52 protein-coding genes and 2 tRNA genes (2 of these 54 only partly in view) are annotated in these 57,671 nt (G+C 37.1%); 35 read left to right on the top strand and 19 right to left on the bottom strand.

The annotated features are described in order from the left end of the window. Nucleotides 1-355: the 3' end of an amidophosphoribosyltransferase gene (locus tag ACFO5T_RS02275; RefSeq protein ID WP_038598094.1), read on the top strand. 1,544 nt of this gene lie to the left of the window's left edge; the window shows 355 of its 1,899 coding nt (coding positions 1,545-1,899); the start codon falls outside the window, past its left edge; its stop codon occupies nt 353-355. A gap of 346 nt (nt 356-701) precedes the next feature. On the opposite strand, the gene ACFO5T_RS02270 is transcribed toward ACFO5T_RS02275, so the two are convergent. Then, nucleotides 702-1,310, bottom strand: coding sequence for a superoxide dismutase (locus ACFO5T_RS02270; RefSeq protein WP_035326152.1), 609 nt, complete (start codon nt 1,308-1,310; stop codon nt 702-704). 267 nt (nt 1,311-1,577) lie between these two features. Here ACFO5T_RS02270 and ACFO5T_RS02265 point away from each other — a divergent pair, with 267 nt between their 5' ends. From ACFO5T_RS02265 to ACFO5T_RS02250, 4 genes are all read left to right on the top strand, one after another. Next, complete coding sequence (locus tag ACFO5T_RS02265; RefSeq protein ID WP_380031695.1) at nt 1,578-4,715, top strand: UvrD-helicase domain-containing protein; 3,138 nt, start codon at nt 1,578-1,580, stop codon at nt 4,713-4,715. A 24-nt stretch (nt 4,716-4,739) separates the two neighbouring features. Beyond that, the gene (gene kbl, locus ACFO5T_RS02260; protein ID WP_380031693.1) at nt 4,740-5,933 is read left to right on the top strand and encodes a glycine C-acetyltransferase; all 1,194 of its coding nucleotides are present in this window, start codon (nt 4,740-4,742) and stop codon (nt 5,931-5,933) included. Nucleotides 5,934-6,053: 120 nt separating this feature from the next. Beyond that, nucleotides 6,054-7,466: an OmpA family protein gene (locus ACFO5T_RS02255; RefSeq protein WP_380031690.1), complete on the top strand. Its 1,413-nt coding sequence runs from the start codon at nt 6,054-6,056 to the stop codon at nt 7,464-7,466. A gap of 67 nt (nt 7,467-7,533) precedes the next feature. Next, nucleotides 7,534-10,224: a PD-(D/E)XK nuclease family protein gene (locus tag ACFO5T_RS02250; protein ID WP_380031688.1), complete on the top strand. Its 2,691-nt coding sequence runs from the start codon at nt 7,534-7,536 to the stop codon at nt 10,222-10,224. An 80-nt stretch (nt 10,225-10,304) separates the two neighbouring features. Here the strand turns inward: ACFO5T_RS02250 and ACFO5T_RS02245 are convergent. Beyond that, nucleotides 10,305-10,378 (bottom strand) — tRNA-Ala (locus ACFO5T_RS02245). A gap of 10 nt (nt 10,379-10,388) precedes the next feature. Further along, nucleotides 10,389-11,183: a universal stress protein gene (locus tag ACFO5T_RS02240; protein WP_380031686.1), complete on the bottom strand. Its 795-nt coding sequence runs from the start codon at nt 11,181-11,183 to the stop codon at nt 10,389-10,391. A 47-nt stretch (nt 11,184-11,230) separates the two neighbouring features. Between ACFO5T_RS02240 and ACFO5T_RS02235 the strand changes: the two genes are divergently transcribed. Then, nucleotides 11,231-11,731, top strand: coding sequence for a GNAT family N-acetyltransferase (locus ACFO5T_RS02235; protein WP_380031684.1), 501 nt, complete (start codon nt 11,231-11,233; stop codon nt 11,729-11,731). A 20-nt stretch (nt 11,732-11,751) separates the two neighbouring features. Here ACFO5T_RS02235 and ACFO5T_RS02230 read toward each other — a convergent pair whose 3' ends face one another. Continuing rightward, a complete protein-coding gene (locus ACFO5T_RS02230) occupies nt 11,752-11,898 on the bottom strand; it encodes a hypothetical protein (RefSeq protein WP_380031682.1) in 147 nt (48 codons plus the stop codon). Between ACFO5T_RS02230 and ACFO5T_RS02225 the strand changes: the two genes are divergently transcribed. After that, nucleotides 11,840-13,117 (top strand): MATE family efflux transporter, encoded by a 1,278-nt coding sequence (locus ACFO5T_RS02225; RefSeq protein WP_380032197.1) that lies wholly within the window; start codon nt 11,840-11,842, stop codon nt 13,115-13,117. The genes ACFO5T_RS02230 and ACFO5T_RS02225 overlap by 59 nt on opposite strands. 56 nt (nt 13,118-13,173) lie before the next feature. On the opposite strand, the gene ACFO5T_RS02220 is transcribed toward ACFO5T_RS02225, so the two are convergent. Then, a complete protein-coding gene (locus tag ACFO5T_RS02220) occupies nt 13,174-15,060 on the bottom strand; it encodes a cation:proton antiporter (protein WP_380031680.1) in 1,887 nt (628 codons plus the stop codon). 219 nt (nt 15,061-15,279) lie between these two features. Between ACFO5T_RS02220 and ACFO5T_RS02215 the strand changes: the two genes are divergently transcribed. The 4 genes from ACFO5T_RS02215 to ACFO5T_RS02200 all read left to right on the top strand — a co-directional run bounded on the left by ACFO5T_RS02215 (nt 15,280) and on the right by ACFO5T_RS02200 (nt 20,620). Continuing rightward, nucleotides 15,280-16,140 carry an MBL fold metallo-hydrolase gene (locus tag ACFO5T_RS02215; RefSeq protein ID WP_380031678.1) on the top strand — a complete coding sequence of 287 codons (861 nt, stop codon included), beginning with the start codon at nt 15,280-15,282 and terminating at the stop codon, nt 16,138-16,140. Continuing rightward, nucleotides 16,124-17,818 carry a S8 family peptidase gene (locus tag ACFO5T_RS02210; RefSeq protein ID WP_380031676.1) on the top strand — a complete coding sequence of 565 codons (1,695 nt, stop codon included), beginning with the start codon at nt 16,124-16,126 and terminating at the stop codon, nt 17,816-17,818. Before ACFO5T_RS02215 ends, ACFO5T_RS02210 begins: the two co-directional genes overlap by 17 nt. A 72-nt stretch (nt 17,819-17,890) precedes the next feature. Beyond that, complete coding sequence (locus ACFO5T_RS02205; RefSeq protein ID WP_380031674.1) at nt 17,891-19,738, top strand: M1 family metallopeptidase; 1,848 nt, start codon at nt 17,891-17,893, stop codon at nt 19,736-19,738. A gap of 129 nt (nt 19,739-19,867) precedes the next feature. Continuing rightward, a complete protein-coding gene (locus tag ACFO5T_RS02200) occupies nt 19,868-20,620 on the top strand; it encodes a peptidase associated/transthyretin-like domain-containing protein (RefSeq protein ID WP_380031672.1) in 753 nt (250 codons plus the stop codon). 11 nt (nt 20,621-20,631) lie between these two features. On the opposite strand, the gene ACFO5T_RS02195 is transcribed toward ACFO5T_RS02200, so the two are convergent. From ACFO5T_RS02195 to ACFO5T_RS02185, 3 genes are read right to left on the bottom strand one after another with little or no spacing between them, the layout of a single operon-like run. Then, nucleotides 20,632-21,906, bottom strand: a complete 1,275-nt coding sequence (locus tag ACFO5T_RS02195) for a Y-family DNA polymerase (RefSeq protein WP_380031670.1) — start codon at nt 21,904-21,906, stop codon at nt 20,632-20,634. Continuing rightward, complete coding sequence (locus ACFO5T_RS02190) at nt 21,903-22,259, bottom strand: S24 family peptidase (RefSeq protein ID WP_038598120.1); 357 nt, start codon at nt 22,257-22,259, stop codon at nt 21,903-21,905. Before ACFO5T_RS02190 ends, ACFO5T_RS02195 begins: the two co-directional genes overlap by 4 nt. A gap of 11 nt (nt 22,260-22,270) precedes the next feature. Beyond that, entirely contained in the window at nt 22,271-22,501 is a 231-nt protein-coding gene (locus tag ACFO5T_RS02185; RefSeq protein WP_380032210.1) for a hypothetical protein, read from the bottom strand. Here ACFO5T_RS02185 and rnpA point away from each other — a divergent pair. The 5 genes from rnpA to ACFO5T_RS02160 all read left to right on the top strand — a co-directional run bounded on the left by rnpA (nt 22,398) and on the right by ACFO5T_RS02160 (nt 26,927). Next, complete coding sequence (gene rnpA, locus ACFO5T_RS02180; RefSeq protein WP_380031668.1) at nt 22,398-22,778, top strand: ribonuclease P protein component; 381 nt, start codon at nt 22,398-22,400, stop codon at nt 22,776-22,778. The two genes, ACFO5T_RS02185 and rnpA, sit on opposite strands and share 104 nt — an antisense overlap. Next, nucleotides 22,753-23,568, top strand: coding sequence for a DUF4349 domain-containing protein (locus ACFO5T_RS02175; protein WP_380031666.1), 816 nt, complete (start codon nt 22,753-22,755; stop codon nt 23,566-23,568). The genes rnpA and ACFO5T_RS02175 overlap by 26 nt, the downstream gene beginning before the upstream one ends. A gap of 63 nt (nt 23,569-23,631) precedes the next feature. Then, nucleotides 23,632-25,257 carry a S41 family peptidase gene (locus tag ACFO5T_RS02170; RefSeq protein WP_380031664.1) on the top strand — a complete coding sequence of 542 codons (1,626 nt, stop codon included), beginning with the start codon at nt 23,632-23,634 and terminating at the stop codon, nt 25,255-25,257. Beyond that, nucleotides 25,250-26,131: an OmpA family protein gene (locus ACFO5T_RS02165; protein ID WP_380032195.1), complete on the top strand. Its 882-nt coding sequence runs from the start codon at nt 25,250-25,252 to the stop codon at nt 26,129-26,131. The genes ACFO5T_RS02170 and ACFO5T_RS02165 overlap by 8 nt, the downstream gene beginning before the upstream one ends. A 4-nt stretch (nt 26,132-26,135) precedes the next feature. Further along, entirely contained in the window at nt 26,136-26,927 is a 792-nt protein-coding gene (locus ACFO5T_RS02160) for an SUMF1/EgtB/PvdO family nonheme iron enzyme (RefSeq protein ID WP_380031662.1), read from the top strand. 55 nt (nt 26,928-26,982) lie between these two features. Here ACFO5T_RS02160 and ACFO5T_RS02155 read toward each other — a convergent pair whose 3' ends face one another. From ACFO5T_RS02155 to ACFO5T_RS02145, 3 genes are all read right to left on the bottom strand, one after another. Continuing rightward, the gene (locus ACFO5T_RS02155; RefSeq protein WP_298349729.1) at nt 26,983-27,438 is read right to left on the bottom strand and encodes a GNAT family N-acetyltransferase; all 456 of its coding nucleotides are present in this window, start codon (nt 27,436-27,438) and stop codon (nt 26,983-26,985) included. Nucleotides 27,439-27,471: 33 nt separating this feature from the next. Next, the gene (rpiB, locus tag ACFO5T_RS02150) at nt 27,472-27,903 is read right to left on the bottom strand and encodes a ribose 5-phosphate isomerase B (protein ID WP_038598131.1); all 432 of its coding nucleotides are present in this window, start codon (nt 27,901-27,903) and stop codon (nt 27,472-27,474) included. Between the two features lie 739 nt (nt 27,904-28,642). Continuing rightward, nucleotides 28,643-28,807 (bottom strand): hypothetical protein, encoded by a 165-nt coding sequence (locus ACFO5T_RS02145; protein WP_375251845.1) that lies wholly within the window; start codon nt 28,805-28,807, stop codon nt 28,643-28,645. Nucleotides 28,808-29,211: 404 nt separating this feature from the next. Here ACFO5T_RS02145 and rnr point away from each other — a divergent pair, with 404 nt between their 5' ends. The 4 genes from rnr (at nt 29,212) to ACFO5T_RS02125 (ending at nt 33,187) form a co-directional block, all read left to right on the top strand. Then, complete coding sequence (rnr, locus tag ACFO5T_RS02140) at nt 29,212-31,416, top strand: ribonuclease R (RefSeq protein ID WP_380031659.1); 2,205 nt, start codon at nt 29,212-29,214, stop codon at nt 31,414-31,416. Nucleotides 31,417-31,482: 66 nt separating this feature from the next. After that, the gene (locus ACFO5T_RS02135) at nt 31,483-31,650 is read left to right on the top strand and encodes a hypothetical protein (protein WP_380031657.1); all 168 of its coding nucleotides are present in this window, start codon (nt 31,483-31,485) and stop codon (nt 31,648-31,650) included. Between the two features lie 60 nt (nt 31,651-31,710). Then, nucleotides 31,711-32,382, top strand: coding sequence for a head GIN domain-containing protein (locus tag ACFO5T_RS02130; protein WP_038598137.1), 672 nt, complete (start codon nt 31,711-31,713; stop codon nt 32,380-32,382). Between the two features lie 103 nt (nt 32,383-32,485). Beyond that, a complete protein-coding gene (locus ACFO5T_RS02125) occupies nt 32,486-33,187 on the top strand; it encodes a LysE family translocator (protein WP_035326195.1) in 702 nt (233 codons plus the stop codon). A 48-nt stretch (nt 33,188-33,235) separates the two neighbouring features. Here ACFO5T_RS02125 and ACFO5T_RS02120 read toward each other — a convergent pair. From ACFO5T_RS02120 to ACFO5T_RS02110, 3 genes are all read right to left on the bottom strand, one after another. After that, nucleotides 33,236-33,306, bottom strand: a tRNA-Cys gene (locus ACFO5T_RS02120). Between the two features lie 153 nt (nt 33,307-33,459). Further along, nucleotides 33,460-33,816 (bottom strand): dihydroneopterin aldolase, encoded by a 357-nt coding sequence (folB, locus tag ACFO5T_RS02115; RefSeq protein WP_035326199.1) that lies wholly within the window; start codon nt 33,814-33,816, stop codon nt 33,460-33,462. A gap of 59 nt (nt 33,817-33,875) precedes the next feature. Then, entirely contained in the window at nt 33,876-34,085 is a 210-nt protein-coding gene (locus ACFO5T_RS02110; RefSeq protein ID WP_380031654.1) for a zinc ribbon domain-containing protein, read from the bottom strand. A 190-nt stretch (nt 34,086-34,275) separates the two neighbouring features. On the opposite strand from ACFO5T_RS02110, the gene ACFO5T_RS02105 reads away from it, so the two are divergent. The 4 genes from ACFO5T_RS02105 (at nt 34,276) to ACFO5T_RS02090 (ending at nt 37,554) form a co-directional block, all read left to right on the top strand. After that, entirely contained in the window at nt 34,276-36,309 is a 2,034-nt protein-coding gene (locus ACFO5T_RS02105; RefSeq protein WP_380031652.1) for a glutamine--tRNA ligase/YqeY domain fusion protein, read from the top strand. Nucleotides 36,310-36,491: 182 nt separating this feature from the next. Then, complete coding sequence (locus ACFO5T_RS02100) at nt 36,492-36,866, top strand: YtxH domain-containing protein (RefSeq protein WP_038598144.1); 375 nt, start codon at nt 36,492-36,494, stop codon at nt 36,864-36,866. Between the two features lie 21 nt (nt 36,867-36,887). Next, nucleotides 36,888-37,307, top strand: coding sequence for a phage holin family protein (locus ACFO5T_RS02095; RefSeq protein WP_380031649.1), 420 nt, complete (start codon nt 36,888-36,890; stop codon nt 37,305-37,307). Continuing rightward, nucleotides 37,294-37,554, top strand: a complete 261-nt coding sequence (locus ACFO5T_RS02090; RefSeq protein ID WP_035326205.1) for a DUF6327 family protein — start codon at nt 37,294-37,296, stop codon at nt 37,552-37,554. Before ACFO5T_RS02095 ends, ACFO5T_RS02090 begins: the two co-directional genes overlap by 14 nt. A 66-nt stretch (nt 37,555-37,620) precedes the next feature. Here ACFO5T_RS02090 and ACFO5T_RS02085 read toward each other — a convergent pair whose 3' ends face one another. Next, the gene (locus ACFO5T_RS02085) at nt 37,621-38,580 is read right to left on the bottom strand and encodes an SPFH domain-containing protein (protein ID WP_035326207.1); all 960 of its coding nucleotides are present in this window, start codon (nt 38,578-38,580) and stop codon (nt 37,621-37,623) included. Nucleotides 38,581-38,748: 168 nt separating this feature from the next. Here ACFO5T_RS02085 and ACFO5T_RS02080 point away from each other — a divergent pair, with 168 nt between their 5' ends. Next, on the top strand, nt 38,749-39,423 hold the full coding sequence (locus tag ACFO5T_RS02080; protein ID WP_380031647.1) for a hypothetical protein: 675 nt from the start codon (nt 38,749-38,751) through the stop codon (nt 39,421-39,423). Nucleotides 39,424-39,478: 55 nt separating this feature from the next. Here ACFO5T_RS02080 and gltX read toward each other — a convergent pair whose 3' ends face one another. Together gltX and ACFO5T_RS02070 are read right to left on the bottom strand one after the other, a co-directional pair. After that, entirely contained in the window at nt 39,479-40,996 is a 1,518-nt protein-coding gene (gene gltX / locus ACFO5T_RS02075) for a glutamate--tRNA ligase (protein ID WP_380031645.1), read from the bottom strand. A 119-nt stretch (nt 40,997-41,115) separates the two neighbouring features. Then, the gene (locus ACFO5T_RS02070; RefSeq protein ID WP_380031643.1) at nt 41,116-42,165 is read right to left on the bottom strand and encodes an alkane 1-monooxygenase; all 1,050 of its coding nucleotides are present in this window, start codon (nt 42,163-42,165) and stop codon (nt 41,116-41,118) included. 155 nt (nt 42,166-42,320) lie between these two features. Between ACFO5T_RS02070 and ACFO5T_RS02065 the strand changes: the two genes are divergently transcribed. From ACFO5T_RS02065 to ACFO5T_RS02045, 5 genes are all read left to right on the top strand, one after another. Next, nucleotides 42,321-45,848 carry a coiled-coil domain-containing protein gene (locus tag ACFO5T_RS02065; protein WP_380031641.1) on the top strand — a complete coding sequence of 1,176 codons (3,528 nt, stop codon included), beginning with the start codon at nt 42,321-42,323 and terminating at the stop codon, nt 45,846-45,848. Further along, nucleotides 45,835-46,242, top strand: coding sequence for an rRNA maturation RNase YbeY (gene ybeY / locus ACFO5T_RS02060; RefSeq protein ID WP_380031639.1), 408 nt, complete (start codon nt 45,835-45,837; stop codon nt 46,240-46,242). The genes ACFO5T_RS02065 and ybeY overlap by 14 nt, the downstream gene beginning before the upstream one ends. Nucleotides 46,243-46,419: 177 nt before the next feature. After that, the gene (gene mnmG, locus ACFO5T_RS02055; RefSeq protein ID WP_380031637.1) at nt 46,420-48,297 is read left to right on the top strand and encodes a tRNA uridine-5-carboxymethylaminomethyl(34) synthesis enzyme MnmG; all 1,878 of its coding nucleotides are present in this window, start codon (nt 46,420-46,422) and stop codon (nt 48,295-48,297) included. A gap of 37 nt (nt 48,298-48,334) precedes the next feature. Further along, nucleotides 48,335-49,168 carry a class I SAM-dependent methyltransferase gene (locus ACFO5T_RS02050; RefSeq protein ID WP_380031635.1) on the top strand — a complete coding sequence of 278 codons (834 nt, stop codon included), beginning with the start codon at nt 48,335-48,337 and terminating at the stop codon, nt 49,166-49,168. A gap of 306 nt (nt 49,169-49,474) precedes the next feature. Continuing rightward, a complete protein-coding gene (locus tag ACFO5T_RS02045) occupies nt 49,475-49,990 on the top strand; it encodes an OmpH/Skp family outer membrane protein (RefSeq protein ID WP_380031633.1) in 516 nt (171 codons plus the stop codon). 651 nt (nt 49,991-50,641) lie between these two features. Here ACFO5T_RS02045 and ACFO5T_RS02040 read toward each other — a convergent pair. Then, the gene (locus ACFO5T_RS02040) at nt 50,642-51,793 is read right to left on the bottom strand and encodes a DNA polymerase III subunit (RefSeq protein ID WP_380032193.1); all 1,152 of its coding nucleotides are present in this window, start codon (nt 51,791-51,793) and stop codon (nt 50,642-50,644) included. Between the two features lie 74 nt (nt 51,794-51,867). Here ACFO5T_RS02040 and ACFO5T_RS02035 point away from each other — a divergent pair, with 74 nt between their 5' ends. From ACFO5T_RS02035 to ACFO5T_RS02020, 4 genes are all read left to right on the top strand, one after another. After that, nucleotides 51,868-53,055 (top strand): phosphoglycerate kinase, encoded by a 1,188-nt coding sequence (locus ACFO5T_RS02035; protein WP_038598160.1) that lies wholly within the window; start codon nt 51,868-51,870, stop codon nt 53,053-53,055. 205 nt (nt 53,056-53,260) lie between these two features. Then, nucleotides 53,261-54,874: a lytic transglycosylase domain-containing protein gene (locus ACFO5T_RS02030; RefSeq protein WP_380031631.1), complete on the top strand. Its 1,614-nt coding sequence runs from the start codon at nt 53,261-53,263 to the stop codon at nt 54,872-54,874. Between the two features lie 6 nt (nt 54,875-54,880). Then, nucleotides 54,881-55,348 carry a hypothetical protein gene (locus ACFO5T_RS02025; RefSeq protein WP_380031629.1) on the top strand — a complete coding sequence of 156 codons (468 nt, stop codon included), beginning with the start codon at nt 54,881-54,883 and terminating at the stop codon, nt 55,346-55,348. A 16-nt stretch (nt 55,349-55,364) separates the two neighbouring features. After that, entirely contained in the window at nt 55,365-56,336 is a 972-nt protein-coding gene (locus ACFO5T_RS02020) for a DUF4837 family protein (protein WP_380031627.1), read from the top strand. Between the two features lie 513 nt (nt 56,337-56,849). Here the strand turns inward: ACFO5T_RS02020 and tatA are convergent. Then, nucleotides 56,850-57,038, bottom strand: coding sequence for a twin-arginine translocase TatA/TatE family subunit (gene tatA, locus ACFO5T_RS02015; protein WP_035326230.1), 189 nt, complete (start codon nt 57,036-57,038; stop codon nt 56,850-56,852). A gap of 168 nt (nt 57,039-57,206) precedes the next feature. Here tatA and ACFO5T_RS02010 point away from each other — a divergent pair, with 168 nt between their 5' ends. Continuing rightward, nucleotides 57,207-57,671: the 5' portion of a M23 family metallopeptidase gene (locus tag ACFO5T_RS02010; protein WP_375253182.1), read on the top strand. Its footprint extends 402 nt past the window's final position; 465 of the gene's 867 nt are visible here — the first part of the coding sequence; it begins with the start codon at nt 57,207-57,209; its stop codon lies beyond the right edge, outside the window.

Here is a 57,671-nt window from a genome sequence, read left to right as displayed (position 1 = left end):
TGCTATAGCTTTACTTAAAGACAATGGTAAGGAGGATCTTATAGATGAAGTATATAAACAATGTAAAGAACAAGTAGATCTTAAAGATAAGCACGTTAAGAATTATGTAAAGCGTATTTACGAACCATTTACACAGCGCGAGGTTTCTCAAAAAATAGCAGAGCTTCTCACAGATGACACTGTAAAAACCGAAGTAGAAATTATCTATCAAACGGTAGAGAGTTTACACGAAGCTTGTCCAGAAAACCTAGGAGATTGGTATTTTACCGGAGACTACCCCACAAACGGTGGACACCGTGTGGTAAATAAAGCCTTTATAAACTTTGTAGAAGGAAATAAAGAAAGAGCTTACTAACGGCGTTCTTAATTAAATCATAAATTGCTCAAAAACTGTGTATTTCGTCTAAAAATTGAGTTTTTTGTCTAAAAATTGCATCATACTTAAAAAATGACTCTTATATTAGCAATGCCATAGCATAAGTAGGTTAAGTTAATGGTAGATTTGGGGCAAAAAAAGGTGGATCTTTCCGCCTTTTTTTATGCGCAACCTTTACATAAAGTGATGTAGTCAATTTCTTATTAAAAGATTTTATCACATCTCATTATAAACTCTGCTAGAGTAAGATGCTCTTAAAAAGTTAAGACATAAAAAAAAGGTCCATTCTGATGAATGGACCTTTTTAATTTATATAAACTATCGCTTATTTGTTTTGAGCATATAGAGCGCTTACTTTTTCCCAGTTTATTACATTAAAAAATGCATTTACATAATCTGGACGTCTGTTTTGATAATTAAGGTAGTATGCGTGCTCCCATACATCAAGTCCTAAGATAGGAGTTCCTCCACAACCTACTTTAGGCATAAGTGGGTTATCTTGATTAGGTGTTGAGCAAACCTCAACTTTTCCACCTTCGTGCACACATAGCCAAGCCCATCCTGAACCAAACTGTCCTCCTGCTGCAGATGAGAATTTGTCTTTAAAAGACTCAAAGTTTCCGTAAGCTGCGTTTATAGCCTCTGCAAGTTCACCCGTAGGCTCTCCTCCACCGTCTGGAGACATAACTTCCCAAAAAAGTCTGTGGTTATAAAAACCTCCACCATTGTTACGTACAGCAGTGTTAGACATATCTAGGTTAATAAGTATATTTTCTATAGTCTTACCTTCAAGGTCTGTTCCCTCTATGGCATTATTAAGTTTATTAGTGTATCCAGCGTGGTGCTTGCCGTGGTGGATCTCCATAGTCTTTGCATCTATGTTAGGCTCTAGAGCATCTTTTGCATATGGTAATTCTGGTAAGGTAAATGACATTTCTCTTTCGTTTTTGGTTAAACTTCAATTCTGATTTTAACAAAGTTACATAAAGTAAGGTATTCTTTATGTTATAGAATTCTTATAAATAGGTGTACGCTTTCGCGAAAGCGTAATAAAACATAACAAATTAACGCAACCGTTTAGAAAATAAAGGTCTTATAAACATAGACATTCATTTTAGGGGTATTATAGGTGTCTATATAATTATTAGGTTGAGGTTTGACAAAGCCACCTTTATGGGTGGCTTTTTGCTATCTTAGTGCTATGACCGAAAAGAATACATTTATTGTGCTCAATGCCTCTGCAGGATCTGGTAAAACATATAGTCTTGTAAAGCAATACATCACTACGCTTCTTAAAAGTAAGGATCCTAATAAGTTTAGACATTTACTTGCAATCACTTTTACAAACAAGGCAGTTGCCGAGATGAAAAACAGAGTGCTAGAAACTTTTAAAGCCATAGGTGATTATAAGCAGGGTGATAAACCAGATATGCTAGATGATCTGGCTAGCGCTAGCAACTTGCCGGTAGATGAGGTGGTGCATAAATCAAAGGAGATTCTCAATAGAATTTTACATAATTATGCTGCTTTTGATATTGTTACGATTGATACACTTACGCATAGAATTATACGCACCTTTGCAAAAGATCTTAATATCTCTAGCAGTTTTGAAGTGTCTCTAGATCAAAAAACGCTCAGCGCACAAGCTGTAGATGCTCTTGTTGCAAAAGTGGGTGTAGATAACACCATTACTAAGGTACTCGTAGATTTTGCTCTTGAAAAAGCAGATGATGATAAGAGCTGGGATATAAGTAGAGATTTACTAGAAATTGCCTCGCTATTACATAATGAAAATGATCTCAAGGCGCTAGAACTTCTTAAAAGCAAATCATTATCAGACTTTGATGAGCTTGCTAGATTTCTTAACACTCAAATTAAGTCTCTGGCTAGTAAACAGCAAGAAACGGGTAAAAGTCTTTTAGACTTTATACACACATTAGGTCTAGATCAAAAAAGTTTTGCCAGCGGCTATTACTATAAGTTTATAGTACAAGTGGCTAGTGGCATAAAAGGTCTAAAATATTCTGGTTCTGGTTATAAAGACAATATCGAGGAGTATGCATTTTACACAAAGGGACAAAAAGATGATATAAAATCTATAATAGATGCAAATAGAAATCGCTTTGTAGACGATTTTTTAAAACTAAAATCTCTTGCCTCGCAGCAAAAGAAGTATGAGGCTTTTCGCTCTAAGCTTATACCTCTTTCTGTTTTACACCTCATTAAAAAGGAGCTAGACCTTATTAAGGAAGAAGAAAATGTATTGCTCATATCAGATTTTAATGCCCTCATTTCAAAATCGCTTAAAGACCAACCTGCTGCATTTTTATATGAGCGGCTCGGTGAGCGATATACAAATTACTTTATAGATGAGTTTCAAGACACCTCTGTGATGCAGTGGGACAATCTCGTCCCACTTATAGATAATACGATAAGTAGCGTCTCTAGTGATGAAGTAAGCAATTCTTTATTACTCGTAGGTGATCCAAAACAAGCTATTTATAGATGGCGCGGTGGTGAGGCAGAGCAGTTTATTGCTCTTAGCCACCAGATTAATCCTTTTACCACAGAGGCTACTGTCGCTCGCTTAGACACTAACTATAGAAGTAATGAGTCTATTATTCATTTTAATAATAGTTTTTTTACACACCTTGCCGTACACTTTAATAATGAACTCTATAGTGAGATTTATAAAACAGATAATGCACAAGGCACAACTAACAAAAAAGATGGATATGTTTCCCTAGAGTTTATCGATTATGAGAATAACGAAGAGGCAGACCTTCTATACCCAGAACGAGTTATAGAAATCATTAATGAAGTTACGGCTCAAGGGTACTTGCACTCAGATATTTGTATTCTTACAAGAAGTAATAAACACGGTACACACATTGCTCAAGTTTTACAAGAGGCAGGTACAGAGGTTGTCTCCTCAGAGAGTTTACTTATCGAAAATTCTCCTACCGTGCAGTTTATACACAACTTTATTACAATGCTTTCTTTTCCAAAACAATTAGAGTATAGGCTTGCTGTGCTTTACTTTTTAGGAACACATTATACTATAAAAGACAGCCACAATTTTTACAGTACTCATACGGCTAGCACATTATCCGAATTTTTAGAGCAGCTCAAAGCTTTTGATGTTTTTATACATCTCGATTACTTAAAAAACCTCTCTCTTTATGAGTATATAGAGTACATTATACGCTCCTTTTACTTAGCTCCAATATCTGATGCATATGTAGTGGCATACCTCGATCTAGCTTATAATTATGCTCAAGCTCACAGTGGTGGTGTTTTAGGTTTTATAGACTACTGGGAAGAAAAAAGAGAAAAAGCAAGTATCGTAGCACCAGCACAAGACAATGCTGTGCAGATAATGAGTATTCATAAATCAAAAGGGCTTGAGTTTCCAGTAGTAATATATCCTTATGCAGACTCAGACTTGTATCGCACTCGTGGCGAGCACCAGTGGTTCCCTATGGAAAATGAAGATATTAATGGTTTTAACACCTTAATGGTTCCACATAATAGTGCGCTTAACGATTTTGGAGATGCTGGCATAGCGCTTTTCGAAAAAAGAAACAATGAGCAACAATTTGACACCATTAATGTACTTTATGTGGCGCTTACTAGAGCTTCTGAGCGGTTATATGTATTATCACGCTTTCGCGAAAGCGTAAAAAAAATAGGTTCATATAGTGACCTTTTTATCGATTATCTTCAAAACAACAATTTGTGGAATAACGACCAGCGAGAATATAGTTTTGGCAGCAAAACAGCCGCTATTAAAAAAAACAAAATCTCAGATTATCAAAATTTTACACCCATCATACGGTCTACAGCCAAAGAAGAGTTAGGTATACAAATAATTACTCAGGCTAGTTTTTTATGGGATGAGAAAAAGCAAAATGCCATTACTTACGGTAATCTCATACACGAGTTAATGGCCGCTGTTACAGGCCACAATACAATTACAGCCGTAGTAGACGATGCTGTGCGCCACGGTATCATACCTCAAGAAAGCGGAAAGGTTATGACGGGCATAATGAATCAGGTTGTCTCACATCCAGACCTAAAGTTATTTTTTGAAGAAGAAAACACCGTTTACAATGAACGTATGATACTTGCCAGTGATGGTCGTTTTCACATACCAGACCGTGTTGTAGTTACTCCAGATGGAAGTACTATAATTATAGACTATAAAACGGGTGCCCATAACGACTCTTATGCAAAACAACTTGCAACCTACGCTGGGTTATATCAAGAGATGGGTTATAACGTAACTCATAAACTGCTTGTTTATATAGACAGCACTATAGAAGTAGTCGCGGTTTAATACCTTTGTAAAAAACAAACACATATGTACGGTAGTATACAACAACATTTACAAAAAGAACTTGCAGAAATTAAAGATGCAGGACTCTATAAAAAAGAGCGTATTATCACATCTCCACAAGACGCGGTAATCAAAATTTCTACAGGAGAAGAGGTTATAAACTTTTGTGCAAATAACTATCTAGGGCTATCATCACACCCAGAAGTAATACAAGCTGCAAAGGACACTATGGATACTCACGGTTTTGGGATGAGTTCTGTACGTTTTATTTGTGGTACACAAGACATACATAAAGAATTAGAGCAGCGTATTGCCAAATTTTATGGAACAGAAGATACCATATTATATGCTGCGGCATTTGATGCAAATGGTGGTGTTTTTGAACCGCTACTAGGTAAAGAAGATGCTATCATATCTGACTCGCTTAATCACGCTTCTATTATAGACGGTGTGCGCCTATGTAAAGCTGCGAGATATCGCTATGCAAATAATGATATGGCAGATCTCGAAGAGCAACTTAAAAAAGCAAATGAAAATGGTGCTCGTCACAAAATTATAGTTACAGATGGTGTATTCTCAATGGACGGTCTTGTTGCTCCACTAGATAAGATCTGTGATCTAGCAGATAAGTACGATGCTCTTGTAATGATAGATGAGTGTCACGCTACAGGTTTTATAGGTGAGCGCGGTATAGGTACGCTAGAAGAAAAAGGTGTTTTAGGTCGTGTAGATATTATTACTGGTACATTAGGTAAGGCACTAGGTGGCGCAATGGGAGGATATACAACTGCAAAAAAAGAGGTTATAGAAATACTACGACAGCGTAGTCGTCCTTACTTATTTTCAAATTCTCTTGCTCCAGCCATTGTAGGTGCTTCAATAAAAGTCTTAGATTTATTAGAAAAAGACACTTCTTTACGAGATAAGCTAGCAGAAAACACGGCATATTTCAAAAAAGGAATGAAAAAAGCTGGTTTTGATATTATAGATGGAGACTCGGCAATTGTGCCTGTAATGCTCTATGATGCAAAGTTATCACAAGATATGGCAGACGCACTTTTAGAAGAAGGTATATATGTGATAGGCTTCTTCTTCCCCGTGGTACCAAAGGGAAAGGCACGTATTCGTGTACAATTGAGTGCGGCTCATTCTATTGAACATCTTGATGCTGCAATAGCGGCTTTTACAAAAGTAGGAAAAGATTTAAAAGTAATTTAAACGGTCCTTACCCCCTGTTTGTAAGGGAGGTTTGGAAAAATTTAGTACTTTTAGCTTTGTTGATTAATTTTAACAACTTACTTTTGTCGGTAATTAACACTTAAAATTTAAGACTAAACAATGAAACATCTTAGCAGATTTTTAGTTGCAGCACTTATGATTCTTGCTTTAGGATCAGTGAATGCACAAGACGCAAACAATCCTTGGGCTATCTCAGTCGGAGCAAACGCAATTGACACATACCCAGTAGGTGACGCACTAGACGTATCTCCAGGAGCTGGTGAATTAAGAGGAAATCTTTTTGAAGAATTCTACAATGTTGAAGATCACTGGAGCATCGTACCTTCAGTTTCTTATGTAAACGTTTCTCGCTACTTGGGAGATGGTTTCACATTTGGAGTATCTGGTTCATTAAACAGAATTGACAAATTAGGTGATGAAAGACCAAGAAATGAATTACAATACTACGGAGCTGACGGAGATTTCTCCTATAGCTTAAGAGACCTTATCAATGGTGAAGGTGGATGGTTTGATCCTTCTCTTTCTGTTGGTGCTGGTTATACGTGGGTAGAAAGTTCACTGGACGGTGAGTTAGGTGGATTTGGAACTGCAAATGCTGCTGCCGGAGTTAAAATTTGGTTAGGAGAAAACTTCAATATTGGTTTACAATCTAAATATAAGCACGCTTTTGAAGATGACGGAATCAAGCACTTTCAACACGTTGCTGCTGTAGGTATTGTTTTCGGAGGAAAAGATACAGATGGTGATGGAATATATGACAAAGATGATGCTTGTCCAGAAGTTGCAGGTCTTCCTGAGTTTGACGGATGTCCAGATTCTGACGGTGACGGTATCCAAGATTCTAAAGATGCTTGTCCTACTGTTGCTGGTTTAGCAGAGTTTGATGGTTGTCCTGATACAGATGGTGATGGTATTCCTGATCCTAAGGATGCTTGTCCTACTGTTGCTGGTATCGCTGCTTTAGGTGGTTGTCCAGATGCAGATGGTGATGGTATCAAAGATGCTGATGATACTTGTCCAAATGAGGCAGGACCACGTGCTAACAACGGATGTCCTTACCAAGATAAAGACGGTGACGGTGTATTAGATAAAGACGATGAGTGTCCAGATGTTGCAGGAACTGTAGCAAACAATGGATGTCCAGAAGTATCTGTAGAAGTTCTTAATGAGCTTAACGTTGAAACTAAAAAAGTACTCTTTGATTACAACAAAGCATCAATCAGAACTGAATCTTATGCGACTCTTGATAAAGTGGCATCAGTGATGATGGAGTACCCAACAACTCGTTTCCTTATCGAAGGTCACACTGATGATAGAGGACGTGATGCATATAACTTAGACCTTTCTGACCAAAGAGCTGCTTCAGTAAGAAGCTACTTAACAGGAAAAGGAATCCCAGCGTCTCGTTTAGAGTCTAAAGGATTTGGTGAAGCTAGACCAGTTGCTTCAAATAAAACTGCTGCAGGACGTCAAGAAAACAGACGTGTTGAGCTTTCTATTCTAGAGCAATAGAAATAAAATAAGATTTTTATAATCTTAAAAACGCCTCGCAATTGCGAGGCGTTTTTTATTTTAGACTATGCAAAGTTTTATAGACGTCGTACTAGAAGAGGAAAGTGTAACAGATAAAGATAATCTCATATTTATTTTACCTAGCCGAAGAGCTGGTAATACACTTAGAAAGAAAATAGCTCAGCGAGCACATAAAACTTCATTTGCTCCACAAATTTTCTCTATTGAAGAATTTATATCCCACATAACAGGATTAAAATCTGCGAGCAATGTAGACTTAATATTTAATCTCTTTGAAAGTTATACAGAAGTTGTAGAGAAGGAGAAGCTAGTAACCTTCCAAACTTTCTGTGGCTGGGCTCAATCTATATTGAGTGACTTTAATGAAATAGATCGGTTTTTGCTCGATCAAAAAAAAGTCTTTAACCACCTTAAAGATATAAAAGAACTATCAGATCATTGGTCTTCATCTACAAATGAGATAGTTGTAAATTATATAGACTTCTGGAACAACTTGCTTGATATTTACACAGTCTTTTGCGAGAAATCACTTCATACTGATGCTGTCCATCAAGGGTATATTTATAGACAAGCTGTAGAGGTTATAGAGCATTACATATCTTCCTCTACTCAGGAAAGACACGTTTTTCTGGGATTTAATGCGCTTAATATTGCAGAGCAACAAATTATACAGGCCATACTAGCCTCAGGAAATTCGGAAATTTATTGGGATACAGAAAAGTCATTTATAAAAAACCCATATCACGAGACTAATCTCTTTATAAAGAAATACAAGCGAGACTGGGCATATTACAGCACCAATGACTTTTCTTGGAGTTTTGATAATTATAGTACTTCAAAAAATATAAATACTTATGCCTGCTCACAAGATGTCCTACAGGCCAAAACTCTAGGAACTATTCTTGAAAAAACAGCTCAAGACGCACTTTCCAAAACTGCTATCATTCTAGGAGACGAGGCATTATTATTACCTGTACTTAACGCACTACCTACACACATCCATAAAGTAAATATTACTATGGGTATTCCAATAGGTAAAACCCCGACAGCTTCATTTTTTGAGCAACTGCTTAGTTTAAAAAAGAATCCACAGACTAACGGGTTCTATTACAAAGATGTTTTAAAAGTACTACGCAATCCCATTACTCAGGCATTACTAAAAGAAACAGCCACAACATTACAACAAGAGATTATATCTAAAAACCTCATTTATGTCTCTACCGGCGTATTACTAAATACTGTTAACCAAGAGCACCTAAATATTGCCAAGACCTTATTTTTAGAGTGGAATGATAACCCAAAACTCGCCGTATCAAATTGTCTTCAAATCATTAGTGACTTAAGAACTATATACGACGAAACTCAAAACAGTTTACAAGTAGAGTATCTCTATGGGTTTTATGTAGCTTTTAATAAGTTAAAAACACTTATGGAAGTAAAAGAGCATATAAGTGATATCTCAACATTTATCCTCTTTTATCGTGATATTATTTCTTCAGAAACTATAGATCTTAAAGGTGATCCAGATCAAGGTTTACAAATTATGGGAGTCTTGGAGTCTCGTGTACTAGATTATGATCACGTAATCCTCACCTCTGTTAACGAGGGAATACTACCTTCTGGTAAGAGCCAAAACTCCTACATACCCTACGATCTTAAAAAGCTATATGATTTACCTACATATTCAGAAAAAGATGCAGTATATGCTTATCACTTTTACCATCTTTTACATAGGGCTTCTACTGTAGATCTATTATATACAACTCATAGTAGCGGACTAGGAAGTAGTGAGCAAAGTCGTTTTATAAGACAAATAGAAGAAGAAGGAATTCATAACCTTACTAAATATACAGTTACACCTGCATCGCACAGTACAAGCAAAAAGTCGCAAGTGATAGCAAAAACACCAGAGGTGGTTGCAAAATTATCACAGTTTCTCAAAAGAGGCATATCTCCCTCTGCACTTACCACCTATTTACGCAATCCAGTGCTATTTTACGAGCGCTATATTCTCGGTATAGATAGTAGCGATGAAGTAGAAGAAACCGTTGCAGCAAATACAATGGGTACCATAGTACACAACACACTAGAGGAACTCTATAAACCACACATAGGTATTGTACTTACAGAAGATATTTTAAAAGATCTCATTAAAGGTATTGAGCAAGAGGTACGTAATCAATTCAAATCAGAATACGGTCTCACTCATATACAAGAAGGTAAAAATAAGATCATCTACGCGGTTATATGTCGCTATGTTCACAATTACCTAAAAAGAGAGATATCCTTGCTTAAAAAGGGCGATACTGTCATAATACAAGCGGTAGAAGATGATTTACGTGATATATCTCTCACAGATACTATTACTCTAAGAGGTAAGGTAGATCTTGTAGAACAACGCAACGGTCACCTCAACATTATAGATTATAAAACCGGTAAAGTAACACAAACCGATCTCAACTTAAAATCTTATGAAGATTTACTTCTGCCTGAAGGTAAATTTGAAAAAGCATTCCAAGTGCTTATGTATGCATTTATGCTTAACAAAAAGAAGCCTCTTCAGTTTCCCGTAAATGCGGGAATAATATCTTTCAAAAATCTACAGTCAGGCTTTCTACCATTTAAATACAATAGAAACCAAGAGATCACAACAGACACCCTTTTGGAGTTTGAGGCTGTTTTAAAAACATTGGTAAAAGAAATATTAGACCCTTCTATTCCCTTTACAGAAAGGTAGTTTACGCTTTCGCGAAAGCGTACTAAAAACATATAAAAAACCCATCAATACGTATTGATGGGTTTTTATTTTTTAAAACGTGGAGAATACCAGATTCGAACTGGTGGCCTTTTGACTGCCAGTCAAACGCTCTAGCCAACTGAGCTAATCCCCCAAATTAAAATTTACTCTTGAACTCTTAATATGAGTAATGGTTTAGGTGTAAAGAACTCTTTTTTGAGTACTACATTTTTTTCCCAGAGTTTCTTAAAGAAACCTCTCTTCCTACGCACCACACAAACTATATCTGGATTTACAGACTGAAAATGTTCAAGTACACCTTGATAGGTAGTTGCGTTTGAGGTGGTCTTATAAGATGCACTCATCTCCTTAAGGTCGTCAGATATGTTTTTCATCTTATCGTCACTCTCTGGTGTCTCAACGTGCAAAAGTTGAATCTCTGTGCCAAAATGCTTTTGCATTTTTTTAAGCGGCTCTAGATGACGTTTTTTATCAAAGTTTCCATTTTTAAAACCCATTAGTATTTGAGATGGCTGTTTAAAAGTTTCATTTTCTGGCACAATAAGCGCTGGTATATTTGTACTCTTTACGAGCTTTCCAGTTGTATTACCAAGATAGACCTCATCACGTACAGAGTTGCTGCGCGGTGAGAGTACCATAAGATCTACAGGTACGTGTTTATTAAAACGCTCTACACCATCTACCACTCCACCTTTTATAGGATGTGACACTACAGAGACTCCTTTATGATCTACACTACTTACCACTTTCTCTAGTGTGTTTTCTGTATCTTCTTTAAGAACGGTGTTTAACTTTGAGGCGCTTCCTGCCTTAGAAAATTCTTGAAACACTGAGATAACATACACATTTGCATCTACCTCTTGAGCAAGATCTATTGCATATTGAAGTGTGTTAACCGCACTCTTTGATGAACCTATAGGAACAAGAATATTTTTCATACCGTAATTTGTAATTTTACATAAGATTACAAAAATACTTTTAAACTATGATTGTAAAGGCAGAAAAAATAGACATTCCAGAGATACTTGCGCTCACTAGAGCGTGCGCAAAATCTATGATTGAAAAAGGCATCTATCAATGGAATGAGCATTATCCTAGTGCCGCCGCTTTTGAGCAAGATATAGACCGTGAGGAACTCTGTGTTTTAAAAAAAGACGGAGCTATCATAGGGACCATCGTCGTGTCTACCATTATGGATAAAGAGTATGAAGATGTTGAATGGTTAACTCCATCTCAAGGTAATATCTACGTACATAGACTCGCTGTGCATCCAGATATGCAGGGTAAGGGTTATGCTAGAAAAATGATGAACTATGCACATCAATTTGCACAACAAGCTGGAGCACCTTCTATACGGCTCGACACCTTCTCGCAAAATAAGCGCAATCAACAATTTTATGAAGCTCGCGGTTATAAAAGACTGGGTAATATCTATTTTCCAAAGCAAAGTAATGATCCCTTCTATTGTTATGAACGCATAATATAAGATGTATTTTTGTAACTCAATTATTTTAAAGCCTGAGTTATCACTATACTATCCCATAACATAGATATTTCATTTAAGCGCATACAGCAGCTGGCAGTTCCTGCGCTTATTGCTGGTATTGCAGAACCTGTACTCTCTAGCACAGACGCTGCAGTAGTAGGTAACATTGCAGAAAATAGTGTCGAGGCACTTGCAGCTGTAGGTATTGTGGGTTCTTTTCTCTCTATGCTTATATGGATACTAGGGCAAACACGTAGCGCCATTTCTGCCATAATATCTCAAAACCTGGGTGCTGGTAAGCTTGAAGATATTAAAGTCTTGCCTGCACAGGCTATTTACTTTAATATAATTCTATCTATCATTGTTTTAGGGAGTACATACTTCTTTGTAAAAGAGATTTTTATGCTCCTTAATGCAAAGGGGTTGGTGTTATCTTTAAGTATAGACTATTATAATATACGCGTGTGGGGTTTCCCGCTTACACTGTTCACCTTTGCCGTGTTTGGAATTTTTAGAGGGTTACAAAATACCTTCTGGCCTATGATTGTGGCTATTATAGGCGCCTCTCTTAACATAGGTCTTGACTTTATGCTCGTATACGGGATAGACGGTGTTATTGAGCCTATGGGGGTTAAGGGTGCTGCCTGGGCAAGTCTCGCAGCACAGGCTGTAATGGCTATACTAGCGCTTGTGCTTTTACTTATAAAAACAGACGTTTCTCTTAGACTACGATTACCGCTGCACCCTGAGATTAAAAGACTTATCTCGATGAGTCTTAACCTCTTTATAAGATCATTTTCTCTCAATGTGGCTCTTGTACTTGCTGTACGTGAGGCGACCGCAATAAGTGATGAGACAGTAGCTGCCCACACCATTGCGGCAAATATATGGCTCTTTACAGCATTCTTTATAGATGGCTATGGAGCGGCTGGCAACCTATTAAGCGGTAGATTGCTAGGTGCAAAGGACTACCCCAACCTCTGGCTACTCACAAAACGAGTTATAAAATATAACCTTGTTGTTGCTGTTTTCTTGATGATTATCTGCGCCATTCTATATAAACCTATGGGCTTACTCTTTAGTAATGACGATACAGTACTTACCGTATTTTATGGCGTATTTTTTATGGTGATTGTAATGCAACCTATTAACGCTATTGCCTTTACTTTAGACTCAATTTTTAAGGGTCTAGGAGAAATGGGGTGGTTACGTAACACACTTCTTGTGGCCACATTTTTAGGCTTTGTGCCCGTGCTTTATATAAGTAAATACACGGGGTGGGGTATTTTGGGAATATGGTGTGCCTTTATGGTCTGGATGCTTTTTAGGGCAGGGATGCTTATCTACTTTTACAAGAAAAAGTATTACCCACTAGCCATAAAGTAACGTTTCTATAGATATGAGAATGGTTGAGAGCGCTTTCGCGAAAGCGTACTAAAAACCTATTCCTTTTCTAAAGGTTCCTCTACCTTTTTATCGCTGTCTTTTTGAGTTTCAAGCAATGCTTCATCAAAAGGTTTTCCTAAATAAACAATTTGGCTTCCCTGAAAAGACTTAACGTCAAGCTCTTGTACAAATGACCCTATAATATGTATGGTTCCATCCTTCTGTTTAACAAAAAGAGGAATCATCTCTTCATCATCTGTAATAATTTTTGCCACTTTTGAGTACTCTTCTTTTGTAGAAATAGGCACTTCACTTATGGTAGGATACTGCCTTGTGACCTCAGTCATATTTATAAAATCATCTGTTGCAGAGAAGAGACCTTCTTTAGGTAACTGTGCTATGTTGTCCATCTCTCTTTTTGAGATGAGACGGTACGCTCCGTTTTCTCCAAATTGTTTTCTAAAACGGTTTATCGCATACTTATTGATATCACTATTACCTGTAAGTGACATTAGATATCCTATATCGCTTAGCTCTACGTCGTCGGTAAGATCGTCTGAGTAAATATTAGCCTGCATTGCCATAAGCCCCGCCTCTTTTGCGATACGTATGTGGTTTGTGTTGCTGTCCAGCAAGACTACGTGGCGTCCATTTTTTTGAAGATACTTAGCAATAAGACGTGGCATTTCTGAGGCACCTACTATAAGTATTCCTTCAGATTTTACTAAAAATACACCTACTGCCTTAGCAAATAACCTAGCCGTTGTCGCGTTAAGAAGTACCGTCCCCAGTACAATCATAAATACAAGTGGTGTGATATACTCTGCACCAGGCTCTCCTTTAATAAGAAGTTTTGACCCAAAAAGGGAAGCAATACCTGCCGCTACAATACCGCGTGGACCCACCCAAGAGATAAAAAGCTTTGCATTAGTCTGTAAATCTGAGCCCCAGGTACTCAAGAAAACCCCAATAGGTCTCACTATAAAGACCACTACAAGAAATAATGCCAGTGTCTCCCATCTATATAGTAACTCAAGGTCTACAAGGTTCATATTTGCCGACAGTAAAATAAATAGTACCGATATAAGCAGTACACTAAGTGACTCTTTGAAGTAAAGTAACTCTTTTATATTAGGTAGGTTTATATTACCTAATACCATCCCCATTACAACTACGGCTAGCAGTCCAGACTCGTGAGCAAACTGGTCTGACATCACAAATACGCCTAGCACTGCCGCTAGTGTAAAAACATTCATCAAGTAGTGAGGTACTAGCTTTCTTTTTACAATAAACGCAAGTGCGTGAGCAAACGTAAACCCAAAGGTGCTACCAAAAAGCACAATTTTTCCAAACTCAACTAGCGCTGTTTTTGTAAAAGCAGCGCCCTCCCCTACAGAAATAAACTCATACATAAGTACTGCCACAAGTGCGCCTATAGGATCTATAAGAATCCCTTCCCATTTAAGAACGGTAGAGATATCACGCTTTACGGGTACATTTCTTAATATAGGTGATATTACTGTGGGTCCGGTTACAATGATTAATCCAGAAAACAACAATGATATCTGTAAGCTTAGTCCAAAAATCCAGTAGGCAGCAAGACCAGCTCCTATAAAAGTCACGAGACTTCCTATAGATATAAGCTTTGTAATTACTGGGCCTACATTTCTTATTTCGTCACGTTTTAAAGTAAGACCACCCTCAAAAAGTATAATAGATATCGCTAGCGAGACAAAGTAGTATAAGCTCTCTCCAGGGAATAATCCTTCTTCTCCATTCCAGATAGGTTCTATCCATTTTGTACCATCTTCAGATATAAGTGTAGATACGGGTCCCACAAAAAGACCTATGAGTAATAGTGGTAAAATGGCAGGTAATTTTAAACGCCAAGCAGCCCATTGTGCAATGATCCCTAAAATTATGATTCCGGCTAGTTCTAACATATGAATTCAGTTTTGATGCGATATTAGTGTTTTAAAGCTTTTGGCTTTCGTTGTGAAGTTACAATTCTTTGTTAAAAACTAATGTATATAAGGGTTTAAAAACTCTCTTTTTGGTATTTTGCAGAGATTTATGTGATGGATAAAAGCCTTTTTTTGAGGTGTTTTCCGCTTTCGCGAAAGCGTAAAAAATACCATCCCAACTACTATTGACACGTTTTTATGAAAATATATCCTATTGAGGCTGGTAATTTTAAACTTGATGGTGGTGCGATGTTTGGCGTGGTACCTAAGTCTATATGGAGTCGTACTAACCCTGCAGATAGTAACAACCTTATAGATATTGCAGCGCGCTGTCTCCTTATAGAAGATGGAAATAAGCTCATCCTTATTGATAATGGTATGGGTGACAAGCAGTCTGAGAAGTTTTATGGATATTACTATAGATGGGGTGATCACTCTATAGATACATCACTGGCCCAGTATGGTTTTCATAGAGATGATATTACAGATGTGTTTATGACGCACCTGCATTTTGACCACGTAGGCGGGGCCATACAGTGGAACAAAGATCATACGGGTTATGAGCCAGCGTTTAAAAATGCTAAGTTCTGGACTAATGAAAATCACTGGCAGTGGGCTATTGAGCCTAATAATAGAGAGAAGGCGAGTTTCTTAAAAGAAAACCTCATCCCTATGCAAGAAAGTGGCCATCTACACTTTATAGAACGTGGTGAAAATGCCTTTAAAGAAACGAGCGAACTAGGTTTTGGTATTCTCTTTGCAGATGGTCATACAGAAAAGCAAATGTTGCCACATATACAGTATCAAGATAAGACCATCGTTTTTATGGCAGATCTTGTACCTACATTAGGTCATTTACCCGTACCTTATGTGACTGGTTATGATACACGCCCACTTCTATCTATAGATGAAAAAGAACAATTTTTGAAACAAGCGGCAGATAATAATTATTACCTCTGGCTAGAACACGACGCTCACAATGAGCTTGTTACTGTACAACATACCGAAAAAGGTGTACGTGCAAAAGATATTTTTACCTTTAATGAACTATTTAATTAATAATATGAAGATTCAAACTACAAAATCCTTTCTTCTTGCAGCTACTGCTGCAGCTTTTCTAACAGCCTGTGACACGCCTAGCGCACTCGTTACAGTACCGGTAGAAAATGTAGATAGCAACCCTCTTAAAGTAGCTGCCCTTACAGATGCTCAAGAAAAAGCGTGGAGCTATGCAGACCTTAAAGCAGATACCATACCTGGTATGAGTGTAAATCGTACCTATGAAGAAATCATACCTAATAAAACTGGACAGCAAGTTATTGTTGCAGTTATAGATTCTGGTATAGACATAGAGCACGAAGATTTAAAAAATAAAATCTGGACAAACCCTAACGAGATACCGGGTAATGGTAAAGATGATGATAAAAACGGGTATGTAGATGATATACACGGATGGAATTTTCTAGGTGATGTAAATGCAGAGCAACTAGAGTTTGTACGTATTATAAAAAGATACGAGAGCCAGTTTGAAGGTAAAACACTTGCATCTATACCAGCAAACCAAAGAGAAATCTTCCAACAGTATCAAAAAGCAAAAAGTGAGTATGACACGAAAGTAACAGAGGCACAAGCAAATAAAACACGTTACGAGCAAATTTTAGGGCAACTTAAAACATCGCACGCAGCTGTAAAAGCAAAGCTGGGTAAAGAAGATTATACTGCGGCAGATCTTAAAGCCATTGCAAACCCTACGGCAGAGATGCAGCAGCACGTTGCGTTCTTAACACAAATGTTGAGCTATGCAGACTCAATACCTGAGTTTATTAAAAATATAAATGAAGGTGTAGATTACTTTACAAATCAGCTAGAGGCAAACTACAATAAAACAGCAGATTTTAGAAAAGTACTAGGTGATGATCCTTATGATATTACAGATACCAACTATGGTAATAACAACGTGTATGGACCAGAGCCAGACGGTGCAAAACACGGTACACACGTAGCAGGTATTATTGCTGCAGAGCGTGACAATGGTAAAGGTATGAATGGTGTTGCAAATAAAAACATCAAGATTATGGCACTACGCGCAGTACCAGATGGTGATGAGTATGATAAAGATATTGCACTAGCAATACGCTATGCGGTAGATAATGGTGCAAAGGTGATCAACACCTCATTTGGAAAATACTACTCTCAAAATCCAGAGTGGGTTTATGACGCAATAAAATATGCGGCAAAGAAGGATGTACTTATCGTAAATGCTGCGGGTAATGAAGGGATAAGCCTTGATGATCCGGCAAATAGAGTATACCCTAACGATCAGATAGATAATGTAAATGAAATGAGTGACACCTTCCTCACTGTAGGAGCACTTAACCTTAAGTATGGTGGTGAGCTTGTAGCAAGCTTCTCAAACTATGGTAAGTCTCAAGTAGATGTATTTGCTCCTGGTGTACGTATATACAGTACCACTCCAGAAGATACGTATGAGTTCTTACAAGGTACCTCTATGGCATCGCCTAACACGGCTGGTGTTGCAGCAATGCTACGTAGCTATTATCCAAAATTAAGCGCTGCAAACATTAAAAAGATCATAATGGCTAGTGGTCTTGCTACCGGTACTCAAGTTATCTTAGGAGGTGATGAGACTAAGAAAGCGCGTTTTAGCGATATTTCAAAATCTGGTGAGATGGTCAATATGTACAATGCTTTTAAACTAGCAGAGCTACAAAAATAATTTTAGTAATTTCTAAAAATCCCAAGTTCCTCGATAGTGGAATTTGGGATTTTAACTTTAAATCAATCTATAATGAAAAACGCTTATAAATTACTGGTGATGGTATCGTTGTTCGCTTTCGCGAAAGCGTATGCACAAAACAACACCTCTTACTGGCAACAACACGTCGACTACGAGATGGAGATCGATATGAATGTAAATAACTATCAGTACGATGGTAAACAGAAGCTGGTGTATACAAACAACTCACCAGAGACGCTAGACCGTGTGTATTATCACCTTTACTTTAATGCATTTCAACCAGGTAGTGAAATGGATGTGCGCTCGCGCAACATTGCAGATCCAGATGGTCGTGTTAAAGATCGCATAAGCAAGCTAGGGCCAGATGAAATAGGTTTTATAAAAGTAAACAGCCTTACTCAAGATGGTAAAAAATTAAACTATGAGGTAGCCGGTACTGTGCTAGAAGTACAACTTGCTGCGCCTATCGCACCAGGAGCAAGTACAACCTTTAATATGGATTTTAAAGGACAAGTACCCGTACAGATACGCCGTAGTGGTCGTAACAATAAAGAAGGTGTCGCACTATCTATGACACAGTGGTACCCAAAAATGGCCGAATATGATTTTGAAGGCTGGCACGCACATCCTTATATCGCTCGTGAGTTTCACAGTGTATGGGGAGACTTTGATGTAAAAATAACAATAGATGAAAACTACACCGTAGGTGGTACAGGCTATTTACAAGATCCAGAAGATATGGGTCACGGGTATGCTGGCACTTCTATGAAGCCAGGTAAAAACGCAAAGCGTGGTAAGTTACAATGGCACTTTAAAGCACCAAACGTACACGACTTTACCTGGGCTGCAGATCCTGAATATGTACACGATGTGATTATGGGAGAAAATGATACAGAGCTACACTTCTTCTATAAAAACAAAGAGTCTATAAAGGCAAACTGGAAAAAACTACAGCCTATGACGGCAGACTTACTTGCCTTTTATAACAAGCACGTAGGTACATATCCTTACAAGCAGTACTCTGTGATACAAGGAGGAGATGGTGGTATGGAGTATGCAATGAGTACACTCATCACTGGTGAGCGCAAGTTTGGGAGCCTTTTTGGTGTGACTGCACACGAGATGGCACATACTTGGTTTCAATTCTTACTGGCAAGTAATGAGGCAAAACACGAGTGGATGGATGAAGGGTTTACTTCATATATCTCTGCTCTGGCCGAAAATGAACTTACAGGAGGTGATAACCCTAATCCAGTTGCTGGATCATACAGAGGGTACTACTACCTTGTAAAAAGCGGTAAAGAGCAACCACAAACTACACACGCAGACCGTTACAACGAGAATATGCCTTACAGCATCGCTGCATACAGTAAAGGGGCCGTATTTCTTGCACAACTAGGATACGTTATAGGGGAAGATAACCTTAAAAAAACGCTCAAAAAATACTTTGACGATTTTGCTTTTAAGCACCCTACGCCTAACGATATTAAACGTACGGCAGAGAAGGTTTCTGGTATGGAGCTAGACTGGTATCTTACAGACTGGACACAAACTACAAATACCATAGACTACGGTATAACAAGCGTTGAGGCAGATGGTAACAAAACAAAGGTTACGCTTACGCGAAAAGGGTTAATGCCTATGCCTATAGATCTTTATGTTGATATGGCAGACGGTTCTCAAAAATCATATTATATGCCGCTGCGTATGATGCGTGCCGAAAAGCCAAACCCAACGCCAAACATTAATCGTGAGCAACTCGCAGACTGGCCTTGGACAAACCCTACATATACCTTTACAATAGACGCACCTATAAGTAAAGTAAAAATGATGAAGATTGATCCTACCTCAAAAATGGCAGATATTGATCAAACAGATAATGTGTGGGAAAACAAGTAAGATAACCTCACATTACTAGCGCTTATTTAAACCAGCTCATTACGAGCTGGTTTTTTTATAAAGACTTTATGATTCATAATCTTCTGATACTATGATAGTTTTATATTTTTAAACGTGAGTAAAGCGTTTATGAATTATAAGTTACTTTTTCTTTTTTGCTTGGTGGGGAGTTATACCTCAGCACAGACGCTCGAAGGGACTATTTATAATGCAACGCAAACACTACCTGGTGTAAGTGTAAAAAACCTGTCAAGAAATATACAAACCCAAAGCACTAGTAATGGGTCCTTTGTAATTGCGGCAGCTGTAAATGATTCTATTTCTTTCTATCTCTTTCCATATGCACCTCAACTTAATGTGATCACCGCAAAAGATATGACTAGCCCCATAGTCATTGAGTTAAAAGAAGTAAACAATGAACTTGACGAGGTACTCTTGCGTAATACGCCTAAAAAAGAAACCACTTTTAGTGCGCCGGCCTATGAGCAGACAGTCCAGCAGTCTATACTAGGAGATATTGACAAAAACGGACATCTCTACGTCCCACCAGCGTCTACTTACGGAATTAACTTTGTTGCACTATTTAAAAAGGCACGCAAGCTATTTAAGAAAAAGGACGGACGGAGAAATGCAAAAACAGCTACAGCCATTACTTCCTTACAATTAGAAAAACTCTTTAGAGATAGTCCTATCTTTAATGATGACTTTTTATATAGCGAGCTAGGCCTACCACAAAATAGTGCTTACTACTTTTTTGATTATTGTGAATCACGACAGTTAGATACAAACCTCCTCAAACCCAAAAACAGCTTCTTGCTTATAGATAAGCTTATCACCCTGAGTGAGGAATACAAAGAGTTGCTTAACTCTCTAAAGGAATAACTTAATAAATATTACCCCTTCCCTATCTCCAGTAAATTATCCCACTGGGTTGTATATCGTGGGCTGCGCTCCTCTTTAATGAGTTCCCATTCCTTATTACTTTTTGAGGTGCCAGATAATCCTGCCGAAACTGTAGACTTCCCGTAGCGATTATTTATCGCGTCAAAGGCTTTTATGAGGCGCTTATCTCCCGTCGCTTCGGGCATAAAGAGATTACCTTGTACTTGCTCCTCAGGTATGAGACCTAAAAGGTCTACGCCTACTTTTTTATACTTAAATCCCGGCTTATAAATTCGCTTTAGGGCTTTCTTAGCTTCCACGATAAGCATAAATGTATCATTAGTAGGGACAGATAAGGTTACAATGGTCTTATCTGCGTGTTGCACATCATTTGTGCTGTGATAGTTTGTGGTGAGATACACACGCAGTTGTGTACAGCAACATTTTTGGGAGCGTAGCACCTCGCTTACTTCACTTATGTAGTAAGCGCAGGCTTCTTCTATTTGTGGTAGGTTATCCAGTTTTTTACCAAAGGATTTTGCCGTTCCTATTGCTTTTTTCTTTCGCGGAAGCGTTTCAAAAGGAATACAAGATTCTCCATTAAGCTCCCTCCACAAGCGCTCCCCTACTACGGTCATTTCTTTACGTACCCACGCCAGTGGTACTTCTGTAAATGCATAAGCAGTAAAGACACCTATGTGAGCGAGACGCTCCACGTGTTTTTTACCTAGCCCCCAGATGTCTTTTGTTTCTGCCCAGTTAAGTGCCTCTATGCGTCGCTCCTCGGTATCCATCACAAACACGTGGTCAAAGTGTGCTACCTTTTTTGAAATACGGTTTGCAAGTTTTGCCAGTACCTTAGTAGGTGCAATGCCTACTCCTACGGGTATCCCAGTGCGCTGTACAATTGTATTTTTAATTTGGTGACCGTAGGCATTAAGATCTACGTGAGTCATCCCAGAGAGATCTACAAAAGACTCATCTATACTGTACACCTCAACGGCAGGTGAGAACTCGCGCAGTACATTCATCACGCGGTCAGACATATCTCCATACAAAGTGTAATTTGATGAGAAGAGCGTGACATCGTTTTGTGCCAGCAACCCTTTTATTTTAAAAAGAGGGTCGCGATATGGGATATGTGTGAGCGCCTTTGCTTCTTTATTTTTTGCTATGATACAGCCATCATTATTACTCAATACAGCGACAGGTCTACCCTTTAAGTCAGGTCTAAATACCTGCTCACAAGAGGCATAAAAGCTATTACAATCTACCATCGCAATCATACCGCCTTGTGTATTATGTAGCTTATCATTCCCCAGAGTTCTATAGGTTTTGAAGCATTTATTCTTTGCACATCAAAACCCTCTTCTGTAATAACTAGTGCCAGTTTACCTTCTTGTGCTACTTGTGCGCGGTCTATTATCAAAACATCTTTATCAAGAATGTTATGTGACTTCCAGCTATCACCCTTTACACGTACAAAAAAGGTCGCATCACGAGAAGAACTAAGCTCCTTGTTAAGGTCTATCATAGGCTCACGGTAATGTGTCGCAGGACTGGGGAAACCTGTTTGTACAGACCGGTTACCCGAGTAGTCTGTCACAGCACGTTTTACTTTTTGAGGTTCTGTCTTCATAGATGACAAAATTATGGATATTTTCCAATAAAATGTATTTTTTCCATTATTTGATGTGCTGTATTGTGATTTTTTTTGCTTTCGCGAAAGCGTATATCTCCTCCATTACCTACCTCAATTCTACTATCTTTGCCAGCAATGGCACACTCATACCCAAGAAAAGAAAAGCTAAAATCTAAGAAGCTCATAGAAGCGCTTTTTATAGAGGGAAGGTCTGTCAAGTCTTTTCCGCTGCGGCTCATATATATGGAGACACCGCTCAAGGAAGAAGGCATATCACACCAAGTGAGCGTTTCTGTATCTAAGCGCAATTTTAAACTTGCCGTATCTCGCAATCGTATAAAACGCTTGATGCGGGAGTCTTATCGTTTACACAAAGACCAGATTTGTATAAAAGGCACGACCTTTGTGATGCTTATTATCTATACAGGTCGAGAAGAAGTCTCTCAACAACAGCTGCATAAGGCTATGGTCAAACTTATAAAACGATTTAATGATGCGATATCTACTACTACTTAGTTTTCTACTTATAATCGGTTGTGATAAAAATTCTGATGGGCTTAATGATGATCTCATAGCGGCAGAGGCTGGGTATGCACCAGAAATGCTAGAAGAAATGGTTATTACGGAGATTAATAGCCCTCAAAAATCTACACCTTCTAAAATAATTAAAACGGCATCCATACGTTTTGAAACTAATGATCTCATCACCACTCACAAACGTATTCTTAAAGCTATCAAAGAGGCACAAGGCTATGTACAAAATGATAATGCTGGCACCCATAGCTATGGTCGTACATATCAAAACCTAACCGTACGTATACCTACTCGCAACTTTGATATGGCGCTAGAACGCATATCAGAGGGAGTTGCATATTTTGATGAGCGTACTATCTCGCAAGAAGATGTAACTGCAGAGTTTATAGACATAGATGCACGCCTTAAAGCAAAGCGTGCGCTAGAAGACCGTTATTTAAATCTCCTTTCAAAAGCAAAAAACGTGAAGGAAATGCTGGAGATAGAACGCGAGCTGGCTCAAATACGTGAAGAAATAGAAGCAAAACAAGGAAGACTTAAGTACCTACAGAGTCAAGTCTCGCTTAGTACGCTTGAGATCGAGTTTTATAAGGATGAAGTAACTACGCAGGTTACAAACTCTTATGGTAGTAAGATGGTTAATGCACTTAAAAGCGGTTGGAACGGAGTTTCGGTTTTCTTTTTAGGTTTGTTGCATCTCTGGCCTTTTCTTATCTTGTTAGGTATAGGTGCATTTTTTATGCGCAGATGGATTAAAAAAAATAAAAAGTAGATAATTACGCTTTCGCGAAAGCGTTATACGCACAACTATAGTCTCCTAGAGACATCTTGTATTATGAAAAAGAAAATATTCATTCCCGTTATTGCTGTTGTCATAGGTATCAGTACGGTTAGTTTTAAAAGCGACTTTTTTGAAATCGCAAAGCAAATCGAAATTTTTACAGAGCTCTTTAAGGAGCTTAATATGAATTATGTAGATGAGACAAACCCTGCAGAGCTTATGGATAGCGCCATAGAGGGTATGCTTGCAGATCTTGATCCCTATACAAAGTACTGGACTGAGCAAGAGGTAGAAGATGCAAAAATTAACCGCTCTGGAGACTACTCTGGTATAGGTGCCACCGTGCGCAATCAAGACGGAAAGATGACCATTACAGAACCGCGGAAAGGCTACCCGGCAGATAAAGCAGGTCTTAAAGCAGGTGATGAGATTATAAAAATAGGTGACATTACCGTGGCAGATGTAGATGGTGATGCCGGAGATTTACTTAAAGGAGCTCCAAACAGTGAGGTGGTAATAACCTACAAGCGCCAAGGAAAAATGGATAAAGCAACTATAAAACGCTCTGCGGTAGAGATAGATGCAGTCCCGTTTTCAAAACTCATAAATGGTGATACTGGGTACATAGTGCTTACAAAGTTTAATAAAAAGGCATCTAGCCAAGTAAAAGAGGCACTTGTGAGTCTTAAAACAGATGGTGCTACAAAGATTATACTTGACCTACGTGGTAACGGTGGTGGTTTACTAAGTGAGGCTATAAATATTTGTAATCTCTTTTTACCTAAAGGGTCTCTCATTACAACCACAAAGTCTGTAGTAAAAAAATACAATAAGACCTATACGACTTCGCAAGAACCTGTAGATACAGAGATACCTCTTGTGGTGCTTGTAAATGGTAGGTCTGCCTCTGCCTCAGAGATTGTTTCTGGAGGTTTACAAGATTATGATAGAGCTGTGGTGGTAGGTGCTAGAACCTTTGGTAAAGGTCTTGTACAGCGCCCTAAACCGCTTACTTATGGTACATCTGTAAAAATCACGATATCTCGCTACTACACGCCTTCTGGTCGCTGTATACAAGCCCTAGATTACTGGAACCGTGATGAAAATGGAAATGCCGTACGCACCGATGCTGCAGATTATAATGAGTTTAAAACTAAAAACGGTCGTAAGGTATTAGACGGTGGTGGTGTATTACCAGATATACAAGTGAGCTCTGCAAAGTTGAGCCCAGTAACTACTGCCCTTCTCAAGGATAATGCGATTTTTGAATATGCTACAGATTACTATTATAATCACCAGTATAGCGATATGAGTGAGTTCTCGTGGTCACAAGCAGATTTTGCAGACTTTAAATCATTTTTAAATCGTACAGGTTTTAAATATGAAACCGGTACAGAAAAAGCATTTGCAAAGGCGCTAGAACAAGCAGATAAGGATGATCTCAAAACAGAAGTTTCGGCGGCTTATAGTCAACTTACTAATGCGATAACGCTAGCAAAAGAAAAATCTATAGACGATCGTCAAGATGAGATTGAAAATCTACTCATAGATGAGATTGTAAAGAGATACTTTTATCGAGATGGTCTTTATGAGTACCAGATTATAAATAATGTAGAGGTTAAGGAAGCGCTAGCAGTACTAGCAGATAAAAATCGCTACAACAAGATTTTAAATAATTAAAAGGGCTGCATTACATATAGCCCTGCTCCTATTATCTGTACAAGCTTTTGCTCAGGTAGATAAAACACACGAAACCTTTTTTGAGACAGATAAATCTAATCTCGTTGCTATAGAAAATGCAAAGCTAGAACGCTTTATTACCTCTTTGCCTCTAGATAAAATAGAAGATATCTCTATTTATGGCTATTGTGATGACCGTGGCACAGATGCCTATAATAACTGGCTCTCACAAGAGCGTGCAAATACTATTAAACAAAAGTTTGTAGATAGAGGTATTGCAGATAGTATCATAAAAAACTCAGACGGAAAAGGAGAGCTACTTCTCACCAGACTAGATGATGTAGGTAGTGAGGTGCAACGTACCCTTAATCGTAAAGTAGAGATTATAGTATCATTATTAGAACCTCGCGTAGTTCCAAAAGAAGCCATTGCCGAAGAAAAAGAACTAGAAGAGACAAAGGATAGATATAAAACCTTTGAAGATGAGCCTATTGTAAAGGGAGACCGTATCCTTTTAAAAAACATCCTTTTTAAAACGAACTACAGCTATATACACGGAAAATCTCGTAAGGACCTTAACAAACTAGCCAAATATCTTGCTGCACATCCTGAGATTATTTTTAAGATACAGGGTCACGTGTGTTGTGTAGACCACGGCCGTGATGGTATTAATCTAAAGACTGGGAAACGTAATCTCTCTGAGGCGAGAGCAAAATTTATATACGATTATCTTGCAGACCACGGTGTAGCAAAAAAACGAATGCGCTATCAAGGTTTTGGTAGTAGGTTTCCACTAGGTGGTGACCCTAAAGATGATAAGCGTGTAGAGATTCTCGTTACTTATGTGAAGAAAGTAAAGCCTAAGAAAAAGTAATTATATGGTTAAAGTTACGGTAGTAATCTGCATACTTACAATGAGTTTTTTGTCTTGTTCTCAAGCGGTCAAGCCTACATCAAAAATCAATGAGAATATTAATCAAACCTACATTCCTCCGGGTACTATCAAGCTGGTAGATACTATGTTTATTGATAAACAACCCGTGACTAATGAAATGTATAAAGAGTTTTTGAGGCATCGAGATTATTATTGGACTACAGAGTCTTCAAGAATGTTTGAGGCATTACCCACTCACAATGCGCCACTTCCAGATGAAATAAAAGTGTTGCAACAAAACAGTTATGCAGATGCGCTATCATCTTTACTTAATATTAAAGATACCAGTGAAGTAGCCTTGAGTGATGGAGAGAGAAGTACTAATTTTCTTGATAACCCAGTGTATGCAAAGTACCCTGTACTAGGTGTAGATTATAAAGAAGCTCTTCTTTTTTGTAAATGGCGTTCAGAACTGGCTACTTTGCGTCTTAACCATATCAATAAGACAAAAAAATCTAGAGAACAATTTCCTAAAAAACTATACTACAGGCTCCTTTCGGAAAGTGAGTTTGTAAACGTGATTAATCATTTTAAACAAATTGATCGTTTAAAACAATTACAAGCATCAGAAGCTGGCGTAAAAAATCATCCAGAGGGATATTTGATTACTTATAATCTCGATGAACTACTTAATGACGGTAGTCTCTTTAATATTCAAAGTGAGCGTATTAAAACCGATACGCTTTCTAAAAGTAAAACCTCTTTTAGGTGTATCTGTGAGACAGAGGCTTGGTAAGGTTTACGGCTTAAGTTGTGAGTACGCTTTCGCGAAAGCGTAAAAATTCTCACAATTACTTTTTCAGCATCCCAATATGAGGAATGCCATCTTCTAGATAGCCCTCACCTACTTCTTTAAAACCAAGATTGTTGTAAAAACGTTTAAGATACGTTTGTGCAGATATTTTTATGGTTGTCTCATCATAATACCGCTCTACCGCTTCTATAGATGTGTTCATTAAATCATAACCGTAAGTGTGAGCGCGTTCATTTTCTTGAACTACTACCCTACCTATACTGGCATTTTCAAAATAGGCTCCTGGTCCAAAAATTCTGGTATATGCAACTAGCTTTTCGTTTTTATAACCCATCACGTGTACGGCATCTTGATCTTTACCATCTACATCTTGATACACGCAGTCTTGCTCTACTACAAAAACCTCAGCTCTAAGTTGTAGTATATCGTACAACTCGCTTGTATTAAGAAATTCAAACTTTTTGATTTTAAAATCAAGGGCTACTTTGTCCATAAGTAATACCCGCGTAGCGGGGTTTTTATAAGGCTAGTTACAAGCTATTTTGTCTACACGTCTCTGGTGGCGACCTCCTTCAAACTCTGTAGTAATAAATGCTTTTACCATCTCAAGCGCCTGCATTTCTGAGGTGTAGCGTGCTGGTATCGCTATCACATTTGCATTATTATGCTCACGTGCAAGAATGGCAATTTCTTTTATCCAGCATAGGGCCGCACGTACACCTTGATGCTTATTAACAGTCATTGCAATACCGTTACCACTACCACATATAACAATACCAAAATCTGCCTTACCCTCCTCTACATCTGTCGCAACAGGATGTCCAAAGTCTGGATAGTCTACACTATCTGGTGTGTCTGTACCATAATTACTAACAGTATGCCCGGCTTCTTTTAAAAACTTGACAATAACATTCTTATAACTAGGCCCTGCGTGATCATTTCCTATAGAGATTTTCATAGTACGTTTGTTTGGGTAACAAAGTTAGTAAATAGCGGTATTGTTTTATCGTTTTACTTAAGCGGTAATTTAATACTGACTATAATTTTGTGCTCTTTTTGTTCTTTGATAAAGTTACAAGCTTAATTTACTGTATATCATAACTTTAATAGATATATGTATATAAACCTCTTGCTTGTTTACAATTGTTGATAACCGTGAAAAACCTGTTAATAGCAATTGTCAATAACTTTTAAGCAATACTGATAACTCTATTTGTAATTATAAAATAAAAATACAATACAGGACTTAGGGTATATGAACCTAATTTTTCTATCCCAAATAATGATCAAAATTATGAGCAATAAAAGGAGCCATTTTTAATAAGTTAATAACTCAAGTTATAAGCAATTATATGTGAAGTGCGGTTATCAACATTTGTTAACTACCTAACGTAACATACAGATTTACAACTCTATTTAATAGTAATAACTCGTAGATAAGATGTCAATAACTATCAAAAAGTCACTTTTACAAAGAACAGCTCAAAAAGTTATACCGCTATTCACACTATATAATAAGCATCAATTTTTTTTTAAATTTTTAAAGAAAAGAAATATATATAATATTATCTGTGAATAACATCTAGAAGTAACTAGAAGAAAAAAAGGAAAAGAAGACTGTTTTAAAAAGTGTTGACAGGGAGATTTGTTTCACTTACGTGAAAAAGGAAACTGAAAAGAAAAATAAAGCTGCTAGGTTATGAGTGATAACTCACTCGCTCTTGAGAAAACGGCGTCGAGGTGTGATTTGGGTTTTCTTCCTCAAAGGTTGCGTTTATATATATAGCAAAGCCTATGATTCCAATAATGAAGATTATTAGAAATAGTAAGGTGTTTTTATGAAAAAGCTTTGATCTATTCATAGTATTGGTCTCTATAAAGACGCTACAAAAATACAATTGTTACACTTATTTTAAGATTTTTTTAAGAATAAAACGTCTAAGTGTTAATTTTAAGTCTTTGAATTTTAAAACATTACCCCTAGTCTTTGATTTGAAAGATTTTACAGTGCCAGTGATAAAAGTTAAAAATGTTCTTTTAATATAGAAGGGCATATCTATTGCAATAGGTATGTTAGGTTTAATAAAGTAACCTACAATAAAACAAAATAGTCATCTTTATGATGAACGTATAGATATGTTTCATCTTTTCGCGAAAGCGTAATAATCACAAACCCTGTTTCTAAAAGGTTATAAAAACTTAAAATTTTAACAGAAATACTGAAGTTGAACATTTTAAGACTAATTTTGTACCAGATATACAATAAATGAATAAGAAGAAGAGAAGGAGAGGACCAGGAAAAATAACAAACCTCTCAGAAAGAATACTAAAAATTCTAAAAGCAGATCATCACAAAACTTACAATTACAAACAAATAGCGGCAAAACTCGATGTAGATGATCCATCTAGCCGTAATCAAATAATCAAAAACTTACAGCAACTTAAAGCCAAAGAACAAATCGTAGAAGAGGGACGTGGCCAGTTTAAGATTGCAGCAAATAAAAATTATCACACTGGGATACTTGATGTTTCTGGTAAAGGTGGTGGTTATGTGATGGTAGATGATCTTGAACAAGATATTTATGTACCACCACATCACTTAAATAAAGCACTTAATGGTGACGAGGTTGAGGTATACATATACCGCCAGCGTCGTAGTAAGAAACACGAAGGTGAGATTACAAAAATCATCAAGCGTAAAACTGAAGAATTTGTAGGGGTTGTGAAACTCCAAAAAAAGTTTGCCTTTGTACTTACATCTGAGTCTAACAAGATGTATACAGACATCTTTGTACCACTTAAAAAAATAGGTGATGCACAAGATGGTGATAAAGTAGTGGTTACCATAGAAGACTGGCCAGAAAAGGCAGACTCTCCTTATGGTAAAATCACAAAAGTACTCGGTAAACCTGGTGAGCATAACACAGAGATACACTCTATACTTGCACAATATGGATTGCCATATGAGTTTCCAAAAGAGGTAGAAGAGTATGCAAATAAGATAGATACTTCTATAAAAGAAGAGGAAATTGCAAAGCGTCGTGATATGCGTGATGTACTCACATATACCATAGATCCAAAGGATGCAAAGGACTTTGACGATGCATTGAGTTTCCAAAAACTAGAGAATGGTAATTATGAAGTAGGAGTGCATATTGCAGATGTAAGCCACTATCTCGTACCAGGTACCATACTAGATGATGAGGCTTATGAGCGCGCAACCTCTGTATATCTTGTAGATAGGGTAGTACCTATGTTACCAGAGATATTGAGTAACGGTGCGTGTTCTCTACGTCCTAATGAAGAAAAGTATACCTTCTCTGCTGTATTTGAGATGGTACCAGAAACTTCAAAAATTGTAAACTCTTGGTTTGGACGTACAGTTACTTACAGTGATGCACGTTTTGCTTACGAAGAAGCACAAGCTATTATAGAGAGTAGATCTAATATTATCCCAGCGGCAGTGTCACTTACTGGTGAAGAATATACAGTTACAAATGAGCTTGTAGAAGCAACTTTAGAATTAGATAGACTCGCAAAAATTATGCGCCGCCAGCGTATGAAGGATGGAGCTATCTCTTTTGATAAAGTAGAGGTAAAGTTTAACCTTGATGATGATGCAAACCCTACAGGAGTTTTCTTTAAAACTTCAAAAGATGCAAATAAACTCATAGAAGAGTTTATGCTACTTGCAAACAGAAAAGTATCTGAGTTTATAGGTAAACAACGACCTAAAAAGACCTTTGTATATCGTATACACGACGAGCCTAATGATGAGAAGCTTGCCTCTCTTGAGAAGGTGGTAGGTAAATTTGGTTATAAAATGAACCTCATAGATCGTAAAAGTGTAACCTCTTCTCTTAACCAGTTACTCGTAGATGTACAAGGTAAGAAAGAGCAAAATATGGTAGACACACTTGCCATACGTACTATGAGTAAAGCTGTTTACAGTACAGAAAATATAGGCCACTATGGTCTTGCTTTTGAGTATTACAGCCACTTTACCTCACCTATACGTCGTTATCCAGATGTAATGGTGCATCGTTTATTACAACATTATCTAGATGGCGGAAAGTCTGCTAGTGAAGAAGAGTATGAACAAAAATGTAAGCACTCATCTCATATGGAGCAGCTTGCTACAAGTTCAGAACGTGATAGCATAAAGTATATGCAAGTCAAGTTTATGCAAGACCATCAAGATGAAGAGTTTGTGGGTGTTATTTCTGGTGTTACAGAGTGGGGAATCTACGTAGAGATTATCTCAAATAAGTGTGAAGGTATGGTACGCTTGCGTGACATAAAAGGAGATCACTATGAGTTTGATCAAGATAGCTACTCGGTTATAGGGCAGAAGTCTGGTAACCAGATTACCCTAGGAGACGAGGTAGTAGTAAAAGTAAAAGAAGCAGATCTTGTTAAGAAACATCTTGACTTTACACTTGTGGGTGTGAAAGAAGGGTTGCATCAATAATAAACACGCTTTCGCGAAAGCAAAAAAATAAGCCACTTTATAAAATTTATAAGGTGGCTTTATTGTATGAAAACAAAACAATGCCATACCTGTAATACAGAAACTGAAGTTGCCTTTAGAGTACGACTTCACAATAAAAAGCAATGGGTTTTTATTTGTGAAGACTGTTGCAATCTTCATAAAGATAGTCCTGGGTATACCTATGGCGGTACTTGGAAAGGAAAGCGTCATTAATAGTAAGACTGTAACAATAAAGAGGACCGCCTGTCTCTATAACAAACAAAGACAATTATTATGAAAACAATAGTAACATTTATAGCCATACTTATAACGAGTATTTCTTTTGCTCAAAATCCTATCACAAAAAATGTAGGAGATTTTACAGAAGTAAAAGTGTATGATCGTATTGTTGTAAACCTTGTAAAGTCTACCGAGAATAAGGTGGTGATTACGGGTGAAGACGTAAGTCAGGTTAATGTGGTAAACAAAGATGGAACACTTAAGATTAAAATGGATCTAGATCTCATTTTTGATGGTAACAAGACCTTTGTATACGTGCATTATAATAATCTAGAAGTGATAGATGGTAATGAAGGAGCTGTTATTACCTCAAACGAACTTATAGAACAAGACAAGATTGAGATTAAGATGCAAGAAGGAGCTCGCGTTAAAGTAGGTTTACAAGTGCGAGAAGCCCTTTTAAGAGCAGTTACAGGAGGTATTATAGAAGCGAGTGGTCAAGCAACGGTACAGAGAGTAAAAGTAAATACAGGTGGTATCTATGAGGGTCGTAATCTAGAGACAGAAACTGCAGAGATATTTGTACAAGCTGGAGGAGAAGTAGAGGCTTATGCGAGTAAAATGGCAGACCTTACTATACGTGCCGGTGGTGACATTGTGATTTACGGTAATCCTGCAGAGGTAAAGAAGCATCGCACCTTTGGAGGGCGTATAAAGATTATGTAACCATAATGTATTCTTAAATTATAGAGGGATGTTCATAACCAGTGAGCATCCCTTTTCTTTTGTAAATCCCTTTACCTAACTTTGTGTAAAGCACCATACTTTTATGTTTGAAGACTTACACACAGCCATACCCCTAGGATTTTTCCTAGCGTTCTTAATAGGGCCTGTGTTTTTTGTGTTGCTGGAGACGGCGGCTACAAAAGGTTTTAGAGCAGCTCTAAGTTTTGATATAGGGGTTATCATAGCAGACATTATTTTTATAATGGTTGCTTACCTAAGTAGTTATCAATTACTAGAAAACTTAAGTAACCAGCCAGGTCTCTACGTTTTTGGAGGTGCTATATTGATAGTGTACGGACTTACTATTTATCTTAAAAAACCTACACGAGATGCCCTAGATCCTAATAGAGCAAAGGTTAAAAAAGGGGGATATCTACAACTATTTATAAAAGGATTCTTACTTAATTTTATAAATATAGGAGTGCTTGTTTTCTGGCTAGGTATCTTAATAATTATAGGCCCTACTGTAGAAAATGATGGAGAGCGCCTTCTTGGGTTTTTTATCGGGATGATAGGTGCTTATTTTATTACAGACTTAGGTAAGATTATTCTAGCAAAACAACTTAAAAGATATCTTACTCCACGTAGAATTTTTAAACTAAAAAAGGTTTTAGGCCTTGTACTTATAGTTTGTGGTCTTGTACTAGTTACTAAGGGTTTTGTACCCTCCGACGAGTTTAATATACAACAGGAGATGGAGCGTTTTCAAGAAATCCCGGAGATTACGCCAGATAGTATTACCTAGAAAATAATATTGCATAAAAAAAGGAACTCCGTATGAAGTTCCTTTTTGAGGTATCGAGCGGATTCGAACCGCTGTAGATGGTGTTGCAGACCACTGCCTAGCCACTCGGCCACGATACCAGTTGTGCGTGCAAATATAGGAATAGATTTGTGATATAACTTATGAGAATCACTACTTTTTTACTTCCTTCTAGTTGCAATTATGCATTATCAAGAAGAGATATAAAAACCTTATCCTTTTTTTACAGCATTTATATTGTTTAAAATGAATGCTTAACGAGTTTTAGTACGCTCTACAGTTACCATTTCTACATCGCCACCTATAGGAGGATTTACCTTAGATACTGCTACTGTTGCTACTTGTATGAGTGCTTCCTCATTAAAAAATCGTACCAGAATACGCTCGCAAACGGTCTCAAGTAGGGCAGAGGGTATTGCCATTTCTTCTTTAACAATACGGTTAAGCAACACATAATCTACCGTGTGAGATAGCGTGTCTGTTTGAGCACTTTTAGATAAATCTGCCTCAATTTCTACATCTACTCTATAATCAGATCCTATAGCTGTCTCTTCAGAGAGGCAACCGTGATATGCATAGGCACGTATATTTGTTACTCTTATTTTTCCCATATAGCGGTATTGTTTATAAGTGATCAAAGTTACAATACGTACAATGTATAATAAGAATACTATCCTCCAAAGAGATCAAAAATATTACTCAGCGCACTAGTTTTTGCTTTATAGAACTCCGTATATGAGCATTTTTTGCAAGTAACTGTACTGTATTTTTCGGTTTGCATATTAAGTAATTTAGTAAGAAAGCTACCAGTAGCTCTCATTTGCCCTATGTTATAAGTTGTATTTGCACATTTTGGACAGGTATAGTTGAGTGTTTTCATAAAGGTATTTTGCTTACTATATGAGTAGGGTTTTATCTTGTTTTGTTACAATAAGTAGAAAGTGTTGAGTTATATATAGAAGATTTATAGAGGTTGTATTACGCTTTCGCGAAAGCGTAAAAAATCCCAGTTAATTCACCTGTACAACCCATCGTCAAAATGATTAATTTTACCACAAGAATTATAGGTTATGACAGAAGAACATAAATCATTAAATTTTTTAGAGCAAATCGTTGAAGAAGATCTTAAAGGGTCTTATTCTAAAGAAGATTTACGCTTTAGATTTCCACCAGAGCCTAATGGGTATTTACACATAGGGCACTGTAAGGCTATATGCATAAGTTTTGGACTAGGGGAGAAGTATGGTGCACCGGTAAACTTACGTTTTGACGATACAAACCCAGCCAAAGAAGAGCAAGAGTATGTAGATGCCATTAAGGAAGATGTCTCGTGGTTAGGATACCAGTGGGATAAAGTATGTTTTTCTAGTGATTACTTCCAGCAATTATACGACTGGACTATCCAGCTCATTAAAGATGGAAAGGCTTATGTAGATTCACAATCTAGTGAGGCAATGGCAGAGCAAAAGGGCACACCTACACAACCTGGTGTACCTGGACCTTATCGTGATCGCACAGTAGAAGAAAACTTAGACCTCTTTGCAAGAATGAAGGCAGGAGAGTTTAAAGAAGGAGAACACATACTACGTGCTAAGATTGATATGGCACACGTAAATATGTTAATGCGTGACCCTATTATTTATAGAGTTTTACATAAAGATCACCACCGTACAGGTAGTGACTGGTGTATCTACCCTATGTATGACTGGACACACGGAGAGAGCGATTATATAGAGCAAATATCGCATAGTTTATGCTCACTAGAGTTTAAGCCTCATAGAGAGCTATATGACTGGTTTCTTGACCAAGTTTATACAGGTGAAGACTTACGTCCAAAACAAAGAGAGTTTGCACGCCTTAACCTCAACTATACCATTATGAGTAAGCGCAAGCTTCTTAAACTGGTAGAAGAAGGTGTTGTATCTGGCTGGGATGACCCACGTATGCCTACTATCTCTGGTTTACGTCGTCGTGGTTATACACCTACTTCTATACGTAACTTTATAGATGCAGTAGGTGTTGCAAAGCGTGAGAATGTGATAGATGTAGCGTTATTAGAATTTCATATACGTCAAGATTTAAATCGTACTGCACCACGAGTGATGGCAGTTCTTGATCCTGTAAAACTGGTGATTACAAATTATCCAGAAGGAAAAGAAGAGTGGCTAGATGCAGAAAATAATCCAGAAGATGAGAGTGCAGGAGAGCGTAAAGTTCCTTTTAGTAAAGAGCTGTACATAGAGCGTGAAGATTTTAAAGAAAATGCTGGTAGTAAATACTTTAGACTTACTACGGGTAAAGAAGTACGTCTCAAAAATGCATATATCATAAAGGGTGAAGAAGTCATAAAAGATGCAGATGGAAACATCACAGAGATACATTGTACCTATGACCCAGAGAGTAGATCTGGAAGTGGTACAGAAGCTTCTAAGCGCAATGTAAAGGGTACACTTCACTGGGTATCTATACAACACGCTATTAAGGCAGAGGTGCGCTTGTTTGATAGACTTTTTAGTGATGAAAATCCAGATGGTCACGAAGACAAGGATTTTATGGAATTTATAAATCCTAACAGTTTAACAACCATTACAGGCTACCTTGAGCCTAGTCTCAAAGATGTTGAGGTAGGTGACTTATTTCAGTTTCAGCGCAAGGGATATTTTAATGTAGATAAGGACAGTACCACATCACATCTTGTTTTTAATAGAACGGTAGGTTTACGTGACTCTTGGGCAAAAATTAAGCCTAAGCAAGCTTCACAAAAAAATCAAAATGCACCAAAACCTCAGCAGCAACAAGCATCTGCATTGAGTACTATAAATAAACTAGGTAAGAAGCTAGCAAATCTTCCAGAGGAGAAGCGTCTTACTACAGTAGCAGATATTCAAAAACTAGCAGTCCAGCTTACAGAAGAAGAGGTAAAAGGATTCTTTAACACTGCGGCAAAGAAGGTAGGAACTCGTCTTGCGGGTATGGAGAGTTTATACGCTTTCGCGAAAGCGCAAAACAAAACCATTAAAGACATAGAAGGTGCAGAAGCATTTGTCGAAAAAGCAAGAGAAGATAAGAATGAATTGCTGCAAGAAGCGGCAGCAAGGTTTTAAGAAATAGGGATCTCTATTTTAACTAAAATTGGCATAAAAACCCGTTATCTTGATAGATAGCGGGTTTTTTTAACATTTATTATGAGCTGGTATTGTGGATATTAACCGGTTATTAACGGAGAATAAAGGGCTATCAAAATATCTTTACACAACAACAAATACTAATCAAAAATAATAGAGATATGAGTAAGTCAAGTAATACATTATTAGCTTTAGTTCTAGGTGGTGCAATAGGCGCAGCAGCAGGAATTCTTTATGCTCCAGAAAAAGGAACTAAGACTAGAAAAGACCTTTCTAAAAAGGCAAAGAAAGAACAAGAAAAGCTGGTAAAACAACTTAAAGAGACTAGAGAGTCACTTACAGATAATGCACAACAGGCAAAATTATCTTTTGAAGAAAAACTTAATAGTACAATCTCTACAGCAAGTCACAAAGCAGATGATGTAATTGCAACATTAGAATCTAAACTTGCAGAACTGAGACTTCAAAATGCTAAGTTGCAAAAAGATGCTACCGTAGAAAAGGCAAAGGTAAAAACAGAAAAAGCATTATCATAAGCCTACCTAAACCAATCAAATATGGCTTTTGAAAAGTTAACAAATAATCTAAAAGGACTTACAGATAACGGGCAAAAGTATGCTAAGGTTACTGCAGAGTACTATAAACTCTCACTGTTTAAAAATGGAATGAGAGGTTTAGTAAGCGCTGCAAATCTTGCACTTAGGGCCACTTTTGGTCTTCTTGCTTTGCTATTCTTATCTATTGGTCTTGCCATCATTATAGGTGATGCCTTAGATAGTGCTAGTAAAGGATACTTTATAGTGGGTGGCATATATATTGTCATTTTCTTACTAGTATTCTTATTTGCAGGAAAACCACTTGAGCGTATGTTACTTACAAAGTATAGTAAAATGGCTTTCAGCGATGATTCTTTTAAAGAAACGCCCTCAGCAGGAGCTTCTATGCCTATAAAAAACAAGATAGATGAGAGTATATAATAACTTTGACCAGATAGAACACGATCTTAAAATCCTTAAGCTTAAGAGACAAATAAGCGAGGAGGAGGTAAGACTTAATGTAAATGGCGCAAAGACTGGAATGAGCTCAGGGTTGTCTCCAGTTTCTTCTATAGGTAATCTTGTAGGCTCACTGGTACAAAAGGCAGTAGTAGCAAAATTACTTAGTGCAATCTTTGGTTACAAGCGCGTTAAGGAAGTAGATAAAAAAGGAGAATATAAAGCATAGTATCGCACTATTATTTACAAAAAAAGCCCCAAGATATCTTGGGGCTTTTTTTATATTAAAAAGATTTTAGTCTTCTTGAGAATCTCTATTTTTTTTGTTTATGATTCCTTTTGCTTCATTTTCTTTTTTCATTTGCTCACCTATTTGATTTGAAGCTACAAATGAGGTAATCATATCATTAAGCATATTGCTACCCGCTTGTGGTGAGTTAGGCATAAGTATAAGGTTTGAGTTAGTTTGCTCACCCATAGATTGTAAAGTATCATAGTGTTGTGTTACAACAATAAGAGCAGATGCCTCCTGAGAATTGATCCCTACATTATTTAATACATCTACAGACTCCTCAAGACCACGAGCAATCTCTCTACGCTGGTCTGCAATACCTTGTCCTTGTAAACGCTTAGACTCTGCTTCTGCACGTGCTTTTGCTACAATCTTGATACGGTCTGCCTCTGCTTCAAACTCTGCAGCCACTTTCTCGCGTTCTGCTGCATTAATTCTGTTCATAGCTGCCTTTACCTGTAAATCTGGATCAATGTCTGTTACGAGTGTCTTAATGATGTCAAAACCGTAGTTAGACATTGCTTCATTAAGCTCACGCTTTACGGCTATGGCAATATCATCTTTACGCTCAAAAACGTCATCTAGTTTCATTTTAGGCACCTCTGCACGTACTACGTCAAAAACGTATGAAGTAATTTGATCTCCTGGGTTTTCTAGTTTGTAAAAAGCATCATATACTTGATCTTTTACTACCTGAAACTGTACAGAGATTTTAAGTCTTACAAAAACGTCATCTTTTGTTTTTGTTTCTACCACAACATCTAGTTGTTGAATTTTTAGGTTGATGCGCCCCGCAATTTTATCTATTAGTGGTATTTTAAATTGTAATCCAGAATTACGTACCCCTACAAATTTCCCAAAACGTTCGACTACAGCAGCGGTTTGTTGTTTTACCATAAAGAAAGCAGAGATTAATACAAATAGTGTAAAAACTATTAGTACAGGAAGAATAACTTGACTCATAATAATTGTTTTTGATGGTTTATTGAACCTTTCACAAAGATTCTCATAAAGATAAGTAGCTATTATCGAGAAAAAGTAACACTTAAGCTAAAAGTTTCTGAAACGGAATAAACTTGCTCTATATTACAAACTGATTAATCAAAGTCGTTCTAGTCTGAACCTCAATATATGAGATACATAGTTTTTTTAATATTCTTTGCTATAGGTATGCTTACCGTAACAGCACAGTCTTATTATAGTCCAGGTAACTATAATAGATTAGGGCTACAGGCAAAACTCTCAGTACTAGATATAGATACCCAAAACTTTAATCTAGAAGGAGAAACTGGTTTTCTAGGTGGTCTTACCACGAGGGGTAGATTATACAACGATTTTGGAATCGTTTATGGGATTGATTTTTTAAGTGCTAATATAAATTTACAAAGTCGTCCACTAGGAGAGTCACGTTTAGAGGAAACAAGATATACAGTAATAGGAGCACAGCTTAATTTATTATTTAGTTACAATCTTATAGAAAAACATCTTGCAATAGATTTTGGTCCTGCCTTACTTGTTAATGGTAAAATGAATTTAAGACAGACGGGCCAGAGAGATAATATTGTAGAAGGTTATACAGCATTAAGAGCAGAAGATATTGAAGAAATATCACGTATAAATGGTTTTGGTATTATAGGTATCACCGCTGGTTTTGAGCACGTGAGATTTATTATACAATATCAATATGGATTTACAAATATGTTTAATAATCTTAACGACCGAGATCTATTAGATGTAGATCCTAATGCAAATAATTTTAAAGGATCTCCATCTTTACTAGCTGGAGGTATTGTTCTTTATCTTTAAAGCATAAAAAAGAGGAAGCTATAAACTCCCTCTTTTTTAGAATATCAAATACTATTTATCCTAGCGTAGCGATAGCATAATCTATACGTCGCAGTGTTTCTTCTTTACCTATAGTAGTTGCAATATCAAAAACATCTGGTCCCTGCATAGCTCCCACTAGCGAAAGCCTAAAAGGTTGCATTACTTTTCCAAACCCTAGTTCACTATCTACTATCCAGGCTTTAAGAGCTGTTTGTGCCTCTATAGTTGTAAAGTTATTTACACCATTAAGAATGATTTTTACTTCTTCCATAATAGCGGTTGTCCCTTCTTTCCAGGCCTTTTTTGATGCTTTTTCATCAAAGGTGGTAGGAGCTGTAAAGAAGTAGCTACCTAAGGTCCAAAGATCTTCTACAAAGACAGCACGCTCTTTTATAAGTGTTACAACCTGTGTAGTATATCCTTCTGTAGCCTCAATACCTTTCTCAGTTAACAAAGAAGAGAAAGCTGTTGCAATAGTTGCTACGGGCGTTTCTTGCATATACTGCTGCTGGAACCATTTTGTTTTTTCTGGATCAAATTTGGCCCCGCCTTTATTAACACGTTTTAGGTCAAAGGCAGCAATAAGCTCTTCAAGACTAAAGATTTCTTGCTCTGTACCTGGATTCCATCCTAAAAAGGCAAGCATATTTACTACAGCCTCTGCAAAGTATCCATCTTCTCTGTAACCAGAAGAGATTTCATTACTCTTAGGATCTTCCCATTGTAGCGGAAATACTGGAAAACCTAGTTTATCTCCATCACGCTTACTTAACTTTCCTTTACCCACTGGTTTAAGGATAAGCGGTAAGTGTGCAAATTTTGGAGCTGTCCATCCTAATGCTCTGTAAAGCAATACGTGTAAAGCAAGAGATGGTAACCACTCCTCACCGCGTATTACGTGAGAGATTTTCATAAGGTGGTCATCTACAATATTTGCTAGGTGATAGGTAGGCATACCATCAGACTTAAATAAAATCTTATCATCTAGTATGTTTGTATCTATCTCCATATCACCACGTATCTCATCTTGAAGTTTTAAAACTTCATCTTGAGGAGATTTAAAACGTATCACATAGTTATCACCAGCTGCGATGCGTTGTTTAGTTTCTTCTTGAGAGAGTACTAGTGAGTTATCTAGTTTAAGACGGTTGTGCCAGTTATATATAAAAGTTTTACCGTTTGCCTCGTGATCTTTTCGGTGAGCATCTAGACTCTCTGCAGTGTCAAAAGCATAGTAAGCATTACCAGAATCTATAAGCTTCTGTGCATAGGTGTGATACATATCCTTGCGCTCGCTTTGTCTATATGGTCCATATCCACCATCTTTAGTAGGTCCCTCATCATAAGAGATACCGCACCAGTCTAGACTCTCACGTATATAATCTTCGGCACCAGCTACATAGCGATTTTGATCTGTATCTTCTATACGTAAGATAAAAGTACCTCCGTGTTTCTTTGCAAATAAGTAATTAAAAAGCGCCGTGCGCACACCACCGATGTGCAATGGCCCAGTAGGTGAAGGTGCAAATCGCACTCTAACATTTTGAGACATAGTCTTAGATTTTGTGCAAAGATACTTTTAAGAAGAGTAAAATTTTGAGATTTAGGGTTTAAAGTTTTTACGCTTTCGCGAAAGCGTAACCCCAGTAATTACATTTTGTAGAACTATATTTAATTAACCTGTGGTCTCTGATCTGCTGGGACTCGCTTGTTCATAATCTTAAACCATAAGGGTGGTAATAGCGATAGCACCATACTGGTAGGATATCCATATGGTAACTGCGGGCTTATGTCGTGATAATCTAGTAATTGATATTTCTTATTTGCACGATAGTGGTGATCACTGTGACGGGTAAGCTCATAGAGCATTATGCGCCCAAAAACGTGGTTACTATTCCACGAGTGTACTTCTCTTACACGTTCATAACGGCCACTAGGAAGTTTTTTACGTCTCAACCCATAATGTTCTATATAATTAATTGTCTCAAGGAGTAAAAAACCTGCGATTGCTGCAAAAATTACAACTATAAGACCTAAAGAGCCAAAAAACCAATAGGCAACAAACAAATAACTAGCTTGAAAAATATGATACCAGAGCATATCATTTTTAAAAGATAAAAAAGAGTTATTTGCTCTTTTTAATAGATCCATTTGTATCCTCCAGGAGTTTGTATACTGCTTGTAAATAGAAGAAACCCAAAAAGAATAGAGCGATTGATTATACTTTGCTGTGGCCGGATCTTCTGGAGTGGCAGCTTTAAGATGGTGGCCATAGTTATGCTCAATATAAAAGTGCATATAGAGTGCTGGCAGTAGGAGGAATTTACCTAGAGTTCGCTCAATTTTACTTTTACGATGACCCAGCTCGTGAGCTACATTTATTCCATTAGAGCCTATTACAATACCGGTAGAAAATATGAGACCTACAAGCTCTGCAAGGCTAGTTTCTTGAGTTGTTACTGTGGTTAATGTAAGTAATAATATACCGTACACAATCACAATGTTTAGATACAATAAGAAATCTGTCCAGTGTAATGATTGTTTATCTTCCTTTTCTTGAGAGTCTATATTAACCTTATTTACAGGTAAAATTGATTCAATGATAGGTACGAGTACAAAGGCATAAATTGGGGTTAACCACACCCAGATACTTTGATAAGTAAGACCTATAAAAGCACATAGTGGAGTAGAGTAGGCAGTAAGATATTTGAGATCTTTCATAGGGTAAAAGTGCTATGTTTTATTTATTATTAGAATGGATAATGTATTAACCTTGTATAAAGTGTTGATAGGCAAGATTATTGCTTACAAAATAGAACAATCTTAAAACATAATAAAATAGTACTTTAGAGGTTGCTATAAAGAGAATACCTATAATGATGAACAGGTTTGAAAAGATAGAGAGGAAGTTAGAAGGTTTTATTAAGAAGTATTACACAAATGAGTTGCTTAAAGGCGTGATTTTGTTTTTTGCTTTTGGAGTCTTATATTTTTTACTCACCCTCCTAATTGAATATTTCTTTTGGCTCAGTCCTGCAGGTCGTACCGTTTTATTTTGGGTTTTTATTCTTGTAGAAATAGCACTTCTCGCCAAATTCATTTTACTCCCACTATCTAGACTTTTTAAACTCTCAAAAGGTATTAACTATAAAGATGCTGCGAGTATAATAGGTAATTATTTTCCAGAGGTAAGTGACAAACTTATAAACACATTACAGTTACACAAAGATGCTGGAGACTCAGAACTTATGCTGGCGAGCATAGCACAAAAAAGTGAAGAGCTAGAGCCGGTACCTTTTAAGCTAGCCATAGATTTTAAGAAAAATAGTAAGTACTTAAAGTATGCTGCCATCCCGATTGTGGTATTTCTTATCGCAAACTATGCAGGTAAGGAAAAGGTATTTTCTTCTAGCTATGAGCGTGTTGTAAACTATAATGAAGCTTATGAGCCACCAGCTCCTTTTTCTTTTTATGTGGTTAATGAAGATTTACAAGCTATAGAGAATAAAGATTTTGAACTTAGAGTGCGTACCGTAGGAGATGTAGTTCCGGAGGAGGCAAGTATACGCTTTAACGATGAGGTTTATTTTTTACAACAAACGGCTCCAGGAGAGTATAGTTATGTTTTTGAGCAACCTACAGAAGATGTGACCTTTAGCCTTCAAGGTAATAAGGTGGTTTCTCAACCTTATGATCTTGAGATACTTAGAGTTCCGGTACTACTTGATTTTGAGATGGTTATAGATTATCCTAATCACACTAATAAGCGCACAGAACGTATTAAAAACACTGGAAATGCAATTATTCCAGAAGGCTCAAACGTGAGCTGGGAGTTACGTACAAGACAAACTGATAATGTAGATCTTGTGCTTAAGGATACTATTATTTCTTTCGCTTTAAGCGAAAATAAAAACAACAGCACATCTTACAGCACCTCTAAGCGTATTTATAATAATACGAGCTACGAGGTAAGTACGAGCAATGCAAGATTAAAAAACTATGAAAGTCTTGCCTATAACTTGCAAGTTATAAAAGATCAATACCCTCAACTATTACTAGAGGCAAAAAGAGATACGGTAAACGAACAACAAAACTATTTTTACGGTAAAGTAAGTGATGACTATGGATTAACTAAGTTGCAAATCGTGTATTACCCGTCTGAAACTGAAGTAAAACAATATAAGAGTATTGCTATATCAAAGGGTAATGTGGATCAATTTGTTTATGCCTTTCCTGATAATCTTGACCTGCAGGAGGGTGTAAATTACGAGTATTATTTTGAGGTTTTTGATAATGATGCAGTTCATAATTACAAGAGCACAAAGAGTACAATTTTTAGCTACACAAAACTCACAGAGGATGAACTCAAAAACAAACAACTAGAGCAACAACAAAAATCAATTAGTAATCTAGACAAGTCTTTACAAAAGATGAAGGAACGAGAGGAGGAGCTCAAAGAAATCTCTCGTACTCAAAAAGAGAAAAAGGAACTTACCTTTAATGATCAAAAAAAGCTGGACAATTTCTTAAAGCGACAACAGCAGCAAGAAGAAATGATGAAAGACTTTTCTAAACAGCTTAAAGAAAATCTGGATGAGTTTCAAAAGGAAGAAGAACAAACAGATGAGGACAAAGAGAGGTTAAAGGAACGCCTCGAACGTCAAGAAAAAAAGGCGAAGGAAAATGAAAAACTTCTCAAAGAGTTACAAGAGCTGCGAGAAAAAATGCCAAAAGAAGAGCTCTCAGAAAAACTAGAGGAACTAGAAAAACAGAATAAAAATAATAAGCGCAACCTTGAGCAAATGGTTGAACTTACAAAGAGATATTACGTTCAAAAAAAGGCTGAGCAAATCGCAAATGATTTACAAAAGCTTGCAGAAAAACAAGAAGCATTAAGTAAAAAGGAAGGAGCAGAAAATACCAGTGAGCAACAGCAACAACTTAATGAAGAATTTAAAAATCTAGAAGAAGCGCTTAAGGATCTCGAAAAAGAAAATCAAGAGCTAAAAAAGCCAATGGATATTCCTGGCGATGAGCAAAAGCAAGAAGAGATTAAAGAAGAGCAACAAGGAGCTTCACAAGAATTAAAAAATCAAGAACAGCAACAACAACAAAGTGGGCAACCTCAAGACACATCTGCAGCACAGAAAAAACAAAAAAAGGCAGCAGATAAAATGAAGCAAATGAGCCAGTCTATGCAGTCACAAATGCAAATGTCTGGTGAGGAAGCATTAGAAGAGGATGCAGAGATGCTTAGACAGATACTTGATAATTTATTAGTTTTTAGTTTTGAAGAAGAAGTCGTGATGATGAACTTTAGAAGTATGGATGATAAAAATCCTAACTATGCTAAAAAGCTAAGACGCCAGAATGTTTTAAAACAGAATTTTGAGCATATAGATGATAGTCTTTATGCATTATCATTACGTCAACCTAAGCTTGATGAGGTAATAAATGAGTCACTAGTAGACATAGATTATAATATGAATAAGGCGTTAGAGCGTCTTGCAGAAAATCAAATTATACAAGGAGTAAGCAGCCAGCAATATGTTATTACTGGAGCAAATGAACTTGCAGATCTTTTGAGCCAATCTCTTGATGATATGCAGAATGCTATGATGTCTAGTAAGGGCTCTGGAAAAGGCAAAGGAGCTGGTGTAGGTTCTGGCGGTGGTGGCGGTGAGCAATTGCCAGACATCATACAAAGTCAGGAAGAGCTCAACAAAAAAATGGGAGAGGGAAAAAAACCTGGTGAAGGTAAAGATGGTGAGGATGGTGAAGACGGAGAAAAGGCAGGTGGAGATAAACCAGGCGGTGAAGAAGGTGAAGGAAAAGGAGGAGAGCAGCCTGGATCTAATGGAGAGGGCGGAAAAGAAGGTGAAGGTAAAGGTGGTAAAGGAGGCAGTAAAGAATCAAGTAATGGAGATAAAGATGGTGAAGGAGAAGGTTCTGGTAATAACGAAGGTGAAAATAGCGGAGATGAGTATGAGCAAGGATTGCTTTATGAAATTTACAAGGAACAGTCTAAATTACGACAGCAGTTACAAGATGCAATTGAGCGTGAAGGTCTAGGTGATGACGCAAAAAAACTTGTAAAGGATATGCAGAAAGTTGAGGAGCAATTATTAGACAAAGGATTTAGTAATGAGACTATGCAGAATATGACTAAACTTAAGCACGAATTATTGAAGCTCAAGGAAGCCACTTTTCAGCAAGGTCAAGAAGAAAAACGTGAGGCAAATACAAATCTTAAGAGTTTTTCAAATCCCGTAAATAGTGCTTTAGAGAAAGCAAAAAAATATTTTAATACAACAGAAATTCTTAACCGTAACGCACTTCCTCTTAAAGAAGAATATAAGCGTAAGGTGCAAGATTATTTTCAGAACAGCGATGATAGAATTTAATAGTACAAATGATTTTGAGTTAGTTAATCCAGAACAAGTCATTACTTGGTTAGAAGGAGTTATCTGTGCAGAAAAGAAGATTGTCGGTGAGTTGAATTACATATTTTGTGATGACGCTTATTTACATAAAATCAATGTAGACTTTCTTGACCACGATACATTTACAGACATCATCAGTTTTGACTATACTCAAGGTAATGTTATAAGTGGTGATATGTACATCTCTGTAGAGCGAGTAGAGGAGAATGCTCAAGTTTTTAATTGTTCTTTTAGAGACGAATTAAGCCGTGTTATGGTACACGGTATACTGCACTATTGCGGTTATAAAGATAAGAGTATAGAGGAGGCAAAGCTTATGCGCAGTAAGGAGAATACATATTTGGCATTGTTTTAAGTAGTAATTTTCTTACAATCATTGGTTTTCAATAGTTTTGGCTTCTTATAACCTTAACTCTTTAAGTGATTAAAACTATTTATCTTTGCACGATTTTCTGTTAGGGTAATCACGCTTTCGCGAAAGCGTAATACAAAGTGTTCAATAAAGGACACGTTTAATGTTCCACGTGAAACAATGAGTTTATTTCAAGATACATATGATGTAATTGTAGTTGGTGCAGGTCACGCAGGATGTGAAGCTGCTGCTGCTGCTGCAAATATGGGAAGTTCTACGCTTCTTGTAACAATGAATCTACAAACCATCGCCCAGATGAGTTGTAATCCAGCTATGGGTGGTATTGCAAAAGGGCAGATTGTAAGAGAGATTGATGCATTAGGAGGATATAGTGGTATTGTGTCTGACAAGACAGCAATACAATTTAAGATGCTCAATAAATCAAAAGGTCCTGCTATGTGGTCACCACGAGTGCAAAGTGATCGTATGCGATTTGCAGAGGAGTGGAGATTGCGTCTAGAAGGAACACCTAATCTAGATTTTTATCAAGAGATGGTGAGCGGACTTCTAGTAGAAAATAACAAGGTAGTAGGTGTAACTACTTCTTTAGGTATTAAAGTGAGAGGTAGATCTGTGGTACTTACAAATGGCACTTTTTTAAATGGACTTATCCATATAGGGGAGAAACAATTTGGAGGAGGTAGAGCTGGTGAAAGAGCGGCTACTGGTATTACAGAGCAACTACTGGATTTTGGTTTTGATTCTGGTAGAATGAAGACAGGAACACCACCTCGTGTAGATGGCAGATCATTAGATTTTTCTAAAATGATTATCCAGCCAGGAGATGACGTTCCAGAGAAGTTTAGTTATAGTAAAGAGACAAGTCCGCTTACTAATCAGCGTCCTTGTCATATGAGTTATACTTCGCCAGAGGTACACGATTTATTACGTGAAGGCTTTGATCGTTCTCCTATGTTTAATGGTAGAATCAAATCTCTCGGGCCAAGGTATTGTCCGTCTATAGAAGATAAGATTAACCGCTTTGCAGATAAGGATAGACATCAGTTATTTGTTGAGCCAGAAGGTTGGGATACCTGTGAGATTTACGTAAATGGATTTTCAACATCTCTTCCAGAAGATGTACAATTTAAAGCTTTGCGTAGTGTAGCTGGTTTTGAAAACGTAAAATTTTTCCGCCCTGGTTATGCGATAGAGTATGATTATTTTCCGCCTACACAGCTTAAGCATACGTTGGAAACGAAGCTTGTGAGCGGGCTATATTTCGCTGGTCAGATTAATGGAACAACGGGATATGAAGAAGCCGCTTCTCAAGGTCTTATGGCGGGTATGAATGCACATTTAAAAGTACACGATCAAGAGCCTTTTACTTTACAACGTGACGAGGCTTATATAGGTGTTCTTATAGATGATCTTATTACAAAAGGTACAGAAGAGCCATATAGAATGTTTACTTCTCGTGCAGAGTATAGAACCTTGTTAAGACAAGATAATGCAGACGAGCGTCTCACTCCAAGATCACATAAAGTGGGTCTAGCATCTGAGGAGCGTCTTGTGACTATGGAAAAAAAGCGCAAGCAATCTGACAATCTAGTTAAGTTTTTTGAGCATACAAGTATACTCCCAGAGGAGGTAAATGATATATTAAAAGAACGAGGATCTTCTCCTATGCGACAATCTGATAAGATGTTTAAGGTTTTCTCAAGACCTCAAATACATCTAGAAGATATGAAGCAGTTTAAAAAGGTTGCAGCATATATTGACGAGCATAGTCTGGAGCGTGATGTGTTAGAACAAGCAGAAATAAAAGTAAAGTATGCTGGTTATATTGCAAAAGAAAAAGCAAATGCAGATAAGCTTCAACGTCTAGAGAATATCAAAATTCCAGATAATTTTGATTACTCAAAGCTTAAATCATTATCATTTGAAGCTAGAGAAAAGTTATCTAAAATTAGACCTACTACAATTTCTCAAGCATCACGAGTGAGTGGAGTTTCTCCTTCAGATATAAGTGTGATGTTAGTTTATATGGGAAGGTGATTTTAGTTTTCTTTTCGTTCCACGTGAAACAATTTTAATGAAAAAGGATTTTAAAGTTAAAGATCATTCTGTAACAGGAGAAGAATTTGTGCTTACATATGATGAGAAATTACATATGTATTACACGATGCCAAAACCTACTTTAGGGAGTTTACCTTCATATTATGAAAGTGATGATTATATATCCCATACAGATGGCAAACGTTCTTTATTTGAAATTGCTTATCAAACGGTAAAGGGAATTACGCTTTCGCGAAAGCGTAAACTCCTCAAAAAATATCATCCATCTTTGGGTCGTGTTTTAGATATCGGCGCCGGAACTGGAGATTTTTTAGAACATCTGTCTAAACATAACTGGTATACTTCTGGAATTGAACCTAGCATAAAAGCCAAATCACTAGCTCAAAAAAAAGGACTCAATTTAAAATCTACTATTGAAGAAGTAGGGGAGGAGCAATTTGATGTGATTACAATGTGGCACGTTTTAGAACACGTTTATGATCTACAAGGGCAAATAGATTGGCTTAAAACACACCTTACTACAAATGGAACCGTGTTTATAGCTGTCCCAAATTTTGAATCTTATGATGCTTCTCATTATAAAGAATTTTGGGCTGCATATGATGTACCTCGTCACTTATATCATTTTTCTGAGCAATCTATAAAAATGTTATTTGAATTAAGTGATTTAAAACTGGTAGAAGTTTTACCTATGAAGTTTGATGCTTTTTACGTGAGCCTACTTTCTGAAAAATATACATCTGGTAAGATGAATTATTTTAAGGCTCTTACTACTGGTCTACGCTCCAACAAGAGGGCAAAAGCAAATGGAGGTTACTCTTCTCAAATTTATGTCTTAAAACACGCTTAAAATAAAAATAAGCCGTTTTAAGAGCGTTTTATGGAGTTGGTGCTATCTGTATGTGTATTTATTCTAAAAGCGAATCTAAGACACCTTTTAAATAGCTTTTTTTGATAGTAATTTCTTATTGACTATTATTTTATTCATTGTTTTTTATTATTATCTCTTATTTCCACGAATTTTTAGTGTGCAATGTTCCACGTGAAATAAAATAGGAGGATTGGAAAATTTATGCCTCAATATAACTTGTCGATTTTAAAATGTTAGAATGTTATGGATTCTCAGTATTTTCGCCGCAATTAATAAAAACACACAATGAAAAAAATAGGAGTATTACTTGTTGCAGCAATGATGGCTGTTGCGTGTCAAACAGAAAAGACTGGTTTTGTAGATACTGAAGAGTTACTTACAGAATATGCAGAGCTTAAAGAAGCAAAAGAGCGTTTTACAAAAGAAAACGACGAGATTATGGCAGATCTTGAACTTAAGATCAAGGCTTACCAGATTAAAGAAGATCTTTTTAGAAAAAACGGACCTTCTATGTCTCGTAAAAAACAAGAAGAAAAGTATAATGAGCTTGGAGCCGAAGCACAACAGTTACAACAAGAACGCCAGGCTAGAATAGGAAAGTTACAAGTAGAGAGCCAAGAGGTAATAGACTCTCTTATTACTAAGGTTAAAACTAAAGTTAAGGATTACGGTAAGGCAAATGGATACTCATACATTTATGGATCTAACGATGCTGGAAGTGTTCTTTTTGGGAAGGAAGAATTAGATCTTACAAAGACTATTCTTAAAGAAATGAATGACAATTACACTATAAAGGAGTAAATAAAGTCTATTTATTATAGGTAAAGCGGTGAGAAATCACCGCTTTTTTTATGCGCAAAAATTATTAATAATAGATTATCGCATTGGTCTCGGCCTAAAATACTGCGTGAGCAGAATTGCATATCTGCATTTCTATTTAAGATTGTGGCGTTAGAGAGGTGATATTTTTACGTAATATTTTACTTGTAAAATATGAAGAAGTAGACTTCAGATATTAATTTATTTGGGAGTTTTTCAGGAATATTATAAGCTAATTTTTTAGGTGTTTAATTGAATTTAGAGTTCAGTGTAAGCTATTATTTATCTTAAATTATTAATTGTTTTGTAACCTATTTTAAATCATAATTAGAGCGTATAATGCTCGTTATTTTATGAAGTTTTATCACGGTAATATAATCTACTTTTAGCTAACAAAATTGATCCGCAATGAGGGTGTGTTTTGTGTGTAAATACATCTGAGGGCTAGTCATATTTTTAGCTTGTGAATGTTGTTATGCTATGTTCAATTTAGTTGAACCTGTGTGATGGAGTAAACCAGGCTATGCCTTTTTTAATATCGCGGGAAGGAATCACCTAAAAGCGAATTGATTTCCTTTGGTATTTTAACTAAATATTATTTTAGTTTTGTCTAAAAATATGTAATAAATTGATTTATTGACTTTTGCGATGTAGTAATCTAGTGAGTTTAATAGAGAGATCTGTAAGGATAATCTTTGCATTACCGTTGCGCTCTATGTGGTATTCTGCATCTTGTATGGCTTCTACAATGGGAATTATATTGTTATTATGTACAAATGGAGCAAACTTAGAAAGATCAAATCCCGTTTCTGGTTCCATAAAAACAAGGTCATTTGCCTTGTAGTTTTTAAGCAGTGCCTGACGGAAAAACTGGACACAATATTCAAGGAAATTTTTCTGTGTCTCACGACCAGATTTTGCTATCTCCTCGCTCCAAGATATAAGGCCTAAAACGGCTTCTTTTTTACCCTTTGCTTGGAAGGCTGTGCGTACCCAAGTAACAAACCATTTTTCAAATTGTATATCATCTCCATCGTGATGTAAAAGATGTAATGCTTGTTGATAATCACCTTGTGCTTGATGTGCAATTTTATTTGCTTCGGCTTCTGGTGTATTGTGTTTTGTAATTAGTGCCTGTGCAATTTGAGGTTCACTTAGTTTCGGAAACGTGAGAACTTGACATCGTGACTTTATAGTGTCTATAATGCTGTCTTCATTTTCGGCAATGAGGATAAATAGGGTTTGAGCAGGTGGCTCTTCAAGAAGTTTGAGTAATTTATTTGAAGCGGCTGTATTCATTTTATCTACAGACCAAATGATCATTACCTTATATCCACCTTCATAAGCTTTAAGTGAAAGGGACTTATTAATATCTGCAGCTTCATTTACACCTATTTGACCTTGTTTTTTTTCAATACCTAGGTGTTGATGCCATTCAAAAAGGTCTCCGTATGGGTTCTCTTTTATAAAAGAGCGCCACTGTTTCATAAAATGACTAGATACGGGATGGCTTTTTACTTCTGGCGTAGTAGCAACTGGAAAGGCAAAATGTAAATCTGGATGAGATAAATTTTCAAATTTTAGATTGCAATCTGCCGCGCCAGTGTTGTTTTCGCCTTGAGCGTTATTACATAAAATATATTGGGCATAAGCAATGGCCATAGGTAAGACACCTGTGCCAGCAAGGCCTACAAATAGTTGAGCGTGAGCAATACGACCTGCATCTACACTTGTAGTGAGGTGATTTTTAATAAAATCTTGCCCTATAACGTTTGAGAACAGCATAGCGCCAAATATAAAGGAATCACCGCATTTATTATCCTCTGTATCCATTATATTTGCTAGTAAAACCAACGGATATGATCACAGTAGACGACTTTAATTTTGAGAATAAGAAGGCACTTATACGTGTAGATTTTAATGTACCTCTTGATGAGGAAGGTAATATCACAGATACTACCAGAATAGAGGCTGCAAAACCTACTATTTTAAAAATTCTTGAGGATGGCGGTTCGGCTATTTTAATGTCGCACTTGGGGCGCCCTAAAAATGAAGAAGAGGAGTTCTCACTATCTCAAATATGTAGTACTGTTTCTGAGATTATAGGTGTAGAGGTAAACTTTGTAGATAATTGTGTGGGTGATAAAGTAACGCAGGCAGCTCAAGACCTTGAGATGGGTAAGATTTTACTATTAGAAAACCTACGTTATCACAGTGAGGAAACTGCAGGTGATGAAGAGTTTGCAAAGCAATTAAGCACTCTAGGAGATGTTTATGTTAATGATGCCTTTGGTACAGCACACCGTGCACACGCATCTACAACAGTAGTTGCTCAATTTTTTCCAGATGCTAAGTGTTATGGATATTTACTAGCAAAAGAAATAGAGAGTCTTGATCGCGTGCTTAACAATAGCGAGAAGCCAGTACTTGCTATTCTAGGAGGATCTAAAGTGTCTTCAAAAATTACCGTAATCGAAAACATACTTGATAAAGTAGATGAGATGATTATAGGTGGTGGTATGGCATTTACGTTTATTAAGGCACAGGGTGGCCAGATAGGAAACTCTATTTGTGAGGATGATAAAATGGATCTTGCGCTTGACATACTTAAACAAGCAAAAGAAAAAGGTGTACAGATACATATACCTGTAGATGTTATTGCTGCAGATGATTTTGCAAACGATGCAAATACAAAAGTGAGTGACATCACAGCTATAGAAGATGGATGGCAAGGATTAGATGCGGGACCCGCTTCTCGCGAAAATTTTGATGCCGTAGTAAAAAGAGCAAAAACTATACTTTGGAACGGGCCTCTAGGCGTTTTTGAGATGGAAACTTTTGCAGGAGGTACTATTGCACTAGGCCATAGTATTGCAGAGTCTACTCAAAACGGAGCGTTCTCACTTGTAGGTGGTGGTGATAGTGTTGCTGCTGTAAAGCAATTTGGTTTTGATTCAAAAGTAAGTTATGTCTCTACCGGAGGAGGAGCAATGCTAGAAATGCTAGAAGGTAAAACACTACCAGGTATAGCAGCGATTAAAGCATAATTACAATACATAAATTCTTAAAAGCCACCCTAAGCGGTGGCTTTTTTAATGACCTATAATGCGTGATAGCCATAAAAAATACAAGTGAATTATTGAATAAATAAATGCTGTTCTGGTAATATATTACCTTAAATCGTTAAGGTCTTCCCTTATTTTTAAAACCATACGATTTTCTCGTATCTTTCGTTTCTTGACTATGACCCAAATGCACATAAAAAATAACCTTTTCTTGTTCTGCTCACTAGTGCTAGTTACACTATCGCTGCAAGCACAAGACACACTATCATACGAGGCATACAAGCTTAAGCAACCTGCTAGTGAGCAAGTAAAAACTCAAATATTGCAACCGGATACAATCACTATTGTAAATGAGGTGAAGACAAATGTGATATCACAAGATCTACCTCAAACAGTTATTGCTACTCAAGTAAAAGATTCAATAACATTTAGACTAGAAGATGAGCCGCAGGCAGCCCTTATAGATATGCGCTGGCGTCAAGAACTTGCCAGAATGGATCTTTATGACTCTATAAATGCTATAAGAAACAGCCAGACTTACCTTCCAGAGGTGAAGCTTGAGTTACCCACAGATACTTTAAAAAAGCGACTCGCAGCCATAAATGCGCGCACACCTTTTAACGTAGAGTATAATCCCTCGCTAGAGAGTGTGATAAACCGTTATTTAAAACGTCATAAACCTACTATGGAGAAGTTAATGGCTGTGAGCCAGTTTTACTTCCCTATGTTTGAAGAACGACTAGACAGATATGACATTCCTCTTGAGATGAAGTATCTCGCCATTGTAGAGAGTGCATTAAGACCAAGAGCAAAATCTAGAGTAGGAGCAACGGGACTCTGGCAATTTATGTTTACAACTGGTAAAATGTTTGATCTAGAAGTAAACAGTTATGTAGATGACCGTATGGATCCTATTGCTGCAACAGAGGCGGCTTGTGCCTACTTATCACAACTATATAACATACACGGCGACTGGGACCTTGCCCTAGCATCTTACAACTCTGGCCCTGGTAACGTTTCTAAGGCCATAAGGCGCTCTGGAGGTTATAAAAATTACTGGAATATACGCCAGAATTTACCTAGAGAAACCGCAGGATACGTTCCAGCATTTCTAGCAACAATGTACCTTTTTGAATATGCAGATGAGCACGGCTACACTCCAGAAAAAGCACCCGTAAATTACTTTGCGACAGACACGATACACGTGAAACAAACTATCGCCCTAGACCAAGTATCTAGCATTGTGGGCGTACCTCTTGAGATTGTACAGTTCTTAAACCCGCAGTACAAGTTGGACATCATTCCTGTGATAGAAAATAAGAAGTATTATGTGAGACTGCCTATAGAGAGCGTAGGGAAGTTTGTACAAAATGAGGCAGCTATTTACGCTTTCGCGAAAGCGGAATTAGACAAAAGAGAAAAACCTTTACCAGAGGTACTAGCGGCGAGCTCGCAAGTAAGATACCGCGTGCGTAGTGGTGATTACCTTGGTAAAATTGCAAATAAATATGGCGTGCGCGTAAGCCAGATCAAAAAGTGGAACAACCTGCGATCTAACGCACTTAAAATAGGGCAGCGACTCACAATATACCCTAGAAAACCAGTGACTAATAATACTGTTGCGAGTAAGAAGAAAAGTGTCTCTCTTAAAGGGAAAAAGATCTATACCGTTCAAAATGGTGACTCCCTCTGGAAGATTGCAAATAAATTTCCAGGAGTAAGTGTTGACAATATTAAAGTTTGGAACGATATTAGTAGCACAAAACTCAAACCAGGAATGAAATTACGTGTGTCAAAATAACTAGTTATGAAAACTCTTCTGTACGTCTTATGTTTTTGTTTTGTGAGTGTGAGCATCGCTCAAGAGACTATACTTGAACCTGTAGATGTAGAGAACACTTCAAAAAAAGATCCGGTATACGAGTATCTATTACAACACTATAAACCTATTTCTGATAAAGAGCCTATTCCATCAGACGGCGTGGTAGATTGTGGTTTTACACAAACATTTGAAAACGGGTTGAGCTATGAGAAGCGCAACTGTGCAGATGCATACCTTGCCAGTGGTGAGGTCCTTACCGTTACAAATCCAGACAGAACATCAATAGTAAAATGGGTAGAATCGCTCAATGCTATTTTTACAGACCAGAAAGGACATAATGGATGGAATTTTGATCAATCAGAATACAGACCACTGTCTAACGTGCCTGGCGCATTTTTTGAAATTTATAGATATAAAAACACTACCAGTGTCCTCGTAATGTCAGGGTGCTAGTCTAATAAAAAACCATATGATTAAAAAAGTATTTTTAGCCCTCTTAACTACTGCATTTATAGCTTCTTGCTCTAATGGCGATGGAAAAAAAATATTAACAGAGTCTGTAGGAAAAATAAATAACGTAAAGGTTATTGTGACTAAAGATCAATGGCAGGGCACTATAGGAGATGCGCTAAGAGACGTTCTTGCAGATCCGGTATATGGATTGCCTAGAGAAGAACCTAAGTTTTCTATAGACCAGATACCACCAGATGCCTTTAGCGGGTTTTTGCTCAAAAACAGGATTTTTGTTCAAATCAAAGCGGCAGATAGTGCAACCGTTACTATTGTAAATGATAAGTATGCGCGCCCACAAACAGGTGTGATTGTTACTGGAAATAGCCAGACACAAATTGCAAACCTCATTATTGATAATGAAGAAAAAATTGTGACGGCTCTTAAAGCGCAAGAGCTAGTGGCAAACCAGCGTCGTATTAAAAAAGCACTAAAAGAGACAGACTCGCTACAAAAAACCTTTGGAGTACGTTTTAACTTCCCTACAGCATATCGTTATGCAGAGCAAAAACCAGATATCTTCTGGATACGTAAGGATTTAAAACGTAGCGGTAATATGAATATAACAGTATACGAAGTACCACTTCAAGCCATAGATAAGGATACACTTACCATAAAAAATATCATACGTATGCGTGACTCTATAGGTGGTAAAAAAATACCTGTAGATGATGGCCGTTTTATAACAGAGAGAGCCTTCTCACCTTATTTACAAGAGACAGAAATAGACGGTAAGTTTACGTATGAAACTAAAGGAACCTGGGAGGTAGATGGTCGTTATATGGCTGGACCCTTTGTAAATTATGCAATACGTGATGAAGAAAACGGGAGATACCTCATACTAGAAGGCTTTATATTCTCACCCTCTCAAGACCAGCGTGATAATATGTTTGAGCTAGAGAGTATATTAAAAACGGCTAAGTTGAAGTAGGTATATGAAAGTATATTGGTTTTTTTTAATCATAGTATTTACTGCTAGCTGCAATAGTACTAGTCCATCAAAAGGTGATAGCATACCTTATTTGTTACCCTCGAAAGTTGAGAAGTTATTATTGGAAGCAATTGAAAAGAACCCTAAAAATAATTATTGTATTCTTTTAGAGAGTAATGGATTAACTAGAAAATTCCAATTAGTTAATGGTTATAGCCATATACACGAAAGGACAAATCATCTAGTCCTTATTGGATAAAAATATTATCCAATTTCTTTTATTAGGTTTGATGGAATATATGCGTTGAAAAATTCATCTCAAGAGGTTTTGAAAAGACGCAAGGATGGTAAGCCAAATGAAGAGTTAGGAATCCTATCATACCCTATGTACCACGGGTATTATCAAATTGAAATTAGCAACAGCGGTGAAATCATAAAAGCTGACTACTATTACTAAAAAAACCGCATAGCTCAAGGAGCTATGCGGTTTTTTATATAGTATAAAACTAGATTTTATTTTTTCTCTTCTATAAGATCGTCATCTTCGTCTTTTGATGCTTTCTTAAATTCTTTAATACCGCCTCCTAAGCCGCGCATCATTTCAGGGATTTTTTTACCTCCAAAAAGTAGTAAAACCACTAATACAATAAGTCCTATTTGCCAAGGGCCTACCATTCCTAAAAGTATACTTAATGTGTTCATCATCTTCTGTTTTAGAAAAACAAAGATAGTAAGAAAACAAACATATGAGCGTTAAAGTCATAAAAAGGACAGAATAAGGAGCTTTGTAGTGTGTGATGGCAATTTTCGCGTAAGCGTAATAATAGGTCTACACTATATCACATCTAAAAAAGTATATTTGTAAATCAGATGGCAGAAAAGAAAACTAAAAAGAAGAAAATTGCAAAAAAGCTACTGCACAAGTACCGCTTAGTGATACTTAATGAAGATACTTTTGAGGAGCGTATTTCTTTTAAACTCACACGGCTTAACGTGTTTATATTGGTAGGTGTGTCTGCTATAGTGCTTATAGCCTTAACCACATTACTCATTGCGTTTACACCACTTAGAGAGTATATCCCAGGTTACTCAAGCACAAAACTTAAACGTAATGCAACCTTACTAGTCGCAAAGACAGACTCGCTAGAAAATGCGATACGAGTAAACGAGCAGTACTACTCATCTATACGCAGAGTACTAAGTGGCGACGTAGAGGCGCTAGAGTTTGATAGAGATTCTATACGAGATGCGGTTTTTAATGAAGAAGATATTTATGTGCTACCTAGCAAGGAAGATAGCTTGCTTAGACAAACGGTAGAGCAAGAAGATAAATAT

Origin of the sequence: Dokdonia genika, from assembly GCF_042652845.1 — a bacterium.
In the GTDB taxonomy this organism is placed as follows: Bacteria; Bacteroidota; Bacteroidia; order Flavobacteriales; family Flavobacteriaceae; genus Dokdonia; species Dokdonia donghaensis.
This window is presented reverse-complemented; position numbering and strand designations above follow the sequence as displayed.

Excerpts from the sequence above, each read along its gene's own strand:
- ACFO5T_RS02020 (WP_380031627.1), top strand. The coding sequence starts at position 55,365 with ATGATTAAAAAAGTATTTTTAGCCCTCTTAACTACTGCATTTATAGCT.
- ACFO5T_RS02100 (WP_038598144.1), top strand. The coding sequence starts at position 36,492 with ATGAGTAAGTCAAGTAATACATTATTAGCTTTAGTTCTAGGTGGTGCA.
- ACFO5T_RS02200 (WP_380031672.1), top strand. The coding sequence starts at position 19,868 with ATGAATTATAAGTTACTTTTTCTTTTTTGCTTGGTGGGGAGTTATACC.
- kbl (WP_380031693.1), top strand. The coding sequence starts at position 4,740 with ATGTACGGTAGTATACAACAACATTTACAAAAAGAACTTGCAGAAATT.
- ybeY (WP_380031639.1), top strand. The coding sequence starts at position 45,835 with ATGATAGAATTTAATAGTACAAATGATTTTGAGTTAGTTAATCCAGAA.
- ACFO5T_RS02030 (WP_380031631.1), top strand. The coding sequence starts at position 53,261 with ATGCACATAAAAAATAACCTTTTCTTGTTCTGCTCACTAGTGCTAGTT.
- ACFO5T_RS02195 (WP_380031670.1), bottom strand. The coding sequence starts at position 21,906 with ATGATTGCGATGGTAGATTGTAATAGCTTTTATGCCTCTTGTGAGCAG.
- ACFO5T_RS02250 (WP_380031688.1), top strand. The coding sequence starts at position 7,534 with ATGCAAAGTTTTATAGACGTCGTACTAGAAGAGGAAAGTGTAACAGAT.
- ACFO5T_RS02210 (WP_380031676.1), top strand. The coding sequence starts at position 16,124 with ATGAACTATTTAATTAATAATATGAAGATTCAAACTACAAAATCCTTT.
- ACFO5T_RS02265 (WP_380031695.1), top strand. The coding sequence starts at position 1,578 with ATGACCGAAAAGAATACATTTATTGTGCTCAATGCCTCTGCAGGATCT.
- ACFO5T_RS02170 (WP_380031664.1), top strand. The coding sequence starts at position 23,632 with ATGAAAAAGAAAATATTCATTCCCGTTATTGCTGTTGTCATAGGTATC.
- ACFO5T_RS02220 (WP_380031680.1), bottom strand. The coding sequence starts at position 15,060 with ATGTTAGAACTAGCCGGAATCATAATTTTAGGGATCATTGCACAATGG.
- ACFO5T_RS02065 (WP_380031641.1), top strand. The coding sequence starts at position 42,321 with ATGATGAACAGGTTTGAAAAGATAGAGAGGAAGTTAGAAGGTTTTATT.
- ACFO5T_RS02125 (WP_035326195.1), top strand. The coding sequence starts at position 32,486 with ATGTTTGAAGACTTACACACAGCCATACCCCTAGGATTTTTCCTAGCG.
- ACFO5T_RS02155 (WP_298349729.1), bottom strand. The coding sequence starts at position 27,438 with ATGGACAAAGTAGCCCTTGATTTTAAAATCAAAAAGTTTGAATTTCTT.
- ACFO5T_RS02205 (WP_380031674.1), top strand. The coding sequence starts at position 17,891 with ATGAAAAACGCTTATAAATTACTGGTGATGGTATCGTTGTTCGCTTTC.
- ACFO5T_RS02270 (WP_035326152.1), bottom strand. The coding sequence starts at position 1,310 with ATGTCATTTACCTTACCAGAATTACCATATGCAAAAGATGCTCTAGAG.
- ACFO5T_RS02040 (WP_380032193.1), bottom strand. The coding sequence starts at position 51,793 with ATGCTGTTCTCAAACGTTATAGGGCAAGATTTTATTAAAAATCACCTC.
- tatA (WP_035326230.1), bottom strand. The coding sequence starts at position 57,038 with ATGAACACATTAAGTATACTTTTAGGAATGGTAGGCCCTTGGCAAATA.
- folB (WP_035326199.1), bottom strand. The coding sequence starts at position 33,816 with ATGGGAAAAATAAGAGTAACAAATATACGTGCCTATGCATATCACGGT.
- ACFO5T_RS02235 (WP_380031684.1), top strand. The coding sequence starts at position 11,231 with ATGATTGTAAAGGCAGAAAAAATAGACATTCCAGAGATACTTGCGCTC.
- ACFO5T_RS02255 (WP_380031690.1), top strand. The coding sequence starts at position 6,054 with ATGAAACATCTTAGCAGATTTTTAGTTGCAGCACTTATGATTCTTGCT.
- rpiB (WP_038598131.1), bottom strand. The coding sequence starts at position 27,903 with ATGAAAATCTCTATAGGAAATGATCACGCAGGGCCTAGTTATAAGAAT.
- ACFO5T_RS02045 (WP_380031633.1), top strand. The coding sequence starts at position 49,475 with ATGAAAAAAATAGGAGTATTACTTGTTGCAGCAATGATGGCTGTTGCG.
- ACFO5T_RS02090 (WP_035326205.1), top strand. The coding sequence starts at position 37,294 with ATGAGAGTATATAATAACTTTGACCAGATAGAACACGATCTTAAAATC.
- ACFO5T_RS02050 (WP_380031635.1), top strand. The coding sequence starts at position 48,335 with ATGAAAAAGGATTTTAAAGTTAAAGATCATTCTGTAACAGGAGAAGAA.
- ACFO5T_RS02185 (WP_380032210.1), bottom strand. The coding sequence starts at position 22,501 with ATGAGCCGCAGCGGAAAAGACTTGACAGACCTTCCCTCTATAAAAAGC.
- ACFO5T_RS02145 (WP_375251845.1), bottom strand. The coding sequence starts at position 28,807 with ATGAATAGATCAAAGCTTTTTCATAAAAACACCTTACTATTTCTAATA.
- gltX (WP_380031645.1), bottom strand. The coding sequence starts at position 40,996 with ATGTCTCAAAATGTTAGAGTGCGATTTGCACCTTCACCTACTGGGCCA.
- ACFO5T_RS02085 (WP_035326207.1), bottom strand. The coding sequence starts at position 38,580 with ATGAGTCAAGTTATTCTTCCTGTACTAATAGTTTTTACACTATTTGTA.
- ACFO5T_RS02175 (WP_380031666.1), top strand. The coding sequence starts at position 22,753 with ATGATGCGATATCTACTACTACTTAGTTTTCTACTTATAATCGGTTGT.
- ACFO5T_RS02130 (WP_038598137.1), top strand. The coding sequence starts at position 31,711 with ATGAAAACAATAGTAACATTTATAGCCATACTTATAACGAGTATTTCT.
- ACFO5T_RS02095 (WP_380031649.1), top strand. The coding sequence starts at position 36,888 with ATGGCTTTTGAAAAGTTAACAAATAATCTAAAAGGACTTACAGATAAC.
- rnr (WP_380031659.1), top strand. The coding sequence starts at position 29,212 with ATGAATAAGAAGAAGAGAAGGAGAGGACCAGGAAAAATAACAAACCTC.
- ACFO5T_RS02160 (WP_380031662.1), top strand. The coding sequence starts at position 26,136 with ATGGTTAAAGTTACGGTAGTAATCTGCATACTTACAATGAGTTTTTTG.
- ACFO5T_RS02230 (WP_380031682.1), bottom strand. The coding sequence starts at position 11,898 with ATGTTACCTACTACTGCAGCGTCTGTGCTAGAGAGTACAGGTTCTGCA.
- ACFO5T_RS02025 (WP_380031629.1), top strand. The coding sequence starts at position 54,881 with ATGAAAACTCTTCTGTACGTCTTATGTTTTTGTTTTGTGAGTGTGAGC.
- ACFO5T_RS02135 (WP_380031657.1), top strand. The coding sequence starts at position 31,483 with ATGAAAACAAAACAATGCCATACCTGTAATACAGAAACTGAAGTTGCC.
- ACFO5T_RS02110 (WP_380031654.1), bottom strand. The coding sequence starts at position 34,085 with ATGAAAACACTCAACTATACCTGTCCAAAATGTGCAAATACAACTTAT.
- mnmG (WP_380031637.1), top strand. The coding sequence starts at position 46,420 with ATGAGTTTATTTCAAGATACATATGATGTAATTGTAGTTGGTGCAGGT.
- ACFO5T_RS02240 (WP_380031686.1), bottom strand. The coding sequence starts at position 11,183 with ATGAAAAATATTCTTGTTCCTATAGGTTCATCAAAGAGTGCGGTTAAC.
- ACFO5T_RS02080 (WP_380031647.1), top strand. The coding sequence starts at position 38,749 with ATGAGATACATAGTTTTTTTAATATTCTTTGCTATAGGTATGCTTACC.
- rnpA (WP_380031668.1), top strand. The coding sequence starts at position 22,398 with ATGGCACACTCATACCCAAGAAAAGAAAAGCTAAAATCTAAGAAGCTC.
- ACFO5T_RS02035 (WP_038598160.1), top strand. The coding sequence starts at position 51,868 with ATGATCACAGTAGACGACTTTAATTTTGAGAATAAGAAGGCACTTATA.
- ACFO5T_RS02105 (WP_380031652.1), top strand. The coding sequence starts at position 34,276 with ATGACAGAAGAACATAAATCATTAAATTTTTTAGAGCAAATCGTTGAA.
- ACFO5T_RS02215 (WP_380031678.1), top strand. The coding sequence starts at position 15,280 with ATGAAAATATATCCTATTGAGGCTGGTAATTTTAAACTTGATGGTGGT.
- ACFO5T_RS02070 (WP_380031643.1), bottom strand. The coding sequence starts at position 42,165 with ATGAAAGATCTCAAATATCTTACTGCCTACTCTACTCCACTATGTGCT.
- ACFO5T_RS02190 (WP_038598120.1), bottom strand. The coding sequence starts at position 22,259 with ATGAAGACAGAACCTCAAAAAGTAAAACGTGCTGTGACAGACTACTCG.